The organism is Gracilibacillus sp. D59, from assembly GCF_052246695.1.
Classification (GTDB): domain Bacteria; phylum Bacillota; class Bacilli; order Bacillales; family Amphibacillaceae; genus Gracilibacillus.
In genome coordinates this window covers 173014-230684 of sequence record NZ_JBQQCK010000002.1, presented here as the reverse complement: position 1 = coordinate 230684, position 57671 = coordinate 173014, and the positions used below count along the sequence as shown (strand labels likewise).

General features: G+C 36.6%; 52 protein-coding genes and 2 pseudogenes (2 of these 54 only partly in view). 24 read left to right on the top strand and 30 right to left on the bottom strand.

Annotation, left to right across the window (positions count from 1 at the left end; all coding sequences use genetic code 11):
• Positions 1 to 41, top strand: partial view of a M24 family metallopeptidase gene (locus ACTWP4_RS04375; protein ID WP_443127543.1) — the 3' portion only. The gene continues 1060 nt to the left of window position 1, outside the view; only the last 41 of its 1101 coding nucleotides appear in the window; its start codon lies off the left edge, out of view; the stop codon is at positions 39 to 41.
• A 191-nt stretch (positions 42 to 232) separates the two neighbouring features.
• On the top strand, positions 233 to 1102 hold the full coding sequence (locus tag ACTWP4_RS04370; protein ID WP_443127542.1) for a hypothetical protein: 870 nt from the start codon (positions 233 to 235) through the stop codon (positions 1100 to 1102).
• 493 nt (positions 1103 to 1595) lie between these two features.
• Here the strand turns inward: ACTWP4_RS04370 and ACTWP4_RS04365 are convergent, their stop codons facing one another.
• Positions 1596 to 2405 carry a lysostaphin resistance A-like protein gene (locus ACTWP4_RS04365; protein WP_443127541.1) on the bottom strand — a complete coding sequence of 270 codons (810 nt, stop codon included), beginning with the start codon at positions 2403 to 2405 and terminating at the stop codon, positions 1596 to 1598.
• Between the two features lie 27 nt (positions 2406 to 2432).
• Positions 2433 to 2918, bottom strand: coding sequence for a hypothetical protein (locus ACTWP4_RS04360; protein ID WP_443127540.1), 486 nt, complete (start codon positions 2916 to 2918; stop codon positions 2433 to 2435).
• Positions 2919 to 3105: 187 nt separating this feature from the next.
• Between ACTWP4_RS04360 and ACTWP4_RS04355 the strand changes: the two genes are divergently transcribed.
• Together ACTWP4_RS04355 and ACTWP4_RS04350 are read left to right on the top strand one after the other, a co-directional pair.
• Positions 3106 to 3306 (top strand): hypothetical protein, encoded by a 201-nt coding sequence (locus ACTWP4_RS04355; protein WP_443127539.1) that lies wholly within the window; start codon positions 3106 to 3108, stop codon positions 3304 to 3306.
• Positions 3307 to 3380: 74 nt separating this feature from the next.
• The gene (locus tag ACTWP4_RS04350) at positions 3381 to 3656 is read left to right on the top strand and encodes a hypothetical protein (protein WP_443127538.1); all 276 of its coding nucleotides are present in this window, start codon (positions 3381 to 3383) and stop codon (positions 3654 to 3656) included.
• A gap of 93 nt (positions 3657 to 3749) precedes the next feature.
• Here the strand turns inward: ACTWP4_RS04350 and ACTWP4_RS04345 are convergent, their stop codons facing one another.
• From ACTWP4_RS04345 to ACTWP4_RS04330, 4 genes and pseudogenes are all read right to left on the bottom strand, one after another.
• Positions 3750 to 4337 (bottom strand): 4-hydroxybenzoate synthetase, encoded by a 588-nt coding sequence (locus ACTWP4_RS04345; RefSeq protein WP_443127537.1) that lies wholly within the window; start codon positions 4335 to 4337, stop codon positions 3750 to 3752.
• 52 nt (positions 4338 to 4389) lie between these two features.
• Positions 4390 to 5253, bottom strand: a pseudogene (locus ACTWP4_RS04340) (bifunctional 3-deoxy-7-phosphoheptulonate synthase/chorismate mutase); the annotation flags it as partial.
• Between the two features lie 40 nt (positions 5254 to 5293).
• Positions 5294 to 6535: a phenylacetate--CoA ligase family protein gene (locus ACTWP4_RS04335; RefSeq protein ID WP_443127536.1), complete on the bottom strand. Its 1242-nt coding sequence runs from the start codon at positions 6533 to 6535 to the stop codon at positions 5294 to 5296.
• A gap of 29 nt (positions 6536 to 6564) precedes the next feature.
• Positions 6565 to 7911 (bottom strand): phenylacetate--CoA ligase family protein, encoded by a 1347-nt coding sequence (locus ACTWP4_RS04330; protein WP_443127535.1) that lies wholly within the window; start codon positions 7909 to 7911, stop codon positions 6565 to 6567.
• 334 nt (positions 7912 to 8245) lie between these two features.
• On the opposite strand from ACTWP4_RS04330, the gene ACTWP4_RS04325 reads away from it, so the two are divergent.
• From ACTWP4_RS04325 to ACTWP4_RS04310, 4 genes are all read left to right on the top strand, one after another.
• Positions 8246 to 9154 (top strand): DUF4915 domain-containing protein, encoded by a 909-nt coding sequence (locus ACTWP4_RS04325; RefSeq protein ID WP_443127534.1) that lies wholly within the window; start codon positions 8246 to 8248, stop codon positions 9152 to 9154.
• 5 nt (positions 9155 to 9159) lie between these two features.
• Complete coding sequence (locus ACTWP4_RS04320) at positions 9160 to 9651, top strand: tetratricopeptide repeat protein (RefSeq protein ID WP_443127533.1); 492 nt, start codon at positions 9160 to 9162, stop codon at positions 9649 to 9651.
• Between the two features lie 87 nt (positions 9652 to 9738).
• Positions 9739 to 10425: a hypothetical protein gene (locus ACTWP4_RS04315; RefSeq protein ID WP_443127532.1), complete on the top strand. Its 687-nt coding sequence runs from the start codon at positions 9739 to 9741 to the stop codon at positions 10423 to 10425.
• A 69-nt stretch (positions 10426 to 10494) separates the two neighbouring features.
• The gene (locus ACTWP4_RS04310; RefSeq protein WP_443127531.1) at positions 10495 to 10743 is read left to right on the top strand and encodes a hypothetical protein; all 249 of its coding nucleotides are present in this window, start codon (positions 10495 to 10497) and stop codon (positions 10741 to 10743) included.
• Between the two features lie 104 nt (positions 10744 to 10847).
• On the opposite strand, the gene ACTWP4_RS04305 is transcribed toward ACTWP4_RS04310, so the two are convergent.
• The 4 genes from ACTWP4_RS04305 to ACTWP4_RS04290 form a co-directional block, all read right to left on the bottom strand.
• The gene (locus tag ACTWP4_RS04305; RefSeq protein WP_443127530.1) at positions 10848 to 12596 is read right to left on the bottom strand and encodes a tetratricopeptide repeat protein; all 1749 of its coding nucleotides are present in this window, start codon (positions 12594 to 12596) and stop codon (positions 10848 to 10850) included.
• Positions 12597 to 13427: 831 nt separating this feature from the next.
• The gene (locus ACTWP4_RS04300) at positions 13428 to 13994 is read right to left on the bottom strand and encodes an NADPH-dependent FMN reductase (protein ID WP_443127529.1); all 567 of its coding nucleotides are present in this window, start codon (positions 13992 to 13994) and stop codon (positions 13428 to 13430) included.
• A gap of 6 nt (positions 13995 to 14000) precedes the next feature.
• Positions 14001 to 15065 (bottom strand): LLM class flavin-dependent oxidoreductase, encoded by a 1065-nt coding sequence (locus ACTWP4_RS04295; protein ID WP_443127528.1) that lies wholly within the window; start codon positions 15063 to 15065, stop codon positions 14001 to 14003.
• Between the two features lie 70 nt (positions 15066 to 15135).
• Positions 15136 to 15669 carry a YceI family protein gene (locus tag ACTWP4_RS04290; protein ID WP_443127527.1) on the bottom strand — a complete coding sequence of 178 codons (534 nt, stop codon included), beginning with the start codon at positions 15667 to 15669 and terminating at the stop codon, positions 15136 to 15138.
• A 265-nt stretch (positions 15670 to 15934) separates the two neighbouring features.
• Between ACTWP4_RS04290 and ACTWP4_RS04285 the strand changes: the two genes are divergently transcribed.
• Positions 15935 to 16510, top strand: coding sequence for a TetR/AcrR family transcriptional regulator (locus ACTWP4_RS04285; protein WP_443127526.1), 576 nt, complete (start codon positions 15935 to 15937; stop codon positions 16508 to 16510).
• A 39-nt stretch (positions 16511 to 16549) separates the two neighbouring features.
• Positions 16550 to 16762, top strand: a pseudogene (locus ACTWP4_RS04280) (family 1 glycosylhydrolase); the annotation flags it as partial.
• Between the two features lie 77 nt (positions 16763 to 16839).
• On the opposite strand, the gene ACTWP4_RS04275 reads toward ACTWP4_RS04280, so the two are convergent.
• The 4 genes from ACTWP4_RS04275 to ACTWP4_RS04260 all read right to left on the bottom strand — a co-directional run bounded on the left by ACTWP4_RS04275 (position 16840) and on the right by ACTWP4_RS04260 (position 19917).
• The gene (locus tag ACTWP4_RS04275) at positions 16840 to 17247 is read right to left on the bottom strand and encodes a disulfide oxidoreductase (protein ID WP_443127525.1); all 408 of its coding nucleotides are present in this window, start codon (positions 17245 to 17247) and stop codon (positions 16840 to 16842) included.
• A gap of 122 nt (positions 17248 to 17369) precedes the next feature.
• Positions 17370 to 18095: an ABC transporter permease gene (locus tag ACTWP4_RS04270; protein ID WP_443127524.1), complete on the bottom strand. Its 726-nt coding sequence runs from the start codon at positions 18093 to 18095 to the stop codon at positions 17370 to 17372.
• A 197-nt stretch (positions 18096 to 18292) separates the two neighbouring features.
• Positions 18293 to 19090 (bottom strand): sensor histidine kinase, encoded by a 798-nt coding sequence (locus ACTWP4_RS04265; RefSeq protein ID WP_443127523.1) that lies wholly within the window; start codon positions 19088 to 19090, stop codon positions 18293 to 18295.
• Positions 19091 to 19224: 134 nt separating this feature from the next.
• On the bottom strand, positions 19225 to 19917 hold the full coding sequence (locus tag ACTWP4_RS04260; protein WP_443127522.1) for a response regulator transcription factor: 693 nt from the start codon (positions 19915 to 19917) through the stop codon (positions 19225 to 19227).
• 180 nt (positions 19918 to 20097) lie between these two features.
• Here ACTWP4_RS04260 and ACTWP4_RS04255 point away from each other — a divergent pair, with 180 nt between their 5' ends.
• Together ACTWP4_RS04255 and ACTWP4_RS04250 are read left to right on the top strand one after the other, a co-directional pair.
• Positions 20098 to 22272: a peptidase domain-containing ABC transporter gene (locus tag ACTWP4_RS04255; RefSeq protein ID WP_443127521.1), complete on the top strand. Its 2175-nt coding sequence runs from the start codon at positions 20098 to 20100 to the stop codon at positions 22270 to 22272.
• 17 nt (positions 22273 to 22289) lie between these two features.
• A complete protein-coding gene (locus tag ACTWP4_RS04250) occupies positions 22290 to 22808 on the top strand; it encodes a winged helix-turn-helix domain-containing protein (protein ID WP_443127520.1) in 519 nt (172 codons plus the stop codon).
• 20 nt (positions 22809 to 22828) lie between these two features.
• Here the strand turns inward: ACTWP4_RS04250 and ACTWP4_RS04245 are convergent, their stop codons facing one another.
• The 5 genes from ACTWP4_RS04245 to ACTWP4_RS04225 form a co-directional block, all read right to left on the bottom strand.
• Positions 22829 to 23578 (bottom strand): ABC transporter permease, encoded by a 750-nt coding sequence (locus ACTWP4_RS04245; RefSeq protein WP_443127519.1) that lies wholly within the window; start codon positions 23576 to 23578, stop codon positions 22829 to 22831.
• On the bottom strand, positions 23579 to 24493 hold the full coding sequence (locus ACTWP4_RS04240) for an ATP-binding cassette domain-containing protein (RefSeq protein WP_443127518.1): 915 nt from the start codon (positions 24491 to 24493) through the stop codon (positions 23579 to 23581).
• A gap of 109 nt (positions 24494 to 24602) precedes the next feature.
• Positions 24603 to 27860: a type 2 lanthipeptide synthetase LanM family protein gene (locus ACTWP4_RS04235; protein ID WP_443127517.1), complete on the bottom strand. Its 3258-nt coding sequence runs from the start codon at positions 27858 to 27860 to the stop codon at positions 24603 to 24605.
• Between the two features lie 72 nt (positions 27861 to 27932).
• Positions 27933 to 28145, bottom strand: coding sequence for a hypothetical protein (locus ACTWP4_RS04230; protein WP_443127516.1), 213 nt, complete (start codon positions 28143 to 28145; stop codon positions 27933 to 27935).
• Between the two features lie 72 nt (positions 28146 to 28217).
• Positions 28218 to 28805, bottom strand: coding sequence for a DsbA family protein (locus ACTWP4_RS04225; protein WP_443127515.1), 588 nt, complete (start codon positions 28803 to 28805; stop codon positions 28218 to 28220).
• Between the two features lie 418 nt (positions 28806 to 29223).
• Between ACTWP4_RS04225 and ACTWP4_RS04220 the strand changes: the two genes are divergently transcribed.
• Positions 29224 to 30663 (top strand): carbon starvation CstA family protein, encoded by a 1440-nt coding sequence (locus tag ACTWP4_RS04220; protein WP_443127514.1) that lies wholly within the window; start codon positions 29224 to 29226, stop codon positions 30661 to 30663.
• A gap of 589 nt (positions 30664 to 31252) precedes the next feature.
• Here ACTWP4_RS04220 and ACTWP4_RS04215 read toward each other — a convergent pair.
• The 5 genes from ACTWP4_RS04215 to ACTWP4_RS04195 all read right to left on the bottom strand — a co-directional run bounded on the left by ACTWP4_RS04215 (position 31253) and on the right by ACTWP4_RS04195 (position 37842).
• Positions 31253 to 31975, bottom strand: coding sequence for an amino acid ABC transporter ATP-binding protein (locus ACTWP4_RS04215; RefSeq protein ID WP_443127925.1), 723 nt, complete (start codon positions 31973 to 31975; stop codon positions 31253 to 31255).
• Between the two features lie 2 nt (positions 31976 to 31977).
• Complete coding sequence (locus ACTWP4_RS04210) at positions 31978 to 32634, bottom strand: amino acid ABC transporter permease (protein ID WP_443127513.1); 657 nt, start codon at positions 32632 to 32634, stop codon at positions 31978 to 31980.
• A gap of 78 nt (positions 32635 to 32712) precedes the next feature.
• Complete coding sequence (locus ACTWP4_RS04205) at positions 32713 to 33516, bottom strand: transporter substrate-binding domain-containing protein (RefSeq protein ID WP_443127512.1); 804 nt, start codon at positions 33514 to 33516, stop codon at positions 32713 to 32715.
• A 347-nt stretch (positions 33517 to 33863) separates the two neighbouring features.
• Entirely contained in the window at positions 33864 to 35930 is a 2067-nt protein-coding gene (locus ACTWP4_RS04200) for a choice-of-anchor J domain-containing protein (RefSeq protein WP_443127511.1), read from the bottom strand.
• 394 nt (positions 35931 to 36324) lie between these two features.
• Complete coding sequence (locus ACTWP4_RS04195; RefSeq protein ID WP_443127510.1) at positions 36325 to 37842, bottom strand: bifunctional metallophosphatase/5'-nucleotidase; 1518 nt, start codon at positions 37840 to 37842, stop codon at positions 36325 to 36327.
• Between the two features lie 278 nt (positions 37843 to 38120).
• Here ACTWP4_RS04195 and ACTWP4_RS04190 point away from each other — a divergent pair, with 278 nt between their 5' ends.
• Together ACTWP4_RS04190 and ACTWP4_RS04185 are read left to right on the top strand one after the other, a co-directional pair.
• Positions 38121 to 38777 (top strand): DUF4396 domain-containing protein, encoded by a 657-nt coding sequence (locus ACTWP4_RS04190; protein ID WP_443127509.1) that lies wholly within the window; start codon positions 38121 to 38123, stop codon positions 38775 to 38777.
• Positions 38778 to 38996: 219 nt separating this feature from the next.
• On the top strand, positions 38997 to 39803 hold the full coding sequence (locus ACTWP4_RS04185; protein WP_443127508.1) for a LysM peptidoglycan-binding domain-containing protein: 807 nt from the start codon (positions 38997 to 38999) through the stop codon (positions 39801 to 39803).
• Between the two features lie 254 nt (positions 39804 to 40057).
• On the opposite strand, the gene ACTWP4_RS04180 is transcribed toward ACTWP4_RS04185, so the two are convergent.
• Positions 40058 to 40456, bottom strand: a complete 399-nt coding sequence (locus tag ACTWP4_RS04180; RefSeq protein ID WP_443127507.1) for a VOC family protein — start codon at positions 40454 to 40456, stop codon at positions 40058 to 40060.
• A 92-nt stretch (positions 40457 to 40548) separates the two neighbouring features.
• Complete coding sequence (locus ACTWP4_RS04175) at positions 40549 to 41523, bottom strand: helix-turn-helix transcriptional regulator (protein ID WP_443127506.1); 975 nt, start codon at positions 41521 to 41523, stop codon at positions 40549 to 40551.
• 169 nt (positions 41524 to 41692) lie between these two features.
• Here ACTWP4_RS04175 and ACTWP4_RS04170 point away from each other — a divergent pair, with 169 nt between their 5' ends.
• Positions 41693 to 43492 carry a M3 family oligoendopeptidase gene (locus ACTWP4_RS04170; protein ID WP_443127505.1) on the top strand — a complete coding sequence of 600 codons (1800 nt, stop codon included), beginning with the start codon at positions 41693 to 41695 and terminating at the stop codon, positions 43490 to 43492.
• 967 nt (positions 43493 to 44459) lie between these two features.
• On the opposite strand, the gene ACTWP4_RS04165 is transcribed toward ACTWP4_RS04170, so the two are convergent.
• The gene (locus ACTWP4_RS04165; RefSeq protein ID WP_443127504.1) at positions 44460 to 44876 is read right to left on the bottom strand and encodes an Lrp/AsnC family transcriptional regulator; all 417 of its coding nucleotides are present in this window, start codon (positions 44874 to 44876) and stop codon (positions 44460 to 44462) included.
• A gap of 107 nt (positions 44877 to 44983) precedes the next feature.
• Between ACTWP4_RS04165 and ACTWP4_RS04160 the strand changes: the two genes are divergently transcribed.
• The 4 genes from ACTWP4_RS04160 (at position 44984) to ACTWP4_RS04145 (ending at position 47946) form a co-directional block, all read left to right on the top strand.
• Positions 44984 to 46036: an oxidoreductase gene (locus ACTWP4_RS04160; protein ID WP_443127503.1), complete on the top strand. Its 1053-nt coding sequence runs from the start codon at positions 44984 to 44986 to the stop codon at positions 46034 to 46036.
• 287 nt (positions 46037 to 46323) lie between these two features.
• Positions 46324 to 46776, top strand: a complete 453-nt coding sequence (locus ACTWP4_RS04155; protein WP_443127502.1) for a MarR family winged helix-turn-helix transcriptional regulator — start codon at positions 46324 to 46326, stop codon at positions 46774 to 46776.
• 18 nt (positions 46777 to 46794) lie between these two features.
• Positions 46795 to 47313 carry a GNAT family N-acetyltransferase gene (locus ACTWP4_RS04150; RefSeq protein WP_443127501.1) on the top strand — a complete coding sequence of 173 codons (519 nt, stop codon included), beginning with the start codon at positions 46795 to 46797 and terminating at the stop codon, positions 47311 to 47313.
• A gap of 21 nt (positions 47314 to 47334) precedes the next feature.
• Positions 47335 to 47946, top strand: a complete 612-nt coding sequence (locus ACTWP4_RS04145; RefSeq protein WP_443127500.1) for an FMN-binding negative transcriptional regulator — start codon at positions 47335 to 47337, stop codon at positions 47944 to 47946.
• 514 nt (positions 47947 to 48460) lie between these two features.
• On the opposite strand, the gene ACTWP4_RS04140 is transcribed toward ACTWP4_RS04145, so the two are convergent.
• Together ACTWP4_RS04140 and ACTWP4_RS04135 are read right to left on the bottom strand one after the other, a co-directional pair.
• Positions 48461 to 51871, bottom strand: a complete 3411-nt coding sequence (locus ACTWP4_RS04140; RefSeq protein ID WP_443127499.1) for a family 16 glycoside hydrolase — start codon at positions 51869 to 51871, stop codon at positions 48461 to 48463.
• Positions 51872 to 51985: 114 nt separating this feature from the next.
• Positions 51986 to 52582, bottom strand: coding sequence for a TlpA family protein disulfide reductase (locus tag ACTWP4_RS04135; protein ID WP_443127498.1), 597 nt, complete (start codon positions 52580 to 52582; stop codon positions 51986 to 51988).
• Positions 52583 to 53041: 459 nt separating this feature from the next.
• Here ACTWP4_RS04135 and bla point away from each other — a divergent pair, with 459 nt between their 5' ends.
• The 3 genes from bla to blaI all read left to right on the top strand — a co-directional run bounded on the left by bla (position 53042) and on the right by blaI (position 56472).
• A complete protein-coding gene (gene bla / locus ACTWP4_RS04130; protein ID WP_443127924.1) occupies positions 53042 to 53941 on the top strand; it encodes a class A beta-lactamase in 900 nt (299 codons plus the stop codon).
• Between the two features lie 352 nt (positions 53942 to 54293).
• Positions 54294 to 56066 carry a BlaR1 family beta-lactam sensor/signal transducer gene (locus ACTWP4_RS04125; RefSeq protein ID WP_443127497.1) on the top strand — a complete coding sequence of 591 codons (1773 nt, stop codon included), beginning with the start codon at positions 54294 to 54296 and terminating at the stop codon, positions 56064 to 56066.
• 22 nt (positions 56067 to 56088) lie between these two features.
• Positions 56089 to 56472 (top strand): penicillinase repressor BlaI, encoded by a 384-nt coding sequence (blaI, locus tag ACTWP4_RS04120; RefSeq protein ID WP_443127496.1) that lies wholly within the window; start codon positions 56089 to 56091, stop codon positions 56470 to 56472.
• 250 nt (positions 56473 to 56722) lie between these two features.
• Here blaI and yeiL read toward each other — a convergent pair whose 3' ends face one another.
• Positions 56723 to 57391 (bottom strand): transcriptional regulator YeiL, encoded by a 669-nt coding sequence (gene yeiL / locus ACTWP4_RS04115; RefSeq protein ID WP_443127495.1) that lies wholly within the window; start codon positions 57389 to 57391, stop codon positions 56723 to 56725.
• An 83-nt stretch (positions 57392 to 57474) separates the two neighbouring features.
• Between yeiL and ACTWP4_RS04110 the strand changes: the two genes are divergently transcribed.
• Positions 57475 to 57671, top strand: the 5' end (the start) of a protein-coding gene (locus tag ACTWP4_RS04110; protein ID WP_443127494.1) for an MFS transporter. The gene runs 973 nt beyond the window's last position; the window shows 197 of its 1170 coding nt (coding positions 1–197); it begins with the start codon at positions 57475 to 57477; its stop codon lies beyond the right edge, outside the window.

The following is a 57671-nucleotide window of genomic DNA, read 5'->3' as shown; positions in this document are numbered from 1 at the left end:
CATTGACCAAATTCCCTAAAGAACTACAAATAAAAGAATAATTTAATCAGGTAATTGGTAAAAATACCCATATAAGTAACCTCATCTTGACACTTGTCGGTTGTTTATATGGGTATTTATTTTTCTTTCAGACGATAACAACACCCAACTCCCGGTCACTGATTGATTCTTACGCATAATCACTAAATATTAAAGCACAATATAAGAAACGAACTAGGGGGTTATACCGAGGATGTTATATCTGATTCATTTAGGAGTTATTTCCCTTTGGATGACAATAGTGCTTTGCAAGAGAAAGTTATCCTGGCATTCTATTATAACCGCATACGTAATCGGTGTTTATTGCGCAGATATATTTGAGGGTTTGTTTAACCTGATTTTAGGTCTTTACAAATTCACGACTCATTTGAGTACAAATCCAATTTACGCAAACGAATTTGGTGTTGTATTCGCCGATTTTTTAATTCTTCCCTTCACGCTCATTATTTTTGTTTATTATGCAGCCAGGTCACATCACCCTTGGAGAATATCTATTTTGTTTGCAGTTTTATATATCATCTTGGAGTTAATTTACTTAAAATTAGGTTATTTAAAGTATATAAACTGGAACATTTTCTTTTCTACCTTTTTTTATGTAGTTGGTTTTCGCGTCGGCGCATATCTTGCTCCGCGTATTTCAAGCTACAATCCTCCGGTTCCTTATCGTGTCCGCTTGCTTTGTTTTTCACATATGATTCTGATGTGGGTAAGTACTGTCTTCGCATTACCCTTGCTCAAGATGTACCAATTTAAACCTGGTTTTTTTAAAGATATTATGACCGATTGCCGAGTTGCAGAATTAATATCTGGAGATATATTAGCTATATTATGTGCCATTTTCATCCCGATAACTCCACAGAGGCTAAAGCCTTTGGTATTTGCTGGTATAGCTTTAGTCGGCGTTACCATCGCCATTTTCGCTTATCAAAAAGGATGGTTCATCTACTACAATTGGAGTCTGCTATTGTCTGCATTACGCTATGTCGTTCCTATTGGCATCATTATGCTATATGATCGTTGGGAATCTTCCTACAAAACAATTTCAATTTATAGAGCTACCTGAATCCACCAGACATAGAAATGTTATGAAAGTAATCTCCTTATATTGTTTACAATTTATACAAAAAGCTTTACCCACTTTAAAACAATACCTGTACGAATACGTTAAAATAGTAAGGATATGGATTTTATTCTCATTATTATATTTCTAATAAGGTGGTGTTAAATTTGTTTACTGGACACTTTGGGGTTGTTGCTACAGCGAAAAGTCAAACTCCACTTTGGTCACTATTGGTCAGCTCGGATTACTTGGTATTACAATTAGTCCATTTAATCTAGCTAGAGTGGAATCAATGAAACCAATTGGTGAGGGCGGCTATCCTAACACGATAGTTATGCAATCTACACTCATATAGTTATTTCCACCTTCTGTTTAACACTATTTGTGATACCCTCTCCAATGTTTAACTAAATAAGGTTTTTGATATGTTAGTGAGCGTAAATTAATAGTGTAGTCTCGCTTCCATCTATAGTGAAAGAGGCGTTTCTCTGTTTCGTTAATCCACTAACATTCCGCTAAGAATCATTAAGGCATTGAATAACATATGCCAAATTATTGCAGGAATGATACTTTTTGAATGGACTGTAATAGCCCCGAAATAGAAGCCTCCAACACTAAATAAAAGGCAACTAACCCAAGAGAATCCTAAGGAATAATGTTGGAGGCCAAATCCAATGCTCGTTATCAATACCGCCCATCGATTGCCAAAACATTCAGAAAAACGACTTAGAAGTATGCCTCTCCATATAATTTCTTCAAGCACGGAGTTAAGTGTTGAAAAAAGCAGCAAAAAACCCCAGATTTCTTGGATGTATATCCAACTATTATTCACAATAAACGGCATAATGGCGATAAGATTAATGAGCATCGCCATGGCGAGAAACTTACTTACTTTCACTTGACGGAAGCCGGACCAAATAAATGGTATTCGAACGAGCTCCCCCCATTGCGGTTTCTGCCAATAGCTCATAGAAGGAAGTCTGTAAATAAGTGATATACATATTAATGGAATGATTAGTACGATCAATGACAACCTATTGAGAATGATCCGCATTTCCTCAGGACTCATGTCCGCAATCCATTGTGAATTCACATAGCCATAAAGAAAGAATCCAATACCGAAAGTCAGTGTGATCACAATAAAAAATCTCATTGATTTATCGATTAAGATGAGCCCTACACCTATTCCCCAAACAGTCATTAGCAGATAGTTGTTTAATTGTAAAACGATAATAAGTGTCCCAAACAAGATCAACGATGTGATATTTCGTTCAGCGCTGCTAGGAAATAAAAGTGTTTCTTTCATAAGTTGTGAATCTCCTTCTATTACTGGTTATCCATATATTTGTCTATATAATTCTCTTCGGCGCTTCTTTTGCCTACTTTTATACGTTCCATGTTTCTTCATTGTCTTATCTGTTGTCTCTGTTTGTTTTTTTGTATTCTCATTTTTTATCTGCATTATCTTTTCTACCGTCTCTGTCTGCTTATTTGTATTCTCATTTTCCTTCATCTTTTCTACCGTCTCTGTCTGCTTATTTGTATTCTTATTTTTCTTCTTCCTCTTGATCTCCGCTTCTATTTTCTCCTTAATCATTTTCACTGTTGATTCGATCAAATCTTCGACTGGTATTTTTTCAATTAGGGAACTAAGTATAACCTCCTTTCTAGACTCTTCATTTCCTCCTACCTTCGTTTGTTTCTCTACCTCTTGTTGAATAAATTGATGCCACTCCTCATCATTCGTTTGGTTAGAAACTGTCGCAAGCCCTTCTTCTACGGTCGAATTAGAATCGATTTTCCCTTGTATCTGATCCATTGATTGAAAACCTCCTTTATATGTTTGATGCATTTATTTTAGGTGTTTACTCTCCATGTATTTTATGTAGATTAGTGTTTCTTGCTTAGACTGAAGTGGAATTTATAGAATAATAGATTATTACCTATAGAATCTGGGATATTTATTCATATACTGAATTAGTCTGACAAAGCAGGAGTGAAAAAGAATGCAAACAGATAACATGAGTATTGGCGATAAAATCTTATTCATTCTAGGCATGAGTTTATGTGGCGTGTTGTTTTTTGTATTAGTGGTGGGCGTTATCGCTGCACTGTTTATATATTGGGGCCAGGGGGACGACGAGGAACGTACAGAGTCGATTGATTCCGCTCCGATGCAGAAGAAAAAAATAGTGCGAAAGCGATGAACGTCGATATCTACATGATGAAGCTTAGACTGAATGGAACGCAGGAAAGATAGTATCCTAAGGAGGTGAAGCAGTTGCCGAGGGAAAACCAAGCATTTTCAAAAGTTTTGAAACAAATTCATGTGAAATTTAGATACTTTACCGAGAACTATATGACAGCAGTGAAAAAAGGAGCAAACGTAGCTGAGAAAGAAATCAAAAAAGCTGTTGAGGATCGAGATCAACCCTTCGAAGTGATTGTAATTAAATTATTCGAAGCTATTAAGAAAGGTGTACTATATGCCGCTAGACAAATGATCGATTTCGGAGTTAATATTGTCGAAACTAAAGAAAAGTCGAGAAAGAAATAAGGTAGCCTATCTAAATATCACTCAATGCTCTGCATATGTAAAGCAATGAATGACTCTTAGAGATGCATTATCTCCTATAGAGCCAGCCATTGCTCAGTCGCTTGATTGTTCTTTCCTAATCTCTTGCTGCAGATGGTGTTTAATGAGGTTTGGATGGTAATATTCAAGCATCTGAATTCCCGGTTTACGCCCGAAATACATGAAGTATCTTTTGTAGGGTACTTTATTATGCAGATTAGGAAAGCGAATCTTGACAGGCTGTCGGAAAAGATCAACCGCTTCCTCTTCGTTCACGAAGCCCGAGTCGACTACCTTTCGGAGAGACCGTACTCCAAGTGAACTGATCGCTTTACCAATTCCCTGCTTTTGATGTGCAATGTTCTGGAACAAAGCAGGGGGTACGTGCTTGGAATATACAAGTGCAATGTTGTGTGACACGACAAATCCACTCTTTTCCCCGATCAAAACCGATTCTCGAATATAGTACGGACCTCCTGAAAATTCGCCCATTAAGTTTGTATCTTCAGCAATTTGTTCTTGCCGGATCACTTGTACTGTTACTTTTTCATTCAGTAACATTTCTAACAAATCTGTTGTACGTCCATCCGTCACTAAAAGTAAGTTGAGTAACAATTCTTGTAACAAATCCGAGGCTTTACGTTCAAACTGCGAGTCTATCATACTTTCACCTCCATCACCTATTGTGTCAGGCTATCTGTGACAGTAGGAAGGCTTAGTGGTACAAACCAGAATCGCAAACGCCGTCCCAAAAGGCTTGAAACTCTTCCATGTTGAGTTGCTGCTTCCCGTCGGAAAGGGCATTCGTAGGATCTGGATGAATCTCCACCATAACCCCATCTGCCCCAGCAGCAAGTGCCGCTTTTGCACAAGGGAGGAGAATATCCTTCCGTCCAGTCGAATGACTGACATCCACTAGCACAGGAAGATGGGTTTCCTGTTTTAAAATAGGAACAGCAGAAATATCAAGCGTATTGCGGGTTGCTGTCTCGAAAGTGCGGATTCCACGTTCGATTAACATTACCTGGTCATTGCCATGATGCAAAATATACTCTGCCGCGAGCATAAACTCCTCCAAAGTAGCGGAAAGGCCTCGTTTCAGTAATACAGGTTTATTCGTTTGGCCGACTGCTTTGAGCAGGTCGAAATTGTGCATGTTACGAGCACCTATTTGAAAGATGTCAATATACTTGGCTGCAGTATCAATCTGATCGGAACTCATAATTTCGCTAATCGTCACCAATCCCATTTCATCTGCAACATCCTTCATCATTTTTAACCCTTCTTCACCAAGTCCTTGAAAACTGTAGGGAGAGGTTCTTGGTTTGAACGCTCCACCGCGTAGGACCGTTAAGCCCGCTTTCTTTAGTGCGGAACCAACTGTTATGAGTTGCTGTTTCGATTCGACCGAGCAAGGACCTGCGATCAGCGTTTGTGAGGATCCTCCAATAACCGTTTGCTTAACTTTAATAATGGTATCCTCACTTTTATGGTCGCGGCTTACGAGAAGCTGCGATTTCTTTTGTTGCGATTTATCACTCAAGATAACCATCCTTTCTTTCTGTTGATCAATAGAAAGCATCCTGACCACTTACTGCTCTATTGTTGCTTGCATAAATCTATTTCGATGTGCCGTTACTCTGCTTTTTGATATATACAGGCTTTAATGATGGCGTGTTATCCATGAGACCAATTCGATCGATCATCGTAATGATTTCAACAGTAACTGGCACCTTAAGTCGAGAAGATAAAAAAGAACGGATATTTTCTTCTGACCATTTTTGGGAATCATGCGAATCTAGTAAAAAGTGCAGACCCTCTTCCTGCTCTATCACCTTCCAAGCATCCGGAGCAGGAGATAACGAGTATACAGATTCCTGAATATCCATTGCGTCTAGGACGGTGTTTCCGAAACGAATTCGATCCTTGCTTCTGCCGTAATGAACCAGTTTGGCTCCATCTCGGCCGCAATCACATAAACCTTGCTCTACAGAGATAATGTCTTCGTTAAAATATCGTAACAGTGGAGAGCCTTTATGAGATAGTGTCGTAATTGTTGCAAAACCTCTTTTTCCCTCTTCCACATAGTTTGAACCGTTCTCATTTAGCACTTCTACGAAAAAATCTTGTTCTACGATATGCATATTGCCATATTCACACATTGTAGCGATATTAGCGGTTTCCGTTGAACCGTACATATTAAATACTGGCACGTTCCACAGCTTTTCTATATGCTTTCTGCGCTTATCACTCATTAATTCGCCTGCAACACATATGGCACGCAAAGCAGGAAAGTCCTTACTTGGCTTAGCCCCCCCTAGACGAGCCACTTCAGCCAACAGTTCCATCTCACGTGGAAGCCCGGCCATTACTGTGACAGAAAGATCCTTCAACAAATTTAATACTCTTGGATAAGGAGTAACGACCGTTCGTCCGCTTGCGGGAACGACTCCAGCCCCTGTTTGCCAAGCAGCATGCTGCATTAAGAATGCTGGCAGTGCCATTGCATAAGGAAAACGGATCAACACAAGGTCGTCAGACGTCAAACGCACGCCACATTCCTTTAGTTGTCTTCCACCAATTTGCAAATCTTCTTGGGTAAACCACGAGGCAGAGGGCACTCCGGTTGTGCCGGTTGATTCATGGTATTGCGCTATTTCCTTCCTGTCGACGGCAAGGTGACCGAAAATGCCAGCTTCCCGTAAATCTTTTTTCGTTGTTAATGGAAGTGTTTTGATCTGATCCAATTCCATTCTGTTTGCAGTATGATCCGCTAGTTTCCTTTTATACAAGGGAGATTTTTGAATCCGCTTATACATCTCCTGAAATTTCCTTGCCCTCTCTAAATCAATGTCGCGCATATGCCACCTCCTCTCTATTGTTACGATATCTATTTAAATACTCTAGTCGCTTTGCCAAACGTACGAGGAATATCATCTCTGATTATAACTTTACAATCTATCCCAATCCGATCCGCCATGTGCTTTTGTATCTTTTTCACTAATTGCTCATCACTTAGATTCGTACGAAACTTCTCGGCTTCAATTGTTAACACCCCTTGATTAAGCTTAAGGTGATACCATAAACCTACATCTGGAATCTCCACAAGAAAGTGCTCAATCATAAATGGTGAATAATCTTCTCTGCCTATACGCAACATGTGTTCCATTCTTCCTCTTAGCTGCAGAACATCCATCGTGATTCCACAATCACAATTGGATTTTTGCAATTTACCTAGATCTCCGGTGCGATAGCGTACCATCGGCATTCCCTCACGCAGCAGTGTCGTAACAACGATTTCTCCTGTTCGCCCGTATGGAAGCACTTCTTCAGAAACCGGATCAATAATCTCCAATTTAACATGGCCTTCCATGACGTGATATTCTTGATGTTTGCTGCATTCTACTCCGATAACTCCGCACTCGGTTGAGCCATAAAAAAACGAAACTTCGCATCCCCACCACTTTTCCAAACGTTCACGGAAGGCGGGAGAACATCCTTCACCGGTAAGCCAGATTTTCTTCAACCGAATATCTTCACCTATCTTGATACCGTACTTCTCACTTTCTTCTGCTAGCAACGCTGCGTATGATGGCGTTGTTGTAAGCACAGTGGCTTGATACTCCTTCATTAAATCCAACGACTTATCAACCGGAGCCATATATCCACCTTTTCCAAGCGATAACACTGCGGTACCAAAGGCAAACTGGAATAACCGCTGGAATCCAAGTCCAGGCAGCGCGAACTCATATGGGAGCGCGATTGCCGCGACATCATCATTTTTTTCCTTAAACAGTTCCAAATACTTCGGTAGCAGATCATATACATATTGGTCAGCCAAGGTATAAGAGGTATAAATTGGTTTACCCGATGTACCACTTGTAAGATGAACTTGGCCTATTTCTTTTGGATCAACACATAATATCTTCTCTTTATCTCCCCTAATAACGTCTTTAAACAACATCGGTACAGATGCTAATTGTTCTAAACTATCTATTTTAGGCTCCGTGAATCCTGCATCCTCTAACTTTGAATGATAATATTCATTTTGATTCCACACATATTCTAAAGTGGCGTTAATTGCCTGCAACTGATATTCGTCTATTTCTTCATGGGGTAGTTTTTCAATCGTTTTTCCTTGGTCATCTAATTCTTTATAAAATTCTTTGAATTGTTCTAGATGGGATGAATGTTTATCCACGGAAACTGTCATCATATGCGTTTGAGACTTCTTCATTTTCATCCTCCATTCCATGTGTTTTTCTAACGCTTCAAACCTCCACACTAAATTACTTGTACCATTTGCCCATGTCTAAGGGCTAATCTTCCATAATAGCATTGATACATGGCATGTTTGCTAGATTCTTATCTATTTCTTCTCTTCATAAATTGGTTTACTATCACTGCTATACAATTCATCCTTCCTTATTCTTTATTAAATGCAAGTAATGTCAGACTTGACTCGGACAAATATATCATTTGATAAAAATCAGGGAATTCATCCAAGCGGTTCTTATGAACATACATATCGTAACTAGCACAAACTATTTTAAGGAGGAGGTTGAACCGCATTGTTATACGGATTGGAGAATGATCCAGATTTTAAACATATCAATACAAGTCTATTAGTCAGCTGTCCATCCAGTGGTTCTAACCAGGGTGGCCTATTTTTGCTAGATTTTGAAAATAATGCTTTTGAAAAACTTTATACCGGAAGTTGTTCAGGAGTGACACTGGTTAATGACCGATTGTTCATAGCGTCTGACGATAACGAACTCATTACGATGGACCAGAAGTTTCAAGTCACCCAGAAAAAACAATATCCGAAACTCGATTTTCACGATATCGTGAAGTTCAATGATGATGTTGTGCTGGTTGTAGAAACTGCGATCAATGCAATCGGTTGCTATGATACTGAAACATTGACACGATTAGGGGAGATTCGAATTAATGCAGAGGACAAAGACGTCCATCATATTAATGATATTTGGTTGGATGGTCATACATTATATGTTTCTATGTTCTCCCCCTTTGGCAAATGGTATATGAACCCTATGGATAAAAACGGTGGAATTGTCGCAATTGATTTGACCGATTTTGATCCCGCTCAACAACTCCATATCGCCCCTGAGAACCATATCGTTGTAAAGGACTTGTATATGCCACACACTGTAATGATGCATCAAAACGAATTAGCATATTGTGACTCCATGTCATTCAATGTCGTAGTAGGAAACACGACACCGATTCAACTACCAGGTTTTACACGTGGTCTTGCCATAACAGAACAGACGATCTTTATCGGACAAAGCAGGATGAGGCATGTTTTACGAATTCCTCACGAATTCACGAATTGCTGCTTGGATGGTGGAATCTACGTCTACGATCCTAAATTTAGAATTTCGCGCTTTGTACCATTGCCAGCGCAACAGGTATATCAAATCCAGATTCTTGATCCAAATTTTTTTAGAAGGGAGTAATTGTAATGAAACAATTTGAGGAAGGAAAAAAACTATTTATGAAAGGTGTAGACGGGGATAAAAAAGCGGTAAAGCTCGCCTATGATATTTTCTTAAAGCTTCGCAATACCGCTCCTAACAATGCTCTTATCGAAGCATATTACGGTAGCACTCTCGCACTATTAGGACGTGATGCCTCTCAGCCTTTGGAGAAAGCAGATAAAGCGCAAGAAGGACTAGATGCTTTGAATCAAGCAATCTCTAAGGATCCCAATCACAAGGAAATTCGGATGTTACGATCAAATGTATGTTTACGTCTACCAGAATCCTTTTTTCAATGCTCAAAGGTAGCGGTCGAAGATATCTCCTTCCTACTAAATCGTTATCAAAAAGATTCTAGTTACCTTACTAATAACCAAGTGAGAGAATTGATAAAAGATCTAAGTACTGCTTACCAGAATATGGGTAATCCAGACGAAGCAAGTAAAGTTTTAAAACGTTTATCCAAGAAAAAGTAGTAAGAAAAGCGCAGGGCGCTCAAGTGGACAGAAACGTAAATTTTATACTTTCTGTCTTTCTAAAAAATATAAAGGAGGTATAACCATTTGGTAAATATAAGCGAGAAAGATATCCAGCTTTTGCAGGAACAGGTGATTTCATTACACAAGGAAGCTGTAGAAGGAAATGCAAAGGCCGTTAAAGACTTGCATCAACTGTTGGAACGGGTGCGATCCGACCATTCAGATATCCCCCTTTTGGATGCATACCATGGCAGCACTATGATTTTAATTGCTAGGGATAAGACAAATCCGTTAGATAAATTAAGGTGGTCGAAATCAGGACTGAAGCTTCTAGATGGAGCGGTAAGTTCCGCCCCTCAAAACATCATGGTCCGATTATTACGAGGTAAGGCTGCATATAAATTGCCTGAAAAGCATTTCCATCGGGCACGAACAGCGATTGAAGATTACACTTTTCTTATCAAGCGGCAAATACATGGAGAAGGCTTCCTTAATACCAAAAGATACTGGCAGCTTATTTATGAACTTGGTGAAGTATACCACCGAATTGGTCGAAATCAGGATGCTAGTATATGCTGGCTAAAACTAAAGAACGAAGCGCAAGACCCTAGTTTTCTGCATCTCCTTCAACTAAAGCTTAAGTTATTGGAAGGAAAACCTTCTGTTGAATATATACCAGACGCAGAGAGCCCAATATCAAATTTGATAAGAAGGGCCGCTAATGCAACTGAGAGCGAACTCAACAACCGGTTGAAGCAGCAAAAGAAATAAGAACAACGTAAAAGATCAAAAAGATAAGTTAGACCAATTTCCAATAGATAAAAAGGAGGTAAATCATATATGATAAAAGATATTATTAAAGAGGTAATTAAGGATACAAAGGAACACTCTGAACCTATAGTTGCTGATGCTTTGACCAAAGGAGCTACCCACCTCAGCAACAAAATGAATGATGTGGTGAACGATGTAAATCAGTCTCCCCCAATTCTATTAAAAGAAATCGCGATTACATTGAGGAATAGTGCAATCATAACAGGAAGAGAAATGATGATGAGAGAATTGGAGTTTATTCAGAAAAAACGGGCATAAACTGCCCGTTTTTTGTCATTACCCTTAACAAAAAACACCATAGCTTTGGTGGCTGTGGTGGTTTTTTTATTCTTTATGCTAGTTCTCTTTTATTATTTCTCCTATCATTTGTTCATTGCATCTTGCAATAATTGTAGAGCCTCTTCATTCTTCGGCTCTATAGCTAATGCTTCTTTTAGCGCTTCTCTTGCTTTAGCCAGATCAGCCGTTTCCATATAACATTTAGCCAGGGATACCCATATTTCAATATCATTCATCCCTTGCTCAATACAATAACGGAATTCTTTGGCCGCTTCAGCGGGATCCCCTCCTAGCATATCCGGCGTATTTAATAACTTGGAACCATTCATCCTCCTTGCGAGTGGCAATGTCGGATCGATTTCAAGAGCAACTGTGATCTCATTTTCTAACTTGTTAAAAAGATCAATTTTATCCGTCAAACTCCACGCTGTATCAATTTGACGACCGTAAACTGCAGCGAGCCATGCATGAGCTTCCGCACTGTGAGGAACCAGTGAAATTGCCTCTTCGAACAATCGATGTGCTTTCTCATACTCATTTATTCTAAACGCACTATATCCTCGATCAAGCAAGTCTCGTAACAGAATAGAGCTACTTACATTTGGATCCTCACTACCTTCATTACCAATATATTCCTGCCTCTTTGGAACAATATCTTGTAATAGCTCATTCCGATTAAGCAGTGTACCGTAGCCTATCTCTACGGTTACCGCTACTTTTAGCATTTTGGATAATTTTCCTTCTATTTCTTCCAAAGACCTCTCATCATATTGTTCTGAATCGAGCATTATATGAAGGCCATTCTTTTGCTGTATCACTTTCCAAGCAGCTGGTACGGGATCCAACGAGTATATAGCATCCTGAATATCCTTTTCATCTAACACAATCCCTTTAAATCTTGTTCTTTGCTGCAATTGCCCGTAACAGACTAGTTTCTTTTCCGTTTTCCCACATGGGCATAAGCCTTGCTCGAAAGAGATCACATCTTCATTGAGATATCGTAGCAGTGGTGAAGCTTGGCTAGACAATGTGGTAATTACAGCAAGTCCCCTGTCCCCTTGATCAACAGGTCCAGAACCATCTTCCTTCCATGCTTCAACCACAACATCCTGCTCAAAGATATGCATCGCTCCATGCTCACACATGGCTGCAATATTACCAGTTTCATTAGTACTGTATATATTAAAAAGTGGGACATCCCACTTACGTTCTAGATGCTCCTTTCGACGATCACTCATTACTTCTCCGGTAACAATGATCGCTCGGAGAGAGGGAAAATGCTCACCTTTGTCTAAACCAAGCAACCGGATTGTTTCGGTCATCCGTTCTATCTCTCGAGGTGATCCGACAATGACCGTGACAGAAAGTCGATCCATGAGACTAAGTAGCTTAGGATATGACATAACCATACGATGCGCAGGAATAATGGTTGCCCCCACTTCAAGGCAGGCTTGCTCCATATGAAAGGAGGTAGTCGTGAATTCTTCTGGAAAACGAAACAGTACAATGTCTTCTTTGTCTAATCCGCACCCTTTTATTTGTCTTATGCCTGTTTCCAAATCCTTCTGTGTAAGCCAAGTAGATGTCTTTTTTTCAGTAGTATCGACTGATTCACAATAATGGATCGCTTCTTTATGCTCAACAGCAAGATGGTCAAACGCTTCTGCCTTTCGAAGTTCGGCATTTACGGTAAATGGCAACTTAGAGATTTTTTCTAGTCCTATGTTCATCAGATTATAATCTGCTAATTTTCGTTTATAAAAAGGGGCTTTTTTTATTCTTAACAGCAAATCCATTAGTTTTCTCTCTCTATCATGCTTGTCGTCAGACATGGATAACTCTCTCCCTTCGGTTAATCTTCAGTCATGCATAGTGGTTGTTTGTTATAACATTCCATATCCTCAAGGACTGGAATGTCTAGTCTATTGTCTGAACCTCTTATTCTTCTCTTTCAAAAGTGAAGGATTGTCAGCTTAATGTGTCAACAATCCCACTTTAACAATTAGAAAAGAAAGCAAATAGTAGCATTAATTTCACATGTTTTCTTATCTATGCATTATTAAAATATATAATGATTATATGTTGTTTTCTAAGATATGCTCTCGGCTAATGCCATTATCAAGATCATCAGTAAAGAAATAGAAAATGTGAAAAGGATGAAGGTTTTTATTAGAAAATGATTTTAAAGTTAAAGAATTGACCCGGGGTATTGCAGCATGGCAAGAAATGAACTTTCCTGTCTCCAACTCAATCCAAGATAATACATATCTGATAATTGTGGGGCTAACTCCATGCGAACGAATAAAAGATATTGGATAGGCCTGCTAAGTGTGTAAATTAATTCGACGTTAGATAATTGTTAATAGAAAAATAGATAATGAAAATCCAACAAAAAAGTTTCTGATCATTAAAGAATGATCGGAAACTTTTTTAGTTATTTTTGGCTAGTTATGTCTCATCTGTTTCTGCGGTTACGAAGACAAATGAACTGGACAGTGTTCCGTACATGCTTCGTATCATGCTGAACCGTATAAAGAATTGCTTATCCACTAGTCAAAAACGGTAACTTAACAGTTTGTTCAATATTCCTTCTTTGTTACCTCTTTTTCAGGGTTAAAACAACGAAAAATACGCAAGATCAGGAATTTATTTGATGTTTTTTGCTAAAAACTGTATTCTGCCTCTTTCTCTTCTCGAATTTTGGTATATGTTTTGGTTAGTACGACTGTGTCCTCAACCAATCGATCGATTCGGGATACCACATCATCATTGGTAATTTCTTTTCTATAAAAATCCTTTTCTTCGATAAATACATAAGTCTGCACAACTTGTGCTTTCATATAAAATAAGATCGGTTTTAATTGCTGTTCTGCAATTAGGTAATGTTTTGGTGAACCTGCCGTTACAAGAATACTGACCACTTTATCGCGAAAGGCATTGACTGGAAGCAAATCAAATATATTCTTCAATGTAGCTGGAATAGACGCTTGAAAAATAGGCGTTCCAATAATGAGTGCATCTGCTTCCATTACTGTTTGTGCAACATATCTGGTATCTCCTTTATACTCCCAATAGTCACGTCCGTCACTAAATTGAACATCGTATTCTGCTAAATCAATCCATGTCACTTCAGAGTTGGGGTAGTTTTCCATGACAGCTTTCATGGTGTAATCCATAGCCGTTCTTGTTTTCGTGCCAACATTTGAACCGGATAATACGGCGATCTTCATTTTCACTCACTCCTCATTTTTTACTGTATATTTCTTGATGGCGGGTATTATTTCTGTGCCGATGATCTCAATGTTCTTCATGACTTTATCAAAAGGCACGCCACCAAAATCGATTTGGGCGATATAACGCTGATGGCCAAATAGTTCATGCTGATAGAGAATTTTTTCAATGATTTCTTGAGGGCTCCCGATATTCAAAACATTATGCGGATCTGGCCCCTGTGCAAAGAGTTGCTTTGAAAAACCTTGTCCGTTTGTCCGCTTCATTCCATGATTGATGTGAGGATACATATCTCTTAAAGCCTGTTGTGATGTTTCAGCTGCATAGAAAAGGCCGGAAGTGGCAACGGGCAGTTCTGAAGGATTAAAGCCGCTCTGTTGTGCAGCCTCACGATAAGCATCAATCGATCGTTTAAAAACAGACGCTGATCCTCCCAAATGACCCTGGTACATAGGAGCACCTACAATTCCTGCCTTAATCGCGCTGGCAGGTGTACCACCAACCGCCCGCCAAATCGGCAGCACTCCGCTATCTGGACGCGGAAGAACCTTTGCATTTTTTAACGGAGCGCGATATTCGCCACTCCAATTGACAATTTCTTCTTCATTGATTTTCAACAAAAGCTCAAACTTTTCTTCAAACAGCTCTTCATAATCACGCAGATCATAGCCTAATAATTCAAATAGTCCCACTCTGGAGGCACGTCCCGCGACAATTTCGGCGCGCCCTTCCGAAATCAAGTCGAGCGTTGCAAAATTCTCATATACACGCACAGGGTCCGATGTACTGATAATCGTTGAGGAGCTTGAGATTTTAATTTTTTTCGTTGCCTGAGCAATAGCTGAGAGAACAACGGCGTGCGCTTGCGTTACAAAATATTCCTGGTGACTTTCACCGACACCGAAAATGTCGATACCTGCCTGCTCAGCTAGTTGAGCATATTCAATTATTTCATGGATTCTTTCCTTTGCAGAAATTCTCTCTCCCGTTGAAGGATTTGGTAAGTGATCACCCAAGGTAAAAATACCAAACTCTAGTCCTTTACTTTCATCAATACGATATTTTTCCACTCGTTCTTCCACTCCTTCCACAATTCGGTATTAATAATCCCTCCTACTTTAACCACTTTTCTTAACGTGTTTAAGCGGCTTTTTGCACTTCAATTTCAATCGAAATTTTAATTTCGTCTCCTACAACGACGCCACCCGTTTCCAATACGGCATTATATGTCAACCCGTAAACCCCACGGTTGATTTTCCCTTCTCCGCTGAATCCGGCAACCTCATTGCCCCAGGGATCTTTCCCTTGTCCTTCAGATGTAACGGAAAACATTTCGGAGTTGGTTATGCCACAAATCGTCAGATCGCCGGTCACATCATACTCATCGTCACTTGTTCTTTCAATATTTGTTGCTTTGAACGTCATTTTCGGATGCTGTTCTACATCAAAGAAATCCGCAGAACGCAAATGATTATCTCGTCCTTCATTTCGAGTATCAACACTTGCCACGTCGACGATGAATTCAATATTTGCAGTAGTTAAATCGTCGGGGTCCGCTTCAATCGTTGCTTCAAAGTCATGGAACGTTCCTTTTGTTTTCGAAATCATCATATGTTTCACTGAGAAATCAAGACTGCTGTGTGCCACATCGACCATCCATTTGGTATTAGCCATAATAAATCTCTCCCTCTATTTTTTTATCTTTACACAATGTTTCAAACTGCCCTGTTTTTTCTGGTGTTATACTTTTACGAGGTCTACGTTCATGTTCCCAATACCTCCAATCATATATTTTTTAAACACCTTTTGCTTATACAACAGATGTTGTACAATATATTATAGGTACCGTGTGAAGATGGCACAACCAATACTTTTTGCTTTTTATCGTATAAACAACAAATCCATTAAAATGTCTAAAAAATGGAAAGGAGACCCTTTCATGACTCAAATGAAAACAGACCCACGTATTCTACGTACACGTAAGTTAATCATGGATGCATTTTTTGAACTTTCAAAGAAAAAAGAATTTAAAGATATGACGATCAAAGATATTACGTCGGAAGCAACGGTTAATCGAGCGACATTTTATTATCACTTCATGGATAAATATGACTTAATGGAAAAAGTGTTAATAGAAGACTTGATGCTCAATGTAAACAATGAAATCGCTGAGCATGACGAACTTAACCAAGAAACAATTGTAAGTATTTTCTTATCTGTCACGAACTTTCAAAAATCTTTGTCAACGAAATGCCGAAGAAGCTTCGAGGCTTTTAGAACAACCATTGAAGCCATTATATTGAAAGAACTACAAGATATTTTTTATCAATTGTTGTTAAAGCAGCAGTCACCAGTTAGTGATCATTCTCAAAGAATTGCAGCTGTTATGTTAAGTTGGGGGATTTACGGGGCTTCCGTGGATTGGCAAGACAATAGTACGATACCACCAGAAGAATATATAACATTGGCTCTACCTTATATTACTCATGGGGCAAAATTCCTTAGTTCAGATTAGTGATGCTCAGTGAACCAGTAAAACCAGTATCTGGTGTAACATATTGAACAAATGGAAGAAGCAGTAAAAGAAGGCGTAGACTTAATGGGTTATACAGCTTAGGGACCCATTGATTTAATCAGTATGTCCACATCTGAAAAGTCAAAACGTTACGGATTTATCTAAGATGATGACGGTAATGGAACATTGCAACGTTCTAAGAAGGATTCGTTTGACTGGTATAAGAACGTTATTGCTACGAACGGGGAATAGTTGTAAGATTTAAAAAAGGAGTGCGGTACGTTTCTGGTACCGCACTCTTGTATTTATTGCTAATGACCTTGTCATTCTCACTTTTCCTTCGCCATAAAAAGAAAAAGCGAAATTAGTACAAATGCACATAACGCTAAAAATGGTATGGTGATGAAACCAAGCCAGTTTATGTACATACCATTACATGGTACACTCTCACTGCAATGAGAAAGAGAACGAATTAAAGAGGTTTTTTGATCAAGATAATGGAAAATACTTAAAGCAATACCTAATAAACTTAATGGTAACACATAGATTTTCACACGATTATCATTGTAATAAGCAGCGACTCCAAGAATTATAGAAAGTGGATACATCAAGATTCTCGAAAACCAACATAATTTACACGGAGTAAAATGTAATATTTCACTAAAAAACAAGCTTCCTACCGTTGCAATAATGGAGATTACCCAAGCTATATAGATATAATATTGTTTCAGTTGCAATGCTTAACATCACATCCTTACCATTTGTTTTTAATCTCATTATAGATTTTTCATTGAAGTTTTGACCTTAAAAATAATTTAAGATTAAAAGAACAAACAATAAGTGATGATATATTAGGAATTTATGCAACACTATGAATATCAGATTTTTTATACAGACTAAAGCAAATATATAATGGGACAATTAAACAAACGGCTAAAGTTAGATAAACGGGTAATATATCCACATTCATCAATTCTAATAAATCATACGTAATTAATAGTGGCGCCGACCAAGGATAAAAACTACCTAAAGGCGTGGTAGCTAACAAACCACACGAAAAACCTGCAATAATTCCAATTGCAATTGATACAACATAATTTTTGAAAACGATGCTAAGCATAACAATAATCGGTGTTAATGCAAAATGAAGAAACACGATTAGCAGATTTAGAACTAGATATTCTCCAAGCACTGAAAAACTTAATGTCTGATCAACCTTAAACATTCCGAATAACAAAGTAAACAGAAATGATAAAAAAATGGTAGCAAAAATCAGAATGAAAATGACAATAAATTTTCCTATTAATATTTGTTGTCTTGATCGTGGATAGGTAAAAAGCTGGTTAATCGTATTTTGCTGATATTCTTGTGCGATGATAAATCCAGCAAACAATGCAAATAATGGAGCTCCTATCAACAAATTGATGTACGTCGAGGATTTGACTAATACATCTGACCACATTAAATCATTGCTATTAGGGGTAGCAATACTAAACACTGCGTTAGCCGAACTGCCTATTATAAACAATAAAGCAATCCATGATCTTTTCAGTTTAAACAATTCAGTTTGAATAATACTAAGCATAATCTTTACATCTCCCCTTCACTTTATAGCGATTATTCAAAAAGTCACCAAATGATAATCGACGCATCTCTACGTTAGCTTGCTTCTAATTCGGCAACTTTTTAGAATACGCACTTACAGGTCCATTTTAAACAATGGTTCTTAAAAAGATGTAAAATACTACTTAATTATTTCTTAAAATTTCACACTATATATTTTTACATAGGATCATTATCTATACTTGGAAAATGTACTGAGAAAGTAGTTCTTTTCATAGGGATACTGCTTACTTCAATGGTTCCTCCGTGCATTTGAACTAACTTTTTCGTTATCGTCAATCCTAAACCACTACCTTTGAACTCTTTAGCACTTCTTGATCTCTCACTTGTATAAAGTCTTTCAAATAACTTTGAAATATCTTCAGGTAATATTCCTTGCCCCGAATCCCCTATTTCAAGAGTTACCTGATCTTTTTTCTTCTCTAAGGTGAGACCGACCCATTTCCCATCTTTTCCGTATTTTAACGCATTGGAAATTAAATTGTATAAGATTCTGTCAATACTAACTTGATCACCTTTTATATATACAGGTTCAGATGGTAGGTCTATCTCTACTTCAATGCCTGCATTTATAAAATCTTGATAGAACATGAGTACCGTTTCTTCCGCTTTTTCTTTTAAATTAACTTTTTCCATCTTAAGCGAGATATCATCTGATTCAATCTTTGCTAATTCGAAAAAATCATAAATTTGATGATTAAGTTTTTCGGCTTTTATACTTATAATTTCGATATACTCTTCTTTTTCAGTACTTGTCAAATTAGGATCATCTTTTATAGCTTCTAAATAGCCTAAAATAGACGTTAAGGGTGTTCTTAAGTCATGTGACATATTTGCAATCATTTGCTTGCGTGTTGATTCTAAATAAGACTGTCTTTCCGCCATTTTTTGAATTGCTTGCAACAGTTTATTTAGTTTTATAGCAAGTTTAACTACTTTTTTTGGTGTAAATGGCATTACAAAAAATCGAACATTATAGTTACCTTTTATTGCCGAATCTATATTTTTAATCAATTTACTAGCTGAAACGTTCACTCTATATATATAGTACAAGAATAAAGAGATCGTGAAGATTAACAACAATAAGGTTACTAAGAATTCCACTTATATCCTATCCCCCAAATAGTTTGCAAGTATTTTGGTTTTGTAGGGTCATCCTCGATTTTTGTCCGTAATTTACTAATATGAACCATAATAGTATTTTCATCTGTTATGTAATTCTCCTGCCATATACTATTATAGATTTGAGATTTCGGGAAAACTTTTCCTGGATTACGCATAAATAATTTTAACAATTCGAATTCTGTTTTCGTCAGATTGATTGTTTTATTTTCCTTTTTAAGTGTGTAAGTAATTAAATCTAACTCAAAAATGCCTTGCTTTATTTTCGTAGATTGCTGATCCTGATAGTCATTTAGATAAAGATACCTTCTTAATTGTGCTTTTACTCTGGCTATCAGTTCCCCCATGCTAAATGGTTTCATGATGTAATCATCTGCCCCTAATCCTAAAGTAAGGATCTTATCCACATCCTCACTTTTTGCAGACAGAACAATAATAGGTATATTTTTTTCCATTCTGAATCGTCTTAACAACTCGAAGCCATCTATATGAGGCAGCATTAAATCTAATATCACTAAGGAATAATGGTTTTGCTTAAAGAAATGCTCAGCTTCTTCGCCGGTATAAACCTGATCAATCAAATACCCTTCTTTTCTTATGTATTTGGAAACTAGATTATTAATCTCCTTATCATCTTCAGCATAAAGAATTTTAATATCCATTTGAACCACCTCATTTTCATTATTACACTTAATCATTTTTATTTCATTAAAATATGACATATTTTCCATATTTAAGATTTAATTAAGGCTTTTCTTATAGTTATTTAATATTATTAAGGTAAAATTCAGTATAGATTATTATCCCATAAATGGATAAAAATGAAAATAGGAGGTATAGCAATGAAAAAAGTTCCATACATTCAACAAATGCAAGAAAGTGAATGCGGACTTGTATGTATTGCAATGATTCTTCATTATCATAAACATCATATCTCTTTGTCAGATATGAGAAATGATTTTAAAGTTTCTAGAGATGGATTATCTTTCAAAGATTTAAATGACATAGCTTCCTATTATGATTTAAACACGAAATCCTATCAATGCCCTACTTCCCATCTACACAAAATGAAATTTCCGTGTTTAATTCATTTTGATAATAATCATTATGTGGTCTTGGAGAAAGTAACCAAAAACAAAGCATACATAGTGGATCCTAACAACGGAAAAGGGAAAATCCATTTAGAAGAATTCCAAAATCGGTATTCAGGTTATTTAATAGAATTTATGCCAAACGAAAACTTTAAACAAGTGAAAGGGAAAACCAATTTCAGCTCTTTTATAGAAATCATTATCCAAAATAAAAAAATGATTATGTTAATCTGTTTGTCTTCCTTGGCATTACAAATATTCGGAATCATCACTCCCTTCACTATTGGATGGATAACGGACAATGTTATTGTTCCAGAAAATGCGGAAATGACGGATATCATCTTGTATATAATCCTTACTTTATTCCTGTCTTATGAAATATTTTCGATTTTAAGGGCCTTTCTTATAGCCAAAATGCAAACCTTATTTGATGAAAGTTTAATGAAAAAATTTGTAAGTCATCTTTTGAAGCTTCCTTATGATTTCTTCGAAGAAAGAAGTGTTGGAGATTTAGTATTTAATTCAAATTCTCATATCATTATACGACAAATTCTCTCCAACCGATCCATCACGCTTGTTATAGATATCATCCTGTTATTCACCTATGCAACGCTTATGTTAATACAATCATTCGTTATGGGTCTTCTCGTAATCTCCTTAGGAATTATGATTTTCCTATCCGTACTAATTAGTAGATCTGTAACAAAACGACTCACAAACAAAGATGTAAATGCCCAAGCGAAAACGCAAAGCTATTTGGCTGAATTTTTACATGGAATGACAGACGTGAAAACATTATCTGTTGAAAAAGAAGTTTACGATGGCTGGTGGAAGAAATTTAGCAATCAAATACTAATAACGCAAAAAAGAACTTTTTGGACATCAAGCATAGACTCCTTTGCAAATGGCATCCTTGTTTTAGCCCCAGCTTTACTAATCGCAATAGGTGCTTACTATGTGATAAATGAACAAATCAGCTTAGGGACATTATTAGCTTTTAATGCACTCTCAACGGCATTTTTATCTCCAATATCATCGTTAGGTCAAACTTATAATGATTGGTTACTGATAAATTCTTACATACAAAAGATAAACGACGTCATGTTAACAAAAACAGAAGAAGAACAACAGACAAAGGGTATTACAAGCATATTGAAGACAGATCCCCCGAAGCTTCAAGGACAAATTGAATTACATAATGTTAGTTTTAAATACGATGATTTTAGTAATCCGATACTTAAAAATATTAATCTAAGGATTTCACCAGGAGAGAAAATTGGGATTGTTGGCTCTTCAGGATCAGGAAAAAGTACATTAGCGAAATTGATATTAGGACTTTATACTCCATCAGATGGACAAATTCTATTTGACGGTGTATCCATACAAAGATTGAACCTATCTAATCTAAGAAAGCAAATCGGTGTTATATTACAGGAAACAACGTTATTTAATAAATCTGTATTAGAGAATATACGGATGGAAAATAAAGATATTTCTAATGGACAAGTAAAATTAGCAGCAGAAAAAGCGTTTATCCATGATGAAATTATTAACTTTCCTATGGGGTACAATACGATTTTAACCGAAGGAGGTGAGAACTTTTCAGGTGGACAGCGTCAAAGATTATTAATTGCTAGAGCAATAGCACAACAACCATCCATTCTCGTCTTGGATGAAGCTACCAGTTCATTAGATTACCAATCAGAGGCGATTATCTCTGAGAATTTACAATCACTGAATATAACTCAAGTCATCATAGCCCATAGATTAAGCACTATAAAAGAAGTAGATTGTATTTATGTCATGGATAAAGGAGAAATAGTAGAGAAAGGCACACACCAAGAACTATTAAATAAAAGTGGTCATTACTCAGCTCTTTACCGCGGACAAAAGCAAACTGCAAATGAAGAACTAATTGGTAATTAAAAAGGAGGAAACATATAATGTTCATCACATTAATTAATGAGGATGAAAGAACATTACAAAAATTGAGAAATTTGCTTACGGAATATAATTTTAATTTTGTTTATGTTAACGACACAACTGACCTACCAGTGGAAACGGACAATGTAAGCGTACTTAGCTCCAAATCCTTAAAACAAATGACGAAAAACCTCCCTTTTTATTATAAATTTAATGAGAATGTCATTTTAGATGTAAGAAAAAGATGTGTCTATAGAACTAATGAAAACCTTGAACTGCCTTTATCTACGATTGAATATAAAATTATTTGTTTGTTATTAGAAAACTTAAATTCTGTTGTTACAACAGATTTACTACTTGATCAAGTTTGGGGAATAGATACACCTGTCGGCACGGATAATCTATATGTTTATATCAATCGGTTAAGAAAAAAAATTGAGCCATACCCTAAATATCCATCCATTTTAATCACACATAGGAAATACGGCTATGAACTAAAGAGCATTGACTATATGAATAATTTAGAGAAGGAAGAGTAAGCATCTTCCTTCCTTTATTTTTAATGGACATCAATCTTTCTATAATATCCAATACTTAAAATTAAGGGAACATAAAATACAAAAATCAAAGAAACAATGGACAGGTTATAACTGAAAGAAGCATAGTCATAATAGTTAGTTAATCCAAATGTAATTCGAGAAGGAATAGACCATGGGAATAGTGTTGCGATATCATGTTCCATAATCAAACCTGCAATAACTGCTAAAATAACGGAAGCAAATATCGGCAAAATGATGTTTTTTTTCCATATAGTTAGAAGGATAGATAATGGTATTAGTGCAAACTGCATAATGATAACCAACAGATATAAAGTCAAATAGTTAATAATCATATCATAATCTACAGAAACCTTTAAAAAGCTTATCCCTAATACCAGACTGATAATAAATGAAGAAAAAACAACGAAAGTCATAAGTATAAAGATAACAGTCATTTTACCTAATAAAAAATGTAACCTTGAATATGGGTAAGTGAATAAATAATTCACTGTTTTTTGCTGATACTCAATAGAAAAAACGTAGCTCGCTATTAAAGCAAATAAAGGGATACCAATGATAAGATTTAAAAAAGCTAAATCCCCTTGTAGTAAAGTTAATAGATAATTAGCGTCCTCTCCATCTTGTAACTTTGTCATATATAGAGGTAAGAAACTTAAAATAATTGGAACAATTGTAGCTATCGGCAGAATCCAAAGAATGATGGAACGCTTCAACTTTAATAATTCAGTATAGATAACATTTAAAAACATCTAGGCCCCCTCCGTAAGCTCAATGAAAAAGTCTTCCAAGGTATCTTTAGAAATATCTATCTTATTTACATCGATGTTGTTTTGAATAAACAGCTTGTTTATAGTAGTACTGTCATCTAAATTTTCATATACTCTGATGATTCCTGGTTCTACAATTTGAAAATCATGAATATCAAGTTTTTGTTCTAATAAATAAGTAGCCATTTGATCATCATTGACTTGAAATTCAATATAATGTCTATTCATTTCTCCTATAGTTTCAGAACTAATCTCTTTAAGCAGCTTCCCTTTATGAATAATACCAATTTTTTCTGCTAATTGTTCTACCTCGCTTAAAATATGACTTGATATTAACACAGTAATATTCCTTTCTTTTGCTAGATGTTTGATCATCCTTCTTACTTCTTTTATTCCACTAGGATCAAGTCCATTTGTCGGCTCATCTAAGAGTAATAGTTCAGGCTCATGTAAAAGGGCACGAGCAATTCCTAATCTTTGTTTCATCCCTAGCGAATAGGTTTTCACTCTTCGTTTTTTGGACTCGTATAAATTAACTTGTTTTAGAGCGTCGTCCACAGCATTTTTATCAGGATACCCCATTAATCGTCTATGAATCTCTAAATTTTCTTCGCCTGTCAAGTTTGGATAAAAACCAGGTGTTTCTATCATCGCCCCTATTTTCTCAAACGGGCGATTTTGCCTACTTGTGTTAATTCGTTCTCCAAATAGTTCGATTTCTCCCCTAGAGGGTTTGATTAAGCCTACAATCATCCTCATAGTTGTTGTCTTCCCTGCACCATTTTGCCCTAAAAAACCATATATTTGCCCTTTTTGAATATTAATATCTACATTGTCAACTGCTATAATATCGTTATATTGTTTCGTTAAGCCCATTGTTCTTAATACATAATTCAATTCCACTCACCTACCCTATATGTCATTACTACTACTATAACCGAAAATTCTTAATCAATTTTTAATATCATCTAAAAAAAACCTTAAGATTAAAAATGCAAAAGACCGTTTATTTGTTAACGGCCTTTTGTAATTCTACGGAGTTAATCTTCTGACTGTTTTTTGGAGGCTCTAAATATAATGGGGAAGGGACTTCTTGGGGCCTTGCTAGCTGAAGTAGTCCGTGTCCTATCCCAGAAAGACCAAGCATCAAGCCTGGCATTTGCACCCCTGGTATCGAGCCACATTCCCAGTCCGACACTGAATGGATACTACCTAAGACATGATGAGCTTTTTGATAAACATATTTTTTTAAAGGTTGATCATTGAATTTTGCTGCAACTAATTGAAGGAATAAAAGGTTTCCTAGATCACCATGGCATAAACAATGACTGTCGTTGATATTGTCTTTCGTTAATTGAGTCGAGATTTTTATTTCTTCCTCAAATTGTTTATCCTTTATGATATCACTCATTAAAGCCCTGGAAATACCTATTCCGGGTGCTCCATTACACCAATGTGGACCTACTAGCTGATTATCATGTGACACGCGGTAATCTAACCAATTGTTATACTCCGGAATAAACAGCGACCTTTCATATTGTAACGACTGTTCGGCCATCTTCTTGAAAGAATGATCCTCAGTGAGATCGTATAATAAAGAAAGTGACCAAGCAATTCCTGCACTACCATGTGAAAACCCAACGACAGGTCTGTGAGCGGTACTACTAACCCAGCCATAACCGTGCTCTGTTTTTTGGGCATTATTTACAAGGTGTTTTCCACAATGAATAGCATAGTTTAAAAAGACTTTATCTGCCGTTACACTGTATAGTTGTAAAAACACATGAATAGCACCTGCAACTCCTCCTAACAAATCATATTCTTTATCTTTATCAATATAATTTCTTAAATGATGTGCTTCTTCTATGGCTCCTTCTAATAGATTAGTATCCTCCCAAATCTGTGATAAGTGCGTCATGGTATAGATAACAGAGCAATTACCTTGATAGGCGGAGATATTTTTCAAATATTGATCACTCCGTGTAAAATATAATGCTGAATTCAGAGCGGCAAGAGATAAATCTTTGAATTTTTCTATATTCGTTACCTTTGCAAGATAAGATGTGAAGAAAGCAATACCAGATAAACCGTTGTAAAGACCTGCATCCAACAATGAATATTGCCATTGAGAATAGTTTCCCATCCATTGTAATCCTAGCCAGGTAACATCTTTTCGATCACTTCCCCAAATCGCTTTGGATTCTAAGTGGTTACCGATTTTTATTGCTGCATCAAGAAAGTATTCGTTCTGATTAGTATCATTATAAATGGATAGATTACGATCGTGAGATTCCACCTTATTCCTTTGATTTACATTTTTAAATTCATGGTCTTTGTTTCCAACGCTTAAAGAGGCTTTAATGATTTCCGTTTGGTCAAGAAGATCATCGTAGCTTAAGTTCTCACATCTCTTTAACACTTGTGAAAAGCTATCTTTTTGAAAAAAACCTTTAATTTGCTCATCATTACTTGTCCAAAGATCTTTTGAATTAGGTTTGGTATAAAAGTAAGGGATGTCTCCCATCAGTAAATCGTCTATCTCTGCCGAAACGATTTTTTTAAGATGAACTGCCTTATCGAGACCTGACCATAGTCGGCCCATTAATCTTTCTCTATCCATTCCATTTTGTAAATAGTCTGGGTGGTGCCCGCCTTCTAATAATAAAGAGTAAACATAAGTCGGTCGTAATACTTGACGTGTTTTGTCTTCTTTAAAAATATCGATAATCTGACGTAACTCTTCCTTATGTTCCATAAATAATTTATAAATCGTTTCAAAACCATTGATTAAGTCTTCTTTGTAATGAAGTAACTCGATTGATTTCCCATTTAATACTGGTAAATTATTGGCTTCTTTTGTTGTGCCTTTTCTTCGTACAACTTTCATTTCATCTGTACCGATATTATCCCAATCCATCATAGTAAAAGGAGTTTGTTGGCCTCCTTTACCACCTAATCCACTTATCTCAGACAGTCCTTGATCTTTATTATATCCACCAACAAGAAAGGGAAGTAATTGTGTTCTTAACACACTATTTTCTAATTTTTCTTTTGCTAACATCATAGCAGAAGAATTAGTATCTGAAACATCTTCTCTATGATGAAATAGAGATTCTAAATCTATTAAAACTGGGCATTCCCCAGATGCAATAATATTTTCATAATGAAAATCCGTTGCTTCTAACAAATAAAGAATTCCTAAATATCCTCCTTGCCTATAATAAAAATTCTTTACTTGCGATTCGTCTTCACAGTCTTTCTTGTCAATAAACTCTTCCCAGCCATATTCATCCCGATCGATAATCTTTTGAATAGGAAATGGGCGTTGAAACCCTTTTTGATTAATCCAAGATAATAAATCTTGAAAATGTTTACTAATAGCCAATGACTTTGGCTTGTATAAGATTTTATTTCCATTATTAAAGTGAAAAATTAACACACTTTTTCCTTTACGATGTAGATCTGAAATTCCGCCTTCTATTTTTTTTATACTATCGATAGATATTTGCATGATGGTTTCTATTTGATCTTTATCCTGATAAAACCTTTCGATAGCTTCTGTTATAAAATCAACCCAATTCTCTGTATATGTAACGAAAAGTCTAATCAGAACTGGATAATCTTTTAAGGTACTATTCATGGAATCAACATTAAATACTCTATTATGGATGAAACTATTGTATCTTTCTTTTGAATTTTTACCTTCTAATTTGTTCAGCATCTTGTCGATATGCATTTCGAGAGTATATGAAGGGGCAGCTACTAAAGTTAACCTTCTACATAAATTATATAGTAAATCTTCATTTAATCGCAGAGCGGACTGTTTATCTATTTCATAGGATCTAGATAGGGTGGCCCAAAGGTTTTGAAGTTGGTCATTTGCCCATACTATTAATGGGGAAACCCCTCTAGTAAAGGGAAAATCCATTGGCTTCATTAATTTGTCAATTTCAGATTGTTCTTTCATACGTGTTGCCTCTATGATTTCATCCCATTTATGAATCCAAGAATGCTCTGTCACCAAACCAATGTCTCTTCGTTTATCGATATAATACAAAAATTCATGATCAGTTAATTGGTATGAGCTTAAATATTCATCTAGCAGCTCCTTTTTATTAAGACCAATTTCTTTGCACCATTTTTCATATAATGATTTTGCTTTTTCCTCATCCCTAAAAGATGAGGAGAGATCTGTTAGGACTCTTTCTGATATATAACTACCTAGAATATATTTCTCATAATCTATTCCTTGAATCGTTCGCATTTAAAATCCTCCTTTTTTAATAACAAAAAGGATGAAGAGAAACTTTTAGCACCTCTCCACCCTTTGTTGTTATTAGCAGCATCCAGACCAAGAACATACTGTGATTCCATTATCACAAGTACACTCACCTGTAATAGAAGGGAACCAACCTGGGCCACAGTCACCACCTACAATGTTAGATAATACCTCTGCATCAATTTCAGTTGCAATATTTCCTGATGGGTGATTCATAGCCATTTCCTCTCTTAGCTCCGGATTTTTTAAAGCAGCAATTTGCTTCTCCATGAACTTCACCTCCCTCATTCTTTATAGTTTATTTATAAACTATTTCTATCAGACGCGTCCTTAAAACAACCTTTAATTTCCATTTTTTTCTACAGCTTCTTTAATATCCTCAAAATTAGCATTTACACTTCTTCCATTTACGAAAACAGTTGGAACGGAATTAATATTATTTTGTTCCGCAAAATCTCTGTCTTTCTGTACTTCTTTTTCCAATGCGTCAAGATCAGTAAAGTCAGATGTAGGTGAAAGGCTCTTCGCTATATCTACTATTTTTTGTTTTGTAAGATTAGATTCCGCATATAATTGGTGATAAAACTGCCAAAATAGTTCCTCATCTTTAGATAGAAGAGATTCTCCTAGTATACTGGCATATGTTGATTCTGGTTTTACAAATGGATTATCAATAAAATACATCTTTGCTTTTCCGGTATCTATCAATTCTTTTTTTATATTTGGGAACTCTTTTTGTGCAAAATCTTTACAATCTGGGCACATAAAGTCACCAAATTCAACAATTGTTGCTTCAGCATCGGCATTCCCTATCATAGGTTGACCTTCTAATGGTAGATTATGAATGGGTGCAGTTTCAAAATTTGTTAACAATAAAAAAATCACGACGGCCAAAACTACTACACCACTTGATAATACTAATTTCTTCATAGAATCCTCCTTATAATGAATCATTCGTTTGTTAATATTATATTGAATCTTAATTTTATTAACCTTAATACAGATTTAAGGTTCTTTTTACATAAGGTGAGGAAAGTTGTCATTATTTCTTTGTTTTAATACCATGATTATGGTGGTAACGGAACATTAAACTGTTCGAAGAAGGATTCATTTTACTGATATAAAATGGGAATAATTGTAACATTAGGTGAATTGCGCTACTTTATGGGGTTTTCTTATGAACTGAATACATGCTTTACTTCTAATTAATTCGAATTTCCTAATATTTACCTGGTATAAACCTCTCATTTTGTTAATTTTTATTGTACTTTTCCACCGAGTAATTTATAATCCATTTTGTTAGCGTTTACACTTTTCGCGAACAAATTTGTCCAAGGGGGATAAAAACATGGTGACCTTTTTCATTTGTGTTGGGTTATTAGTGGTTGCATATTTTACGTACGGTAAATTTGTTGAAAAAACCTTCGGAGTAGACCATTCACGTAAAACACCTGCTATTGCCAATCAGGATGGTGTTGATTTTGTTGCAATGAAAAAACAAAAGAATGCCATGATTCAATTACTTAATATTGCTGGAACGGGTCCAATATATGGTCCGATTATGGGGGCTCTATTTGGTCCAATAGCGTTTATTTGGATTGTATTCGGTTCCATTTTTGCTGGGGCCGTTCATGACTATTTAACTGGCATGATATCGATTCGTAACAAAGGGGCGCATATACCTGAACTTGCCGGGAGGTTCTTAGGGAGAATTCCACGGCACCTGGTGAATGCCTTTGCATTACTGCTCCTCCTTCTAGTCGGAACAGTATTTGCTACAACATCTGGGTCACTGCTCCATATTTTACTAGATGGTCATGTAGCATTATGGGCTATTTTAGGGGTTATCTTTCTTTATTTTGCATTATCAACGCTATTACCAATTGATAAGATTATTGGCAGCATCTATCCGTTTCTTGGAGCTATCTTGTTAATCGGGACGGTTGGGGTTGGCATTTCGATGTTCACTTCTGGAAATGGTACAGCTATTCCGGAACTGTCATTTGAAAACATGCATCCGGAAAACCTAGCTATATTCCCGATGCTATTTCTCACGATTACCTGTGGTGCACTGTCAGGGTTTCATGCAACACAGTCTCCACTTATTTCTCGTACAGTGCAAAAAGAATCACAAGGTCGCTATATTTTTTATGGGATGATGGTTGCAGAAGGTGTTATAGCAATGATTTGGGCAGCAGCATCCATGAGTCTGTTCCACGGGCAAGAATTAAATGAACTAATTAATGCAGGTACAGCCTCTGCTGTTGTCAATGAAGCATCAACAACTCTTCTTGGTGCCATCGGCGGCACTATTGCGGTGTTGGGTGTTATTGTACTCCCAATCACGTCAGGTGACACCGCCTTCCGTGCTGCAAGATCCGTTATTGCGGATTATATGAAATTAAATCAAAAGAAAGTAATGAATCGTTTAGTTATTGCAGTTCCGTTATTTGCGATTTCTATCATTTTAACGCAAATTGACTTTAACATTTTATGGCGGTATTTCTCCTGGGCAAACCAATCAACCGCTGCACTTGCCCTATGGATAGCTACTATGTACCTGTTGTTGAAAGGTAAAAACTATTGGATATCGCTTGTTCCGGCACTGTTCATTACCGATATGGTGTTTGTCTATATACTAAATGCACCGATCGGTTTTAATCTGCCACTTCAAATGTCACACATCGGAGGCATTATCCTAACCATGATCTTTACTGTTTGGTTCTTCAGGAAAGCGAACCACAATAAATCAGATAGGATTGAAGCAGACTTACAAAACGCTGCATGAAATATTACTTTCTATTTATTCAATACAAGCAGCAATCGAAATGTGGCTGGGACATAACAAAAGTGTGCAAGAAAAAAAACGAACAATTCAGAATACAAATTTTTAATAATACGTACTTGAAACAAACTGCAAACTAGTGAAAATTTATCTAGGTGCTAACATTTATTGAGTGGACATTTAGTGCGTTATTTGAATGAAAATCACTTGTTTTTCCATGTTAGCGGACATTGAATCCCTTATTTGGTTCATTTCAGTCTACATTAGCACTATTTTCGATGAATAGCGGAATAGATGTCCGCGACCACCCTAAAAACGGCACTTTTGTCACAAATAGCGGAACAAATGTCCGCGCTTACTTGGAAGCCCACGTTGCTTGCAGTATATGTTTACAGCATAAGAGAAAAGCCGAACTTAACACGAATATGAAATAAAAAATCGTGTTAAGTTCGGCTATTATTATGACTAAAATACTTTTATCCCAGGATCGATTTTTACAAAAGTACTATTGATTCGGATGTTAAACATCGAGATAAAGAATAAGCGTATGGAACAATACTTTTCTATTGAAATTCTTCTACAGCATTATTTGCTACAATACTTTCGATAAAAATGCTTGGGTTCTTTCGTTTTGCGGATTGTTAAATAGTTCATCCGGTGTACCTTGTTCTACGATAAAACCTTCATCCATAAAGATAACACGATCTGCAACTTCTTTGGCGAATCCCATTTCATGCGTCACGATTGTCATCGTCATTCCTTCTTCAGCCAAATCTTTCATAACCTGCAGAACTTCACCGACCATTTCTGGATCTAGTGCCGAGGTAGGCTCGTCAAACAACATAATATGTGGTTCCATAGCTAAAGCACGAGCAATGGCTACCCGTTGTTTCTGTCCGCCAGATAAGTTATCCGGATAGACATCTGCTTTATCGGTTAATCCAACTTTATCAAGTAGCTTTGTCCCTAATTCTTCTGCTTCTGATTGTGATTTACCTTTTAATCGTTTAGGTCCTAGCGTAATGTTTTCCATTACTGTCATGTGTGGGAATAGATTAAATTGTTGGAATACCATTCCCAGTCTTTGACGCAATTCATTAATATTCGTTTTGGGAGCAGTGAGATTATCCCCTTCAATAAAAATATCTCCACCAGTTGGTTCTTCTAATAGATTCATACAACGTAGAAGTGTACTTTTCCCTGAACCTGAAGGGCCAATAACACAAACTACTTCTTGTGAGCTCACATCCATATTAATATCTTTAAGAACCTCTAATTTACCAAATGATTTTTTAAGATTATTTACTTCGATCATTTTCATGCTACATCCAATCTCCTTTCCAACCATCGTGAAAATATGGTTAATGAATAAATAATGACAAAGTACAGAACCCCAACAGCAAATAATATTTCGAAAGCATGGAAATTAGCTGCATAAATGGATTGGCCAGATAAAGTAAGCTCAGCTAACCCTATTGCAGAAAGAAGTGAAGTATCTTTAATGCTTACAATAAATTGGTTGACGAATGCGGGGATCATGCGACGTATTGCTTGAGGTAAAATAATTAAACGCATGGTTTGGCTATAAGAAAAACCAATTGTTCTTCCAGCTTCCATTTGTCCTTTATCGATAGAATTTATTCCTGCACGGAAAATTTCTACTAAATAGGCTGCAGCATTAACCGTAATCGCAATCACACCTGCTGAAAACGCTGTTAGGCTAATATCCATTACAGTTGGTAAACCGAAATATATAAATAATATTTGGACGAGTAATGGTGTTCCTCTAATGATATCAACAAAAGCGGTTGAAATCGTCCTTAATATTTTACTCTTGGTTATACTAAATACACCGAGTATCAGTCCAATAAACATGGCGAGAATAAGTGATAGGACAGTTACTTCTATTGTCATCCCCATTCCTTTTAACAGAGTGGGTAATGCTTCAAGAATTATATTTATCGTTTCCATCATACTTGGCATCCCTCTTTCTTTTAGAAAAGGTGTGACAAACTGTGCCACACCTTTTATTTGATCAGATTTTTATGCTAATTATTTTTCTGAGAAATATTTATTATAAATTTCGTCAAACTCACCGCTATCTTTTAACTCTTGAAGACCATTATTGATTTTTTCTACTAGTCCTTCACTACCTTTAGAAATGGCAATTCCATAGTCTTCACTTGGATACTTATCACCAACTAATCGAAGCTGGGAATCTTCACCATCTTGTTTGATTTTATAGGCAACACTAGGATAGTCATTGATGACAGCATCGGCATTACCGTTCTCTAACTCCATATACATGGTTGCATCATCTTGGAGTTTAGTAACTTCCGCATTATATTTTTTAGCAAGTTTGTTGGCTAATTTTAAGCTAGATGTTCCTTGTTTTGCAACAATTGTTTTTCCTTCTAAGTCTGCTTCACCTTCAATAGCACTATCTTTTAAAGTAACTAATGATAGACCTGATTCAAAGTATGGATCTGAGAAATTTACTACTTCTAAACGATCCTCTCTTATTCCAATAGCTGATACGGCTGCATCTACTTGATTAGCCTGAAGTGCCGGGATAATACCATCAAATTTCATGATTTTCCAGTTAACCGTTAAATTAGCTTTTTCAGCTATCGCTTCGACTAGTTCAACATCGAAACCAGTTAATTCTTCATCTACTTTATATTCAAATGGTGGATAATCTTGCACCGCTGCAACTGTGATTTCTTCTTGTGTTTCACCCGAAGCGTTACTATTATCTTCGCCTGTTCCACATCCTGCTAGTGCAACTGCAATGATACCAACCAATGCAATCATGATAAACTTATTAAAAAATGTGTTCTTCTTTTGTTCATGCATAAAGAATATGCCTCCTACAAAGATTTATTTGTTTTAAAAACGACATTGTCCATTGTATCTATATATTTAAGCATTTCCAAATTAGATTAATGTTTGTTTGTGATGATATATTTATATTTTTTAAGTTATAGTTATTTATGTCGTGGATTTTGTAGAAATCCTCAGAGAGAGTTAGATATACTGTCATATCCTCTAATATTGGTATATTACCGTTTGAGTAAAAGTCGGGAATGCCCTATATTTTACCTTTGAGATATGACTTCGATCCAAAACATAGAAGCTGCCCCAAACTGAGGCAGCCTAATTTATACGATTTTCATATAATCTTAGCGTAGTATATTATTCAGTTATTTGTTTTTCCTATCCTTCATAACAACTTCATAATCATACTCCGCATTCCCGCTTTTACCTGGTTCAGGTGCATAAGTAACCATCATTAACACTTTAGAATATTGAGAGCTTCGTAACATATCACCAAGTTCTATCCTATCACTTTCACTCATATTTAATAGATCTGGGAAGGTAATGACTTTGACATGGTTATCTTTTCCTTTTGCATTTCCTTTCTTAAATCCGATAAACTGAACTTGATAATTAACATAATCCTTTGTTACTTGTTCCAAACTCTTGAAACTATCCGTAGTTTCCATTGGATCAATTAGCTCGTCATTTATTTTAAGGTTCGATAAGTACCAACCAGCATCATTATAACCCCAGTCTGTCATGTAACGGAATGCCAGATGTACCTTTTGACCGGCATATTGAGAAAGATCAAAACTCTCTGTTGTCCATCCATTCGAACTTCCAGTAAAGCCTGGTAGGTTCTCTTTGATAGTTGGATATCCATCTTCTACAATGTCACTACTTGTATTTTCATTTGCCAATGAAGTCCACGTTTCACCATTATCCGTTGATACTTGAACAACACCAAAATCCCAGTGTTCTTCAATTTCATATTTTGTTTCAAAAGATAGGATTGGATTTGTTTTATCTGTTAGATCAAGTTCTTTAATTAAGAAATTGTCTGCCTGATCCCCTTGATTCCCCCAAAGCACTTCACCTTTATCCGGGTCACTTTTTGTTGTCCAGTTTGTGCCAAGAAAATCAATACCTTTAAAATATAGATGGTCTATCTTCTTGTCAGGTGTAATGAATTTCACATCTGCTCCCCAAGCTGGTGCAACAGCTTCTAATTTTGCCGCTGCATCTAAGTCAGGGTTTAAATCTATTGAATTAAAATTAAATGTTTTACTATCTCCTTGATATTTTCCATCTAACATTAATGCAATCATGAAATCTTGATAAACTGCTTGAAAGTCTCGATCACTACCCATTTCTTCTAGAACTGCATTAATACTATCGATTCCTTGTAATTGGTTTTTAAATTCTTTCGCAAGAAATTCTGGTCCATATTGTTCATATAAGTAAAGCTGGAATAGATAAGCAATTCCATAGTCACCGAGTATTTGAAGATCCGACTGATCTCCCCATTGTGTTAAGGAGTTTTTCAGATTATTCATCAAGAAATTGACGTGAGATTCTGAATGGCCATATCCAACAAGATACTGAGCAAAATCAGATAGTCCTTCATTTATAAAGTTTTCTTCAGCAGAATCACTGTCGCGGTGAAGTAAATGTTGAAACTCATGAGCGAAGGTCCCCTCATACATGTGAGGTCTTTCCGCATCAGGGCCTGTACGGTTTGCCCAATCAAAACTGTCAATTGTCATTACATTTCGGTCGGTAAAATCACTTATAGTAGATGAAAAATATCCTGCGATATAACTTGGATAATTCGGCTGATAATAACTTTCATCTTTTATATTATCTATTAAAATTACAACACGTCCTGATTCGTCTTGATGATATTCAGGAAACACGGATTGTTCTCCCGTTCTTTCTGCGGGGGCATCAAAAAATTCAACCTCTTGTTCATATATATTTTCATCAAATTCTTTTAAAAGATAGTTCACTTGTTCATCGGTGATGGTAGATAATCCAGCAGCATTTCTTGGATCTCCTTCAGGATACGCAAGATTGTTTGCTACCCACACCTCTCCATACTCACCTACACCTTTGAGGGTGAATTCTGTTAATACATATTGTCCTGTTACATTATTAACCGTAACCCACGGTTTAGTAACACCGACATCATCTGGTGTAACAGTTGAAGAGACTTTAGCTTGTCCACCTTCTGACGATTCTCCTTCATTTACATCATACTCACTAAAATCAGCCTTCCCTTCTCTTATAACCTCTTCTACCGTTTCAGACCGAAAATCTGAATCTACCTCTTGCACGGCTGGATCTGGGTTATACCCCTTTGCTTGTGCATTTACTAGAGTAGGAAATAAGATACCACCTACCAGAAAAGTCATAGATAAAACAGTTAAAACTTTTGTTGATTTTCCCATTTTTGTCCTCCTTGTTCTTCGAAAATATGTAATAGTTAATATAGTATCAATAGATTTGTGAATATTTTGTCATAATAAGGCTAGTATATTGGTTTTTTTATCGTTAAATTCTTTTATATTTCAGCAACTATTTTATATTAGTATTGATTTTAATGTTTCCGAAAGAGTTTTGAAAGTGTGGAGTAAGTATATACAAGTGTAGAAGTAGAGGAAAACGAGGCTACTTATTTATTTCCCCTACATCTCGGTTATTGACTAAATTGTAGAATCTTGTCTTCCATTCCCTATAGAATAACATCCCCCTTTAGAATCTACTAATGAAAGGGGGATTATTTTAAAAAAAGACACGCATAACCATACAAACAAACCTGGGAAGTTCCATCATCCTATCAGATTACCTATCAGAAACCGTGATCCTTCCTTCTATTGTCTCATGAATTACCTCTGAATTTTTAGCATACTTAATCAACACTTCGACATCTGTTCGAGCATTTGTTTCATCAACAACTAACATACTCTGATTAAACATCGTAAACCCGTCTCCACCATTAAAAATATAGTTGGGCATTGCTACTGTATAGTTTTTTTGTGAGTCAAGCGGTTCATTATTTACCAAAATATTAGCTACTCTTGATCCTTCTGGGTTATTTCGATCATAGGAATATTTCATACCTGAAACTTGTAAAAAGCCTCCTCCCAGATTTTCAACGTTGGATACTCCGTTTTCTAGAGCAGCGCGAATAGTTGCTCCTGTAACACTAGCCAGGATTACTTTATTTCGAAATGGAAGAATTGAATAGGCATCACGTAATGTGAATGCACCTGTAGGTACACTTGCACGAATACCTCCACCATTCATAAACCCAATGTCTGCATTAAAATAAGAGCGGTAACTATCTGCAACAAAATTACCAATATTCGTCTCTTGATATCTAGACTCATGGTTATCCCCAGAGATTAGTGGCGTTTCTAATTGCGCTATTGATTGTCCTAAATCTTCCTCCAACTTGTTCTCGTAGTAATCTGCAAACGCCTTTAATTCTGAATCCTCAGGCACGGTGTGATCAATCTCTATAATTTCTGGATTCAATTGAATATTCTTCCCTTTCTTATTAACATCCAATCGGATTACCGAGCCAATATTACCTTCCGGGGCAAAAATATAACGACTATCGTATTCATATATATAAGATTGATTTTCCGCTTTTTCTTCTGTAAACACAGCATCAATTGCAGGAATAGCTGATAATAATTGTTTATCTTTCTCTAAATTTTCCTGTGTTAAAGCAATAATAACATCCACTTTTTTTGTTTCCGTCATCTTCGCAACTGCATTTTTGGCTGACTGAATGATATCCTGCTGTTCAACCTGGTCATCAACTGTTGTCGTATTCATATTATCAGTCAGTCCAATTACTCCAATTTTAATTCCACGTTTATTAAAAATTTTATAGGTTGGAACATCGGCAAATGAGTTTCCTTCTACACCTTTTAAATTAGAAGAAATCCATGGAAACTCTGATTCCTGAACTAACTCTTTTGTAACTTGAGTACCGAAATCAAAATCATGCTGTCCAAAGTTTGCAACATCAATATTCATTCGATTAAAAGCTTCAACAATCGGAAATCCTTGGTAAACTCCACCAAATAGCGTTCCTCCTCCTAAGTCACCACCAAAGGCTATAAGCGTATGTTTATTCTCTTTTTGAACATGGTCAATAGCAGTTTTAAGCCTAGCCACCCCACCTCGGTTCCCATAATCGTTAACAACCGGACTCACTTCATGGGCATCATTAAAATAAAGAATGGTTGCTTTTCTAGGGCTATTCTTTGCATCAACGTTTACTCCACCTGTCACAAAAGAACTAACCATTACTACCAATAATAACAGAACAAAAACAAGCCTTTTCATAAGTATCCTCCTCTAATTTCCCACTCATATAAATTTCGTAACTCTATCATTTCTTAATGAAAATTCTAGCAGATGAATGTTAAATAATAGTAAGATTCTTGTGAATTTTATTGATGCAAAAGAATCAATTTTATTCAAAGTTATTGCCGACCATTCGCCGGATTACTTGGATAAGAGTAGTTGTATTCCTGTCTATTGCGTTGACTCTATACCCTTAGGAGTTTACGAAGTTTAAACGTATACAAACCAGGTTATCAAATGAATAAGGAGGGGATTCGATGCTAGAAGTGATTGCTTGGATTTCCATTACAACCGGAGTTTTTTCCGCTATCTGGATTTTAAGTGATATTGTTCGTCACCCTCAGATGATGGATATTATGAATATAGTATGGCCGGTAAACGGACTTTTTTTCGGTCCATTCGCAATATGGTTTTACTACAAAGGGGGCATATTAAAATCAAAAGATCGTGACATTGATGACAACCGAGGAGAAGGTGCAAGGGTGTTCATGTCGACAAGTCACTGTTCTTCTGGTTGTGTGCTCGGTGATGCTTTTGGCGTACCGATTGTCGTATGGACAGGTCTCACCATTGCCGGTTCAGTGTTATTCGCCCATTACTTAGTTGAATTCATTCTGGCTTACTTATTCGGAATTGCCTTTCAATATTTTGCGATTTATCCAATGCAAGAGAAAAAGGACAAGACCAGAGCTCTCAAAGAAGCCATTAAAGCTGATTCGTTATCATTAATTGCTTTTGAAGTTGGCATGTTCGGTTTTATGGCATTAGTACATTATGTATTGTTCACAGAACCGCCGAAACCTTCAACAGGTACTTATTGGTTCATGATGCAAATTGCTATGATCCTAGGCTTCTTGACTAGTTACCCCGCTAACTGGTGGTTGGTGAAAAAAGATATCAAAAAGACAATGTAAGAAGAAAAAGTTCTACCTATCGCTTAGGTGGAACTTTTTAACGTTTTTATATATTAATTGATAGGAGAATAACAGTGCATCACATGTTATAACTGCAAGAGCTTGACCTTAAACTTTCTGACTATTTGAACTGGTTTCTGGATCTTAACATACCATACACATCCGCCCGTATGACACATATCATATAAGTATCTTATGTAGGTGTTAGGAGATGATAGTTTGAGTATTGCAAGTGGTACGTATTTCATTTATACAGTCCAGCCCGGTGATACACTTTATGGAATAGCGCAAAGATTTTCCAGTACCCCACAAGCAATTGCAAATGCTAATTATTTGTATCCTCCTGTAGCTAATCCCGATATGATCTTTCCAGGGCAGCTGTTAGTTGTCCCTGCTAATTATACAACCAACAATAGCCTTGCATTGTACGTGGTAACACCAGGGGATATGCTTTCCCATATCGCTATACGGTTTTCAACAAGTTTAGATTTGATTGCTGGAATTAATCCGGGTATAGATGATCCAAACGTTATTTTTTCGGGTCAACAACTGCTTGTTCCAGCATTAATTTATAATGTAGAGCAAGGGGATACAATTTACCAACTTGAGCAACGTTTTGGCATTCCAAGGTCAAGTATTATACGGGCCAATTTAGACCGCCCAGGCTTTTCAGCTGATACTATTTGGCCGGGGTATTCTTTGATTATTCCACTACCAACTTCGGAAAATATTGCTGTAGCAACTCCTCTACCAGGAACCATAATTCAAAGCGGACAACAGGTTTCAGGATGGGCACGGGCATTTGAAGGAAACGTTCTTCATCAGGTTCAAGACAGTAATGGCGTAGTCGTATCGAGAGAACGATTTGTTACTGCAAGTCAAGGTGCTCCAGCTTATGGCTGGTTTCAAAGCTCACTGCCATTTGATAGGCAGCCTACTACGAACGTCGGAGCGGTTTGGGTGTATACACGTAGTGCAAGAACGGGAGAAATACAGGATTTAGTACAACTAAAAGTTTACTTCTAGTTTGTTTGTATAGCTCATTTCATTAACACCCTATCCGACTGATTTACGGATAGGGCTTACTTTTACCTTTACTATTAACTACATAATTATCCAAGGTTTTCTATTTATGTAAACCTCTCGAAGCCTCTCATATTAAAATGGGCGGCTTAATTTTAACCAATGAATTAATATTAATGAAACTTTAAAGATGAGAACATCTTCTGTAGCTGGATGGATACTTCCATCCACACAGAACGGAAACTAAAACACTCTTATCATTCGTCTCTACCTAACATCGTATAGATTTCTATCAAGTTTCCATCCGGATCACGAAAATGAGCAACCCGAGCACCCCACTCTGTACGATCATGAGGTGCGTTCACAAACATGATGCTCTTTTCGTGTAAATACTCGTAAGATCTATCGACATCTTCCACTTTAAACTGAAACAGGAATGTTGATTGTGCTTCTGCATCCACAGGTTTATTTTTTTCCCCGACTCCTTCAGCCATTACATTTCGAGGTAAAAGCTCAATTTTGGTTTCTCCCGTGTCAAAGAGGGCATACTCCATGTCTTCCTCGTAAAGGTTAATTGGTAATTCCAGTTGGTTTTTGTAAAAGGAAACGCTTTTTCTAAAATCTTTGACCAAAAGTCTAATTTGCAGTAGTTTCAATTTCATCACCTTCCAAATAGTAAGATTGTTTGATCGACATTCATCCCCGACGACCTTGTCTTACTATAAAACAACTTGACTGACAACTACGGTCAGTCAAGTTCAGTTTTTTTATAATGGTGAAGTAATTTTGAAAGAACCTCAACTAATTTTCCCTTTAAAAAAGTCGGTTCCAACACTTCCACCGCTGTTCCATAAAGAAGTAAAAAATTAGGAAGGTAAGTCGAAATGACCCTTTCATCAAGTTTAAAATAAACCCGATCTTTTGATCGTTCCACAATCGCGTGTCCAAATAACCAATGATCACAGAGATCATTAATGGCATGCGGAGCACCTTGAATGCAAATCGTCAATAGTTGGTCTTGTTTTTCCCAATCAGGTAATAGATTTTGAAGGAAAAACTGACGAGTTGAAAAACTCTCTGGCTTTTTGAATGTAGCATCTGTGACGGTAAGGAATTGAATGCGATCCACTCGAAAGCTGCGAATGTTACAGCGTAAATGGCAATAGGCGATGGTATACCATTTTCCCTTCCAATACGTCAATCCATATGGATCAACTCGACGTTCCTGCAAAGAGTCTTGGTATCCTTTTTGATATACCATAATGAGGGTTTTGCCATCCGCCACTGATATTTCTAACTCTTGAAGAAACGAATTCAAAGAAGAATCAGGTATAGGATTAATCACATCAAATCCCTTTTCGTGACGGACAATTTCTTCTGATTGATCCGGATTTGTGTATCTTTTCAGCTTGGAAATCGCCCGATTCAACGCGTCACCGAAGGGATAGCCTGCCTCTTCCGCAAATTTAGCCGCATGGACCAGTGCCTTTTGTTCCTCCATGTCAAAAAAAAGTGGAGATTTAGTCAAGTCATGGAGTAAACGATACCCACCGTTATGCCCAGAATCAGCTATAATTGGAACACCACTGGCACACAACGCATCGATATAACGGTAGACACTTCGAATATGGATCTCAAGTTCATCGGCCAATTGTTTAGCAGTTATTCGTTTTTTCTTTTTTAGCAACCATAAAATTGCGAGCATATTATCAGCCTTGGACATATTACACCTCTTAAAGAAAATTTAAAAACTGTTGTCACGATTATCTCATAATTCGGAATATTTTCGTACAGAACTTCGAGAAATTAAGACTATCATGTTGTTAGAAGGATTATGTTTTTCAATTATGAATGGAATGTATACAATAGTAGCAAAGGGAGTGTGATTGTATATGAAATATCTTGATACATGGGATTTAGAAACGATTTTCCCTGGAGGTACTAAATCCAAGGAGTTACAAGCAAAGCTAAAAGATGTACAACAACAAATTAATGAATACCAATCTTTATTAAACAAGTGGGATTATAAAACACAACCAATTGAAGCTTTTAAAGCGATTCTACAAAAAAGTGAGGCAATTGAAAAAGGGTTAGCTCAGTCCTCCACATTCGTTCAAATGTGGCATGATGCATATATGAATGATGAGCATGCGAATGTTGTAAAAGGGCAAGTGATGGAGCTTTATAGTGAGGAACAAAAGCTTTCCAACACCTTTACAAAAAGGTTAGTTGAAATTCCAAATGATAATTGGACTAAGCTATTAGAAGATAAAGACTTAAATGAGATTTCTTTTGCTTTAAATGAAATTCGTGATGAAGGGAAACGTCTACTATCTGAGGGAGAAGAAGAGCTAATCGCAGAGCTAAACAAAGATGGGCTTGTGGCATGGAGTAGTTTGTATGACACAGTCGTTTCTATTATGACGATTCCATTCACTGATAGTAACGGAAAAACTACCGAACTATCTGTGGGACAAGCGATGAATAGAATGTATACAGATCCAGATCCTGAAGTAAGGAAACAATTATTTGAAAATTGGGAAGCAGCATGGGCGAAGAATGGTCCCATTTTTGCAGAGACGTTAAATCATTTGGATGGCTATCGCATTACACTACAAAATAAACATCAATATAACAATCACTTAGAAGAACCATTAAAATATAATCGTATGACAGAGGATTCGCTAAATGCGATGTGGTCAGCTATAGCAAATAATAAGCAACCTTTCATAGATTTCATCAAACAGAAAGCAAAACTATTAGGTATGGAAAAACTAGGCTGGCAGGATGTCGACGCTCCAGTAGCATTAGGTGATGTGAAGCCTACACGTTTTACATATGATGAAGCTTGTGATTTCGTTATCGAAAACTTTGCTTCCTTTGGTCCGAAATTAGCAGACTTCGCCAAACATGCACTAGAAAATCGTTGGGTTGAAGCTGAGGATAGAACAAATAAACGACCGGGTGGATATTGCACTAGCCTTCCTGAGTTTGGTGAATCCCGAATTTTCATGACATTTACTGGTTCAACATCTGACACTAGTACATTAGCACATGAATTAGGCCATGCTTTCCATAGCCATGTTATGGAAGACTTACCGTCATTAAATCGTATCTATGCCATGAATGTTGCTGAAACGGCAAGTACGTTTGCAGAGACGATAATTGGCAATGCAACTGTGGCAAATGCAAAATCTGAGGAAGAGAAGATTTCCTTATTAAACACGAAACTAGAAAATGCAACCGCAATGTTTATGAACATTCATGCTCGATTCTTATTTGAAAATGCCTTCTATCAAGAACGTGCTAAAGGGATTGTTTCTGAAAAAAGATTAAATGAATTAATGGTTGAAGCACAGAAGGAAGCTTATGGAGATAGCTTAGCTAGCTATCATCCACACTTCTGGAGCAGCAAGCTACACTTCTTTATTGATGATGTACCATTCTACAACTTCCCATACACATTCGGATTTCTATTCAGTTTAGGTATCTATGCAAAATATCTCAAGAATCCAGAAGACTTTGAGGAAAAATACATTGCCTTACTACGTGATACAGGCTCGATGAAAGTAGAAGATCTTGCCGAGAAACATCTTGGTGTAGATATCACAAACGAGGATTTCTGGGTAGCTGGCATTCAATTAATGGCAGAGGATGCAGAAGAATTTATTCGTTTGACTGATAAGGTGTAATTGTAGGTCAAGAAATTTAGGCAGCACTCTCTTAAAATGAAATACCCGCATGATTTGATATTATGATTTCATGTAGGTTTGTATTTATTTATGTTTCACTACTTAGGAAGTTGATCATGGGAACAAATTGAGCGTCATCTATAAACGACTTATGTAAGTTAGGTTTGTTAAAAATTCCGTAATCGGGTATAATATAAATAGAAAGTCATATCATAATAAAAACCGCAGACGCTCCAACGTCTACGGTTACAATAGACTGAACCCCATTAAAAGGGGCTAGGCAGACTTTAGGAAAATAATCCCTCGGCGCGCCTGTCAAGCACATGAGGGGTTATTTTTTATCATTTTTATTGGACATGATATACGCAACTAGCATCCCAAAAGAGATCATTAGCGTTAAAACGTTCTCAATATCCATAAGCAACACCTCCCTCCCGGGAAGTCTCCTAACGAGACTAACGGCAGGACAACTGGTGCTACCTAACCCCCTCACGTGAAGCCGATCTATTGATAAATCTATTATAACATTTATGTAAATTTAAAGAGGGATTCGACTAATTTATTGCCATAATCAAGAATAATAGGAAAATGAATGACAACATATTAGAACTATAATTATTTCCAAATTTCCCATTCGGCAGACATTATATAAATAATATCTTAAGACCTCATTTATACAACTAACATTAATATAGCCTTTCCTACCATAGTTCAACAAAAAAATCATCTAAAATCCTTGGTTATGAAGGGTTTTAGATGATTTGCCTTTGTTGATTCTACTATGATTAAATTGTATTTAACGCAGACTTAAATCGTTGTCAGATTTTACCAGGACCACTACTATTAAACCAAGTGTAGCTTGAATTTTTATTCCTAATTATAAAAAAGGTTGATAGATTTTATTCATTTGTAATATCTATCAACGGGCTTGTTAAAAGTTCTCTTTTTTCACTAGTTCAAGTATTCTCTAATTATCACAAACGTTATATTTTCCTAAAACAGAAAGTATATTAGAAAACGCAAAGTTAGTTGTATCTTTAGAGATTTGCTCTAACTCATCCATTTCTTCACAAACAACTTCAGCTAAATAGTTATACTCTCCACTTATTCTCCATAAATCTATGATATTACTGTTTTTATTACAATAATTTGTTAACCTTTCACAGCTAGTTGTTTTAAATAAAACAAAACCATGAATCCCTTTATTGAGTTCTTTATTATTTACCTCTATTGTATAGCGCTTTATAACATTATCCTTTAATCTCTCTATTCTAGTTTTAACAGCAGGAGATGACATGTTTATTTGTTTACCAATATCAGTATATGTAAGTCTCGAATTTCTCTTTAATAAATTTAAAATTTGATGATCGATATGATCTAACATGCTCTTCCCCCACTTCTTTAAATTTTAAAGTTTTTCATAGTATATAACTTAAATATCCCATTGTAAACAGAACCGTATAGAATTAGAATTCTTTATGAGGTGATAATATGACATGTTCTATCTTTTCCGATTACAGCATTGGAAACTTAAATCTTGATAACAGAATTGTAATGGCTCCAATGACAAGAGGATTTGCTGATAATCAAACAGGTGAAGTCAATTACCTAATTGCCGACTATTATGGAAAGAGAGCAAGATATGGTGCAGGGTTGATCATTACAGAAGGTATTGCCATAAATGAATTAGCCAAAGGAACGTATGGGATACCAGGAATATATACACACTCTCAAACTCTGAGTTGGCAAAAGGTTACAAGGGAAGTTCATAAATATAATACAAAAATCTTTGCACAGCTTTGGCATGTAGGCAGATTAAGTCACCAGGAAGTTTTAGGAGGGCACGCTCCCGTTTCACCATCTGCCTTAGCTGCAAGTGGCTTCGTTCATAGATTAAGGCAGCCATTCCAAACACCTAAATCTTTGAGTAAACAGGAAATATATAACATTATAGATGATTATAAAATTGCAGCAAGAAATGCTATGGAAGCTGGTTTTGATGGCATTGAAATACATGCAGCACATGGTTATCTCATTGATCAATTTATAAGTGAAAAAACGAATCTCCGTCAAGATGAGTTTGGAGGTTCTTTAAAAAAGAGGTTAAGATTTTTAGATTTAATTATTAAACAAGTAAAGAAAGTTGTACCAAAAAATAGAATCAGTATTAGAATATCTGAAAAGAAAGACGACGATAAGGACTATACATGGGAACAGCCGGAAGAAATAGTACTCGCTATAATTGAGGTACTCTCCAAACATAAGATAAAAATCGTGCACCCCTCTGTAGAAAATTATGGTTATGCACTTAAAAATGATAAAAGATCACTTCATGAATTATTTAGACAATACTGGGACCAAACCATCATAGCTGTAGGCAATATAGATCCTGACGAAGGAAGTTCCATCATTAAGAAAAAACAGGCAGACTTAGTGGCATTTGGACAATTATTTATATCGAATCCTGATTTGGTCATTCGTCTTAAAGCGAAACAAGAACTTTTTCCGTATAATACAAAGAATCAATTAACATATTTAAATTAACGACGGAAATTTCTGGGTTTGTTGATGGCCAAAACGCACCCTGTGTTTCTACTAATGTGAGAGATGAGCTATGATTAAAACAGCCTTCCCTCCCAAGAAAATCATCTAAAACCCTTGGTTATGAAGGATTTTGGATGATTTTTTTGATTCTACTAGATTGAATTATATTTCACTTTAATCATCTCTTCATCATTATTTTTTATTGCATATGCAATAAAATTATGTTAAGTTTAGCATATGTAATTATTGTTGCATTTACAACAAAAATGGCAAGTAAGGAGTTAATTATGAAGGATATTCTTCGTGAAATTGGAATGATAGCAAGGGCGTTAGATTCTATAAGTAATATAGAATTTAAAGACTATGATCTTACAAAAGGCCAGTATTTGTACATGGTCCGAATATGTGAAAACCCGGGAATTATTCAAGAAAAGTTAGCTGAGATGATAAAAGTGGATCGAACAACAGCAGCTCGTGCTATCAAAAAACTTGAAATCAATGGCTTTATTGAAAAGAGAGAAGATAAAGATAATAAAAAAATTAAAAAACTCTTTCCAACTGATAAAGGGAAAAAGGTTTATCCTTTTATCAAAAGAGAAAATGATTATTCCAATATCGTTGCACTAGAGGGGCTTTCCGATAGAGAAGTAGAAACCATTTTTGAACTTCTACAGAGAGTAAGAAAAAATATAGAAAAAGACTGGGAATTTGTAAAAAAGGGAAATAAGAGAAATTATTGAATATATAAAGGAGCAGTTATGACTATAAATATAAAAAAGTGTACCCTTGAAGATTTACGAAAACTACAAGAAATTAGTTATGAAACATTTAACGAGACATTTAAGCATCAGAATTCACCCGAAAATATGAAGTCCTATTTGGAAAGGGCATTTAACTTAAAACAATTAGAAAAAGAATTATTAAATACTTCTTCCCAATTCTTTTTTGTTTATTTTAATAATGAAGTCGCAGGCTATTTAAAGGTGAATATCAATGATGCTCAGTCTGAAGAGATTGGTGATGAATCACTTGAAATTGAGAGGATTTATATAAAGAACAACTTTCAAAAACATGGCCTGGGTAAATATCTGCTAAATAAGGCGATAGAAATTGCGGTCGAATCTAATAAAGCGAAAATCTGGCTAGGCGTCTGGGAAAAAAATGAAAATGCTATTTCTTTTTACAAAAAAATGGGGTTTGTTCAAACTGGAGTCCATTCATTTTATATGGGTGATGAAGAACAACAGGACTTAATAATGACGAAAACTCTCATATAACTTTTGGAAAGGTGGATGATGATGTATATTCCAGAACACTTTAAGGTCACAGATGAAACAATAGCTTATGAGATTATCAAAGAACATAGTTTTGCAACACTTTTTTCTCAACACAATGGAATGCCATTTGCAACTCATTTACCGTTAATTTTGAACAAGGAGAAATCATACTTATATGGACACTTTGCTCGTCCAAATCCTCAGTGGAAAGATGTTACTAACCAAACCGTTCTAGCTATTTTCCATGGTCCTCATTGTTATATCTCCCCATCTTGGTATGAGACGAATAAAGCTGTACCAACATGGAATTACGTAACCGTTCATGTTAATGGAGAAGTTGAACTTTTAGAGGACGAAAATGAGTTAGCAGATTCCTTACATGAAATGGTATTGAAATATGAAAGTCCTGACAGTTCATACAGATTAGATGATTTAGATGCTAAGTTCCTGGGTGCTCTGAACAAAGGCATTCAAGGTTTCAAAATTAAAATTAATAGAATAGAAGGAAAAGCTAAGTTAAGTCAAAACCATTCTTTAGAGCGACAAGAGCTAGTTATTAATCAACTAGAACAAATTTTGAACGCAGATGAGCAACAGATTTCCTCATTAATGAAGGCAAATCTAAAAAAGTAAGGTTTAATGTTCTTGCACTAACCACGCATTCCATAACGATTCTTTCGCAATCAGGCGCTTTCATGAAGTAACTAAAGCCTAATTTCTCACTTACAATACCGAGAAATTAGGCTTTTAATATTTGATTACCATTAAAGATAGTGAATTAGAGGGGTTTTTATTGGCAACAAGTTGGAGAATGGAGAAAAATCTACGATACATTAAAGCAAATAGACATCCTTATCTTAACCTGAAGATGAGGCTATTAATGCCTTCACTGTTCAAGAAATATCTTATAGTCTGCACCTGCCATGCAGACTATTCAAAGGCTGCCGAGAATTCTCGACAACCTGAGAACTAAATAATAAAATTGCTGGGTTCAACTATTATCCATTCCATTTATTATTGGCTACTGACTGTTTTGTTCAATAAGAGCCATTTTTTTGCAACGGTCTGACCACTATATAATCCAGTTCATAAAATCCTTGATCCTTCATGAACATAATCGTATTTGTACCTTTTTTCAAAGGGACCTCTATTTTCGTAGCCATGAAGCGCCGCAGCCTTGTGTACCTTGATATGTCAACGAGTGTACTTCGCCATTGACAATCATTTTGCCCGTCGAGGCATTGAATCCATTTCCATTGGCAAACCAAATATCGACATTATAATTTCCCGCTTCAGGAACAACAACTTGATTGAACTTCACATAGCTTTCGGCAAAATCAATGCCGCCTACATAGCTTCTCCCAGATGCATGGGGTGCGTTCGTTCTTACTTCTGCACGGGATATGTCGGCTTGTTCTGCTTCATATTTGGCTGCCCCAGTATCTGCCAAGCTCTCTGTCACTTCAGGGAAATAGCTAATACGCAGATTTTGCGCTCCATATGGAATCAATTCAATATTTTCAGTCGGCTCTGTTGAAAGAATTGGTCCAACAGGCGGTTCGGCTGCTTCTACGTTATTAGCTGCTTTACCCCATGTTGGGATTTTTTTCGCTTTAGCTACCAGCTTAACTGGTGTCGTTGTTTGCTTGAACGGGTTCTCAGGCATTGGTCCTGTAATCACATCGATGGATTCCTCTGGATGCTCCCGGTCAATGAGCAAACCGTAGTTCCATGGATTTTCCGCCTTTACACTATACTCGTTAAAGCCTAAAGCAGACGCATTGAATCCTGGCACTTCAGCAATTGGCTTGTTTTTAACCTGCCAACTCTCATTCATTTGGAGGGAATACACAAGCGGACCGCGTTCAATACCAATGGAATTATTGACCCATGTTGTCGTTTTCAGCTTCATCGGCACTTGAAGAACCACTTTGTCACCGCTCTTCCATTTTCTGTCGATGCTTACATACTCTCCTGCTTTCACAGCTTTCACAGGCTCTCCATTTACAGTTACGGTAGGATTAACCGACCATGCCGGAATACGGAGTTTGAGTGGGAACTGCACCTTTTTTGATGTGGTTACCTCAAAGTTGATTTGATCTTCAAACGGATAATTTGTGGTCTCATTAATCGTAACGTTTGAATCTTTCAGTCTCACTGATACCTGGCTCGGACCATAGGCAATGACCCCAATACCTCCGTCTGCGGATGCTGCCCACATATTCTTCACTAAATACGGCCAGCCCATATGCATATTGAAACGGCAGCACGGAAAACCAGAAGTTGGAGAAGGCATCATAGCGTTGGAATAATTTTGTTTAAAGCCATGATCTGCATAGTTGCTCTCTACTTGATTAGGTAAGGAATAATATTGATGGTTCTTGATTTGCCTATCCATAGCTCCAGGAAGAGAATTGAAGGCTATTTTTTCCAAAGCATCTCCAATGTGCGGATCGCCAAGAATCATCGCAACTTCCTCATTACTTTGCATCCGCTCTGTAATAGCGCAAAGTTCTACTCCCTGTGTGGAAGAAATTCCAGCAAGCATTTCGGTACCGGAAGGCATGCCGGTTATCTGATTATGATTAGATAGATTTTTCACTCCCGCTTCGAAAGCATCACGATCGTTTTCAGAATGCGAACGCTGGTAATAAATAGCAGGCATTTTAATAGCTTGATTCACATTAACCGTATGAGTTGGATGGAAATCACTTCCGAAATCCTGAAACTTATTTTTGTTAAAAATATCTGCAATTGGATAACCCTGTCCTGCTAACATATCTGCCAGATCAAGCAAGAACTTGTCACCCGTATGGTTGTACAACCATAAGACGGTATCTATATTATCTCCAACACGTATTTTCCCCCATTCCCTTAAAGGCTGGGTAGGTAAATGAGTGGATTGATACTTAAAATAATTTGTCATAAACGGAAGAACGCGTTCATCACCTGACGCTTCATAATAATCTTTCAGCGCATAAAGTGCTACCATGCGAGGCCACCAATCGTCATTCATAGTTGGACCGAAAAAACCATCCTCACTTTGACTCTCCAAAATGGCGTTAATCCATTTTTGAGAAGTGGCGATTAGATCCCTATCATTCAACGTATATGCAAGAGGAATCAAGCCTTTCAAATAATAAACGGGTCTTTCCCAATCAGATTCCGGCGCTGTGCCTCCTAGCCATGCTGCATCTGTTCCCAATTCGTTATACAGATCCTCCGCATAACCGGTAGCCCCGTCGCGCTGGAGCTCAAGTTGCTTGAGAAGCCAGCCTTTAGCCTCAACTGAACCAAGAGGCAACGGAGTAAACGGTGTCTCTACAAGCGGATTTTTGTTTGTAACAGATTCTTTGAAGGTTTTTTCAGGTATTACATACGCACTTGCAATAAAATTATCAAAGAAAGCTTGGGATTGGTGAATCTGTAATCCAACTCCACCTTTAACGTTATGAACTCGGCTTTTATCACTATATTCGATGACTGGAGTACGTGTATTATTTACGTAGACCTTAATAGTATTTTGGCTAGTTACGACTTTCAGATGATAAAACTTATTCGGATCGATACTATCAAACACTTTCGATGTTTTCAGGACCTGCCGCTTGTTATTTTTCATTTGATTAAGAGTTACTTTGCCATCGCCGCTTATTGCAGCATAAAAGCCGCGTACATTGTCTTTTTCCGGTGGGGAACCATTCTTTATTCCGAATAGAAGACCTGCGTCTCCATTTCCCGTATCCGCAGACAGTCTTACATTAGCTTCCAAAGTCAGGTCATCGAAATGCATATCCTTAGCGAGAATTTTATGGCTCTCACCCTTATTGACCTTTAGGGAACCTGACACTAATCCCCAACTACCATCAACGATATTCCATGTGTCGATAGTCTGCTCTGGAGCAATGTCGAACTTATCCAAGAATAAGCTGGTGCCATCCATGGTACTAGCCATGAAGTTATCATAAGTGGGCTGGGAATTGTAAATTCTAACTCCGATGTTCCCTTCTGTATAAGTGCTATCAGTTTGTTCAAGCACTAAGTCTTTATTCAAATAGACTTGAATTTTGTCGCCAACAGCAGTCACCTTTAAATGATAGGTAGTATTGGGCTTAATTGTAACAGCAGACCGTTTCAATTCGTTCCAGTTGTTGTCCATACGCCCTAGAAACACAGACCCGGTTCCATTAGCTGTCACCCCAGCGTAATAGCCTTTGACATTGTCAGTACCTGGTACAGCGCTATTAACCCGAAATAATACCCCTGCATCACCATTCTGGTCTGCGAGGCTGATATCAGTTTCCAAAGAAAAGTCTTTAACAGTTGTGTTATTTGCGATAGCTTTAAATCCAGCTCCTTTACTTACAGTCAACTTTCCTGAATCAATTGACCACGGGCCTTCAACCACATTCCATTTATCATTGATTATTGTTTTATCGAAATGGTCTGAGAAATAATCGTGTATTTCTTTATGCTCTGCTCCTTGAGCTGAAAACGGAAAAACAATCGATACAAATAAAGTCAGTATAAGAAACTGAACAATCGTTACTTTACCTTTCAATGAATTCACCTCTCATTATTTGTTATTCAAATAAACACTATTACTCTTACAGAATTTTCCTACGATCCATCACCTCTTTTCAAAAATTAATTTCTATAAAAATACTTATCTAAATTACTGCTCAGCAAGTCGAGCAATCTTCTCACCCAGCTCAACCGGGTCCACCAAATGAAACGTATCGACAATATAGCCTTCTTTATCGATTAAGAACATGGTAGGCAGCGTATGGAGTTCGTAAAGATCAGCTGCGTGCTTATGCTCATCAAGCAAAATTGGGTATGGAATGTCGTTTTTCTTAATAAAAGCCTTAATATTTTCAGGCTGTTCTTCCGTTGTCACATTAATTCCATAGAAATCGATTTGATTTTTATACTGCTCATAGAGCTTCCTAAGCTCCAAAGCTTCGACCGAGCAGGCATCACACCAGCTTGCCCAAAAATTCAAGACGACAGGTTTTGCTCCTTTTCCTCCAATTGAAATATAAGCTGAATCATTAAGTGATTTCAGTGTAAATGGAGGTGCTTTGACGCCTGTTGATTTCCCCACTTGGTTAGAACCTGCCTGGTTTACTATTTTTTCCAAACCTTTCGCATCTAAACTCTTGACCTCACCTTTATCTACCCTGTCGGCTACTATGCTGTTTACGGCCTGAAGGGTGGCAAAGGTTAAAACGAGTAAGATGGCAATACATAGCCATATGTTTTTCTTCATAAAAAAACTCCCTTTTCCCCCTCCGTAATCATAGCGCTTTCATTTTATAATTGAGGGATAAGTAGATTATAAATGGTTTCATACTGCATGTATTTACAATAAACATAGACTTTTTGTGATTTTCGGCAGAAAAATAGAAATTTAGCAATAAAGGTATAGATGTATCTATTACGAGTGCCTATTATGATGGGGCAGTTAAATGAATATAAGTAGTATCAAGCACTTTGAAACACAATCTGGAAAAAACCTCAAGCATTGTTTTCAATTTCTTTAAATAATTTTAAGGTTGCTTTTCGTTGATTACAAATGTAATATTGTATTACAGATGTAATCTAATAAATAAAAAAGGGGGAATATATGCTGACAAGAAAAGATTAGAATAGGAGAAGACAGATAAGAAATTTATTCTATATAGAAAGAAGGTATTATATGGGAACCATAAGTTCATACAATTCCAGCATGCTTAAGTTTATATTTTACATAGCATTGCTGGCTCTACCAACACTTACCGCATGCACAAATGCAGACAATAAAGCCGATACATCATCTGGAAAGAAAACCGATACCGAGCAAACCATCAATAAAGATGAAGAGTTTGCCCAGGTAGAGAATGAATTTGACGCCCGACTTGGCGTCTATGCTATCGATACAGGTAGGAACCGAACCGTTGAATACAATGCGGATGAGCGTTTCGCATATTCATCCACTTTCAAATTACTAGCAGCAGCAATCCTGCTTAAGCAAAAGGAAATCAAAGATCTTGAAAAAGTCGTTACGTACAGTAAGGATGATTTGGTTACTTATTCTCCGGTTACCGAGAAACACGTGGATACCGGAATGACACTGTTAGAAATTAGCGAAGCGGCTATTCGAACAAGTGACAACACCGCTGGAAATCTATTACTAGAGGCACTCGGAGGTCCTGATAAGTTTGAGCAAGTCTTACGAGACATCGGTGATGACGTTACCGAGTCCGAACGATATGAAACCGAATTGAATGAATTTACACCGGGGAGCAAAAGTGATACCAGTACACCGAGAGCTTTGGCTACCAACCTGAAAAAAGTCGCACTTGGTGATTTTCTTCCAAGTGATAAGCGTGATTTGCTTATCGATTGGATGAAAGGAAATGCAACAGGGGATGCACTTATACGCGCAGGCCAACCTGAAGGATGGATCGTTGGAGACAAAAGCGGAGCAGGGAGTTACGGTACAAGAAATGACATTGCCGTTGTATGGCCACCAAACAGAGAACCAATCGTCATTGCAGTTATGTCCCGGCATGATACAGAGGATGCAGAATATAACAATGAGTTGGTTGCAAAGGCTGCTGAAATCACACTAAACGCTTTAAAATAAGAGAAGCTGAAAGCACACATGTCTGTCAAAACTGGCATGTGTGACTCTCTTTCATCGATTTTGTTTAGCTTTTTCTAATGACCAGATTTGTTTGTATGAGTGTAGAACTTAGACTTTGCTTCATTCAGACACTTTCTGTTTGGGCTCAAAAGTATCCATCTACAGACTTTTCTATCGTATTTGCTAACAACATCGTTTCACTTTGATACATGCCCCAAATAGTTTACATACCAATGAATTTTACCTCATCTATCACTGCTCATGTAAACTCATCATTCAAGCAGCTATTGACCTAGTGGTAAAATTGAGATACTTTAAGTAAATAACTTCTCGGTTAAGGAGATGAAGTAAGATGTCTGCCCTCCACCTAGCTTTAAACATGTTTATCTCTTCTTTCGTAGTCATCATTATCATGCTGATCCGAAAGATTTTCAAAAACCAATTATCATCCAAATGGCAATATAATTTATGGTTTATTTTACTGATTGCATTAACACTTCCCTTACTTCCAATCCATTTATTGGATTTCGGGACAAAGTTCACGTGGAGTGGGAATCAAAAGAGCATTGCGTCATCGTCCAATCCCACTACTGAAAATCTCGTAACAGAAAGCGGAAGAAATTGGATGCAAGATTTCTCAATCTCTGTTAACCGGTTTGACCTGACACTTTTAAACCATTTCATAACAATTATATGGATTACGGGTATGCTAGTGATGATCGCTTTAACCGTTAACGCATGGATTCAACTATGGCGAATAAAAAAGTCCACAAGCATTGTAGAAAATCAAGAGATTCAAACGTTATTCGAACAGTGCAAACAAAGCCTCCACATTTCGCAGAAGCTTGTGTTGGTGAATTCACCGCTTATTAAGTCGCCACTTACGTTCGGTATTTTTAAAACCTGCATTATTCTGCCACGTCATGCTGAAGAATGGCTGTCCAAGGATGAACTGAAATACATTTTGTTGCATGAATTAAATCACTTTAAATATAAAGATCTTGCTACGAATTACTTGGTTGTCCTGTTCCAGATTTTGTACTGGTATAACCCATTGATTTGGATTGCCTTCAGGGAAATGCGATTAGACCGGGAAATAGCCTGTGATAGTGCCGTCTTAAAAAGGCTCGATCAAAACCATTATACAGCATATGGAAACACAATCATTAAGTTTGCTGATAAGCCCTCTTTTCAAAGCCAGTTCGCAATGGCTAACCAGCTTGCTAGTTCCAAAAAGCAAATAAGAAAAAGAATTGAAAGAATTGCAACCTTCACAACAGAATCAAAGCTTTTAAAACTGAAAAGCATCATAATTTTCATACTGCTGGCGGGGATTGTCATAAGTCAGGTACCCGTTATCTCTGCAATTTCTTATGGTGAGGATCGAATCAATTTTGATTATAAACAGACCGTGTATGAGGATTTAGGCACATTTTTCAATGGATATGATGGTAGCTTTGTGCTCTATGATTTGCAGAAAGCGCAATATCTTATCTATAATAAAGACAAAAGCGTGTTACGGGTTTCACCGAATTCCACGTATAAAATTTACAGTGCGTTATTCGCTTTAGACTCTGGTGTGATTACACGACATCATACCTCCATGGAGTGGAATGGGAAAACATATCCACACGATGCCTGGAACCAAAGTCAAAATTTATTTTCCGCAATGGAAAACTCCGTGAATTGGTACTTTCAAAAGCTAGACAAAAAGTTACGGAAAGAAAATATCCAAGCATATTTTCAACAAATAAATTACGGAAATCAAAATGTGTCTGGTGGAATAGACGACTATTGGCTAGAATCCTCTTTAAAAATCTCACCGATTGAACAGGTGCAGACACTCAAAGACTTTTATACCAACCAATTTGGATTTGATGAGAGGAACGTTGAATTAATAAAAGATACCATAAAGCTAGAGACGAAAGAAAATGTTACACTATATGGCAAAACCGGTACAGGAACGATCAACGATAAATATGTAAATGGCTGGTTCATAGGATATGTTGAGGCGAAAAACACCACCTATTTCTTTGCAACCAACATCGAAAGCGACCATCACGCTAAAGGCAGTATAGCTGCTGACATTACAAAATCCATTTTGGAAGACAAAAACATTTATTAAATACGTAAAGGCAGGGATTCACGTGACGAATAAAATACCCACTATTTCAGAATCGGAATGGGAAGTATTGAAAGTGCTTTGGCAAAAAGCACCGCGAACAGCCAATGAAATCATTTCATCCTTGCCGGCAGAAACGAATTGGAAGCCGAAAACCGTACGTACCCTGTTGGATCGACTCACTAACAAAGAAGTCATCGGTGTTAACAAGGATCAGCGCGTCTATACATTCTATCCGCTATTTTCTCAAAACGAATGCCAGCGCGCCAAAACAAAGTCTTTTGTGAAACGCTTCTATGACGGGACCTTAAAATCGATGCTCGTTCAATTTATTCAGGATGAGGACTTGTCCGAAGATGATATTAAAGAGCTGCGATCTATTTTGGATAAGAGGCAGAATAAAAAATAAGACTTACCCTTTTCATTGAAGGTTTAATACCTTCTAAATAAATGGGATGGTAACCGAGCAAGGAAAAAGTGTATCAATTACTAACAATTCGGCAGATAATTATCTAAATATAAGACCAAAATGTTAACATAGAGTTTCTAATGGGCACATATCCTATTTTAGATTTGCGCCCGTTTCTTTAAAAGAGGTCAAACAATTTTAAGGCTAACACTATTTCAGCTGAAAACTGGTCTACACATCATACTGTTCTCTAATTCTTCAAAACCTCAGCCAGTTCATACAAAAAACTATACTGCTTAATTTGATAGTTCCGCCCTTCCTTTAGTAAGTATCCTTTTTCACAGAATTGGGCAAGCACATGCAACAAGTGCCTATAAGATACACCTAAATAATCACAGACTGTAACATGGCTCTCCTTATATATCCCTTCATCGGCCGTTTGCAAAATAAAATCTGCTAGCCTATTTTCCAGTGGGAATGCTAAGCTTTGCGTATACTTAGCCGCCATCTCTGTTGCTTTCACACTTAAAAATTTGGTTAATTCACGTAGAAATTTCGCATCTTCTAGCATTTGTTTGCGATAGTAATGAATAGGAAGAGCAAAACAAATCGTCTTCGTTGAAGCTTGAATACCTTTTGTATAATAGACATCATGTAATAATTCCATTTCACCAATATATTCATGGGCATTGATAAAATTAATTAAGGACACTTTCCCATTTTGATGGGTTATGTAAATCTTTGCTTTTCCCTTAATAACATAAAATAAAAAATCGGGTATCATGCCTTCTTGAATTATCCAATCATTACGTTGATATTCATGTACTTCAATACGATCCTCGACTGGAAAGGAAAATAAATGAGCAATAGAGTTCTTTTCCAAATAAATCTGCTTTTCCTTACCTTTATAAATTTCCATCCGTTCACCTCAGAATGTGAGATTTCTCATATTATTTGTCTCTTCCTCCATGATATCATGCAATCAATGAGGAGGATACATACGTGAACACACAACGATGGATGAGTATACATTTTTTTAGTTTCTTTTTAACATGGGGGATTTTTCTACCTTATTGGTCAGGCTGGATGATTCAAACAAAAGGGATATCGGTCTCTGAAGCTAGTTTGATCATGAGCTTAGGATTAATAGCAAGAGGACTTTCTACATTATTTGGTTTTCCATATTTATCAGGGAAAGT

What these genes read in the sequence shown, in the direction of transcription:
- ACTWP4_RS04125 (WP_443127497.1), top strand. Translation starts at nt 54,294, where the DNA reads ATGTCTGCCCTCCACCTAGCTTTAAACATGTTTATCTCTTCTTTCGTA.
- ACTWP4_RS04165 (WP_443127504.1), bottom strand. Translation starts at nt 44,876, where the DNA reads ATGTTAGATCATATCGATCATCAAATTTTAAATTTATTAAAGAGAAAT.
- ACTWP4_RS04205 (WP_443127512.1), bottom strand. Translation starts at nt 33,516, where the DNA reads ATGCATGAACAAAAGAAGAACACATTTTTTAATAAGTTTATCATGATT.
- ACTWP4_RS04245 (WP_443127519.1), bottom strand. Translation starts at nt 23,578, where the DNA reads ATGTTTTTAAATGTTATCTATACTGAATTATTAAAGTTGAAGCGTTCC.
- ACTWP4_RS04190 (WP_443127509.1), top strand. Translation starts at nt 38,121, where the DNA reads ATGCTAGAAGTGATTGCTTGGATTTCCATTACAACCGGAGTTTTTTCC.
- ACTWP4_RS04250 (WP_443127520.1), top strand. Translation starts at nt 22,290, where the DNA reads ATGTTCATCACATTAATTAATGAGGATGAAAGAACATTACAAAAATTG.
- ACTWP4_RS04160 (WP_443127503.1), top strand. Translation starts at nt 44,984, where the DNA reads ATGACATGTTCTATCTTTTCCGATTACAGCATTGGAAACTTAAATCTT.
- ACTWP4_RS04365 (WP_443127541.1), bottom strand. Translation starts at nt 2,405, where the DNA reads ATGAAAGAAACACTTTTATTTCCTAGCAGCGCTGAACGAAATATCACA.
- ACTWP4_RS04175 (WP_443127506.1), bottom strand. Translation starts at nt 41,523, where the DNA reads ATGTCCAAGGCTGATAATATGCTCGCAATTTTATGGTTGCTAAAAAAG.
- ACTWP4_RS04230 (WP_443127516.1), bottom strand. Translation starts at nt 28,145, where the DNA reads ATGGAGAAGCAAATTGCTGCTTTAAAAAATCCGGAGCTAAGAGAGGAA.
- ACTWP4_RS04320 (WP_443127533.1), top strand. Translation starts at nt 9,160, where the DNA reads ATGAAACAATTTGAGGAAGGAAAAAAACTATTTATGAAAGGTGTAGAC.
- ACTWP4_RS04345 (WP_443127537.1), bottom strand. Translation starts at nt 4,337, where the DNA reads ATGATAGACTCGCAGTTTGAACGTAAAGCCTCGGATTTGTTACAAGAA.
- ACTWP4_RS04360 (WP_443127540.1), bottom strand. Translation starts at nt 2,918, where the DNA reads ATGGATCAGATACAAGGGAAAATCGATTCTAATTCGACCGTAGAAGAA.
- ACTWP4_RS04285 (WP_443127526.1), top strand. Translation starts at nt 15,935, where the DNA reads ATGACTCAAATGAAAACAGACCCACGTATTCTACGTACACGTAAGTTA.
- ACTWP4_RS04370 (WP_443127542.1), top strand. Translation starts at nt 233, where the DNA reads ATGTTATATCTGATTCATTTAGGAGTTATTTCCCTTTGGATGACAATA.
- ACTWP4_RS04155 (WP_443127502.1), top strand. Translation starts at nt 46,324, where the DNA reads ATGAAGGATATTCTTCGTGAAATTGGAATGATAGCAAGGGCGTTAGAT.
- ACTWP4_RS04290 (WP_443127527.1), bottom strand. Translation starts at nt 15,669, where the DNA reads ATGGCTAATACCAAATGGATGGTCGATGTGGCACACAGCAGTCTTGAT.
- ACTWP4_RS04265 (WP_443127523.1), bottom strand. Translation starts at nt 19,090, where the DNA reads ATGCCATTTACACCAAAAAAAGTAGTTAAACTTGCTATAAAACTAAAT.
- ACTWP4_RS04195 (WP_443127510.1), bottom strand. Translation starts at nt 37,842, where the DNA reads ATGAAAAGGCTTGTTTTTGTTCTGTTATTATTGGTAGTAATGGTTAGT.
- ACTWP4_RS04255 (WP_443127521.1), top strand. Translation starts at nt 20,098, where the DNA reads ATGAAAAAAGTTCCATACATTCAACAAATGCAAGAAAGTGAATGCGGA.
- ACTWP4_RS04310 (WP_443127531.1), top strand. Translation starts at nt 10,495, where the DNA reads ATGATAAAAGATATTATTAAAGAGGTAATTAAGGATACAAAGGAACAC.
- ACTWP4_RS04135 (WP_443127498.1), bottom strand. Translation starts at nt 52,582, where the DNA reads ATGAAGAAAAACATATGGCTATGTATTGCCATCTTACTCGTTTTAACC.
- ACTWP4_RS04260 (WP_443127522.1), bottom strand. Translation starts at nt 19,917, where the DNA reads ATGGATATTAAAATTCTTTATGCTGAAGATGATAAGGAGATTAATAAT.
- ACTWP4_RS04335 (WP_443127536.1), bottom strand. Translation starts at nt 6,535, where the DNA reads ATGCGCGACATTGATTTAGAGAGGGCAAGGAAATTTCAGGAGATGTAT.
- ACTWP4_RS04200 (WP_443127511.1), bottom strand. Translation starts at nt 35,930, where the DNA reads ATGGGAAAATCAACAAAAGTTTTAACTGTTTTATCTATGACTTTTCTG.
- ACTWP4_RS04235 (WP_443127517.1), bottom strand. Translation starts at nt 27,860, where the DNA reads ATGCGAACGATTCAAGGAATAGATTATGAGAAATATATTCTAGGTAGT.
- ACTWP4_RS04225 (WP_443127515.1), bottom strand. Translation starts at nt 28,805, where the DNA reads ATGAAGAAATTAGTATTATCAAGTGGTGTAGTAGTTTTGGCCGTCGTG.
- ACTWP4_RS04355 (WP_443127539.1), top strand. Translation starts at nt 3,106, where the DNA reads ATGCAAACAGATAACATGAGTATTGGCGATAAAATCTTATTCATTCTA.
- ACTWP4_RS04270 (WP_443127524.1), bottom strand. Translation starts at nt 18,095, where the DNA reads ATGCTTAGTATTATTCAAACTGAATTGTTTAAACTGAAAAGATCATGG.
- ACTWP4_RS04220 (WP_443127514.1), top strand. Translation starts at nt 29,224, where the DNA reads ATGGTGACCTTTTTCATTTGTGTTGGGTTATTAGTGGTTGCATATTTT.
- ACTWP4_RS04330 (WP_443127535.1), bottom strand. Translation starts at nt 7,911, where the DNA reads ATGAAGAAGTCTCAAACGCATATGATGACAGTTTCCGTGGATAAACAT.
- ACTWP4_RS04170 (WP_443127505.1), top strand. Translation starts at nt 41,693, where the DNA reads ATGAAATATCTTGATACATGGGATTTAGAAACGATTTTCCCTGGAGGT.
- yeiL (WP_443127495.1), bottom strand. Translation starts at nt 57,391, where the DNA reads ATGGAAATTTATAAAGGTAAGGAAAAGCAGATTTATTTGGAAAAGAAC.
- bla (WP_443127924.1), top strand. Translation starts at nt 53,042, where the DNA reads ATGCTTAAGTTTATATTTTACATAGCATTGCTGGCTCTACCAACACTT.
- ACTWP4_RS04150 (WP_443127501.1), top strand. Translation starts at nt 46,795, where the DNA reads ATGACTATAAATATAAAAAAGTGTACCCTTGAAGATTTACGAAAACTA.
- ACTWP4_RS04215 (WP_443127925.1), bottom strand. Translation starts at nt 31,975, where the DNA reads ATGATCGAAGTAAATAATCTTAAAAAATCATTTGGTAAATTAGAGGTT.
- ACTWP4_RS04210 (WP_443127513.1), bottom strand. Translation starts at nt 32,634, where the DNA reads ATGATGGAAACGATAAATATAATTCTTGAAGCATTACCCACTCTGTTA.
- ACTWP4_RS04305 (WP_443127530.1), bottom strand. Translation starts at nt 12,596, where the DNA reads ATGTCTGACGACAAGCATGATAGAGAGAGAAAACTAATGGATTTGCTG.
- ACTWP4_RS04145 (WP_443127500.1), top strand. Translation starts at nt 47,335, where the DNA reads ATGTATATTCCAGAACACTTTAAGGTCACAGATGAAACAATAGCTTAT.
- ACTWP4_RS04300 (WP_443127529.1), bottom strand. Translation starts at nt 13,994, where the DNA reads ATGAAGATCGCCGTATTATCCGGTTCAAATGTTGGCACGAAAACAAGA.